Annotated in this window: 46 protein-coding genes and 1 tRNA gene (1 of these 47 running past the window's edge); 20 read left to right on the plus strand and 27 right to left on the minus strand. The window is 71.3% G+C overall.

Going from position 1 to position 57671, the window contains the following annotated elements; translation table 11 throughout:
• Positions 1 to 363 precede the first annotated feature (363 nt).
• The 4 genes from OG417_RS13780 to OG417_RS13795 all read right to left on the minus strand — a co-directional run bounded on the left by OG417_RS13780 (position 364) and on the right by OG417_RS13795 (position 4469).
• A tRNA-Arg gene (locus tag OG417_RS13780) sits at positions 364 to 440 on the minus strand.
• A gap of 335 nt (positions 441 to 775) precedes the next feature.
• Complete coding sequence (locus OG417_RS13785) at positions 776 to 3013, minus strand: ArnT family glycosyltransferase (protein WP_329255217.1); 2238 nt, start codon at positions 3011 to 3013, stop codon at positions 776 to 778.
• Positions 3014 to 3081: 68 nt separating this feature from the next.
• Entirely contained in the window at positions 3082 to 3429 is a 348-nt protein-coding gene (locus OG417_RS13790; protein WP_329255220.1) for a TraR/DksA family transcriptional regulator, read from the minus strand.
• A 35-nt stretch (positions 3430 to 3464) separates the two neighbouring features.
• A complete protein-coding gene (locus tag OG417_RS13795; RefSeq protein ID WP_329255222.1) occupies positions 3465 to 4469 on the minus strand; it encodes a LacI family DNA-binding transcriptional regulator in 1005 nt (334 codons plus the stop codon).
• 60 nt (positions 4470 to 4529) lie between these two features.
• Here OG417_RS13795 and OG417_RS13800 point away from each other — a divergent pair, with 60 nt between their 5' ends.
• Entirely contained in the window at positions 4530 to 5312 is a 783-nt protein-coding gene (locus OG417_RS13800; protein WP_329255224.1) for an SDR family NAD(P)-dependent oxidoreductase, read from the plus strand.
• On the opposite strand, the gene OG417_RS13805 is transcribed toward OG417_RS13800, so the two are convergent.
• Positions 5306 to 6142 (minus strand): TNT domain-containing protein, encoded by an 837-nt coding sequence (locus OG417_RS13805; protein ID WP_329255227.1) that lies wholly within the window; start codon positions 6140 to 6142, stop codon positions 5306 to 5308. The two genes, OG417_RS13800 and OG417_RS13805, sit on opposite strands and share 7 nt — an antisense overlap.
• A 198-nt stretch (positions 6143 to 6340) precedes the next feature.
• Here OG417_RS13805 and OG417_RS13810 point away from each other — a divergent pair, with 198 nt between their 5' ends.
• Together OG417_RS13810 and OG417_RS13815 are read left to right on the plus strand one after the other, a co-directional pair.
• On the plus strand, positions 6341 to 6952 hold the full coding sequence (locus tag OG417_RS13810; RefSeq protein WP_329255230.1) for a class F sortase: 612 nt from the start codon (positions 6341 to 6343) through the stop codon (positions 6950 to 6952).
• 34 nt (positions 6953 to 6986) lie between these two features.
• Positions 6987 to 7736, plus strand: a complete 750-nt coding sequence (locus OG417_RS13815; RefSeq protein ID WP_329255233.1) for an alpha/beta fold hydrolase — start codon at positions 6987 to 6989, stop codon at positions 7734 to 7736.
• Here the strand turns inward: OG417_RS13815 and OG417_RS13820 are convergent.
• The gene (locus OG417_RS13820) at positions 7658 to 8215 is read right to left on the minus strand and encodes a thiamine pyrophosphate-binding protein (RefSeq protein ID WP_329255235.1); all 558 of its coding nucleotides are present in this window, start codon (positions 8213 to 8215) and stop codon (positions 7658 to 7660) included. The genes OG417_RS13815 and OG417_RS13820 overlap by 79 nt on opposite strands.
• A complete protein-coding gene (locus OG417_RS13825) occupies positions 8212 to 8391 on the minus strand; it encodes a GMC oxidoreductase (protein ID WP_329262267.1) in 180 nt (59 codons plus the stop codon). Before OG417_RS13825 ends, OG417_RS13820 begins: the two co-directional genes overlap by 4 nt.
• Positions 8392 to 8409: 18 nt before the next feature.
• Here OG417_RS13825 and OG417_RS13830 point away from each other — a divergent pair, with 18 nt between their 5' ends.
• Complete coding sequence (locus OG417_RS13830) at positions 8410 to 8643, plus strand: hypothetical protein (RefSeq protein WP_329255237.1); 234 nt, start codon at positions 8410 to 8412, stop codon at positions 8641 to 8643.
• Here OG417_RS13830 and OG417_RS13835 read toward each other — a convergent pair.
• The 4 genes from OG417_RS13835 to OG417_RS13850 all read right to left on the minus strand — a co-directional run bounded on the left by OG417_RS13835 (position 8628) and on the right by OG417_RS13850 (position 11656).
• Positions 8628 to 9266 (minus strand): response regulator transcription factor, encoded by a 639-nt coding sequence (locus tag OG417_RS13835; RefSeq protein WP_329255240.1) that lies wholly within the window; start codon positions 9264 to 9266, stop codon positions 8628 to 8630. The two genes, OG417_RS13830 and OG417_RS13835, sit on opposite strands and share 16 nt — an antisense overlap.
• Positions 9257 to 10360, minus strand: coding sequence for a sensor histidine kinase (locus OG417_RS13840; protein ID WP_329255244.1), 1104 nt, complete (start codon positions 10358 to 10360; stop codon positions 9257 to 9259). The genes OG417_RS13835 and OG417_RS13840 overlap by 10 nt, the downstream gene beginning before the upstream one ends.
• A complete protein-coding gene (locus OG417_RS13845) occupies positions 10357 to 10995 on the minus strand; it encodes a DedA family protein (protein ID WP_329255246.1) in 639 nt (212 codons plus the stop codon). Before OG417_RS13845 ends, OG417_RS13840 begins: the two co-directional genes overlap by 4 nt.
• Before the next feature lie 91 nt (positions 10996 to 11086).
• Positions 11087 to 11656 (minus strand): TetR/AcrR family transcriptional regulator, encoded by a 570-nt coding sequence (locus OG417_RS13850; protein WP_329255249.1) that lies wholly within the window; start codon positions 11654 to 11656, stop codon positions 11087 to 11089.
• A gap of 33 nt (positions 11657 to 11689) precedes the next feature.
• On the opposite strand from OG417_RS13850, the gene OG417_RS13855 reads away from it, so the two are divergent.
• Positions 11690 to 12889 carry an FAD-dependent monooxygenase gene (locus OG417_RS13855; RefSeq protein WP_329255251.1) on the plus strand — a complete coding sequence of 400 codons (1200 nt, stop codon included), beginning with the start codon at positions 11690 to 11692 and terminating at the stop codon, positions 12887 to 12889.
• Here the strand turns inward: OG417_RS13855 and OG417_RS13860 are convergent.
• Positions 12886 to 13779: a LysR family transcriptional regulator gene (locus OG417_RS13860; protein WP_329255254.1), complete on the minus strand. Its 894-nt coding sequence runs from the start codon at positions 13777 to 13779 to the stop codon at positions 12886 to 12888. The two genes, OG417_RS13855 and OG417_RS13860, sit on opposite strands and share 4 nt — an antisense overlap.
• A 72-nt stretch (positions 13780 to 13851) precedes the next feature.
• Between OG417_RS13860 and OG417_RS13865 the strand changes: the two genes are divergently transcribed.
• Positions 13852 to 14727, plus strand: coding sequence for a PhzF family phenazine biosynthesis protein (locus OG417_RS13865; RefSeq protein ID WP_329255257.1), 876 nt, complete (start codon positions 13852 to 13854; stop codon positions 14725 to 14727).
• A gap of 120 nt (positions 14728 to 14847) precedes the next feature.
• On the opposite strand, the gene OG417_RS13870 is transcribed toward OG417_RS13865, so the two are convergent.
• The 7 genes from OG417_RS13870 to OG417_RS13900 are packed head-to-tail and all read right to left on the minus strand — an operon-like array spanning position 14848 to position 25570.
• A complete protein-coding gene (locus OG417_RS13870; protein WP_329255259.1) occupies positions 14848 to 17796 on the minus strand; it encodes a glycoside hydrolase family 3 protein in 2949 nt (982 codons plus the stop codon).
• 12 nt (positions 17797 to 17808) lie between these two features.
• Positions 17809 to 19152: a GH1 family beta-glucosidase gene (locus OG417_RS13875; RefSeq protein ID WP_329255263.1), complete on the minus strand. Its 1344-nt coding sequence runs from the start codon at positions 19150 to 19152 to the stop codon at positions 17809 to 17811.
• Positions 19149 to 21467: an alpha-xylosidase gene (gene yicI, locus OG417_RS13880; RefSeq protein WP_329255266.1), complete on the minus strand. Its 2319-nt coding sequence runs from the start codon at positions 21465 to 21467 to the stop codon at positions 19149 to 19151. Before yicI ends, OG417_RS13875 begins: the two co-directional genes overlap by 4 nt.
• 9 nt (positions 21468 to 21476) lie before the next feature.
• Positions 21477 to 22319 (minus strand): carbohydrate ABC transporter permease, encoded by an 843-nt coding sequence (locus OG417_RS13885; RefSeq protein WP_329255268.1) that lies wholly within the window; start codon positions 22317 to 22319, stop codon positions 21477 to 21479.
• Positions 22316 to 23263: a carbohydrate ABC transporter permease gene (locus tag OG417_RS13890; RefSeq protein ID WP_329255272.1), complete on the minus strand. Its 948-nt coding sequence runs from the start codon at positions 23261 to 23263 to the stop codon at positions 22316 to 22318. Before OG417_RS13890 ends, OG417_RS13885 begins: the two co-directional genes overlap by 4 nt.
• A gap of 15 nt (positions 23264 to 23278) precedes the next feature.
• Positions 23279 to 24568 (minus strand): ABC transporter substrate-binding protein, encoded by a 1290-nt coding sequence (locus OG417_RS13895; protein ID WP_329255275.1) that lies wholly within the window; start codon positions 24566 to 24568, stop codon positions 23279 to 23281.
• A gap of 12 nt (positions 24569 to 24580) precedes the next feature.
• Positions 24581 to 25570 (minus strand): LacI family DNA-binding transcriptional regulator, encoded by a 990-nt coding sequence (locus tag OG417_RS13900; protein ID WP_329262271.1) that lies wholly within the window; start codon positions 25568 to 25570, stop codon positions 24581 to 24583.
• A 282-nt stretch (positions 25571 to 25852) separates the two neighbouring features.
• Between OG417_RS13900 and OG417_RS13905 the strand changes: the two genes are divergently transcribed.
• Both OG417_RS13905 and OG417_RS13910 read left to right on the plus strand, forming a co-directional pair.
• Positions 25853 to 27316 carry an RNA polymerase sigma factor gene (locus OG417_RS13905; protein ID WP_329255277.1) on the plus strand — a complete coding sequence of 488 codons (1464 nt, stop codon included), beginning with the start codon at positions 25853 to 25855 and terminating at the stop codon, positions 27314 to 27316.
• A 20-nt stretch (positions 27317 to 27336) separates the two neighbouring features.
• Positions 27337 to 28218 carry an oxidoreductase gene (locus tag OG417_RS13910; protein WP_329255279.1) on the plus strand — a complete coding sequence of 294 codons (882 nt, stop codon included), beginning with the start codon at positions 27337 to 27339 and terminating at the stop codon, positions 28216 to 28218.
• Positions 28219 to 28239: 21 nt separating this feature from the next.
• On the opposite strand, the gene OG417_RS13915 is transcribed toward OG417_RS13910, so the two are convergent.
• Both OG417_RS13915 and OG417_RS13920 read right to left on the minus strand, forming a co-directional pair.
• Positions 28240 to 28509 carry a hypothetical protein gene (locus tag OG417_RS13915; protein ID WP_329255280.1) on the minus strand — a complete coding sequence of 90 codons (270 nt, stop codon included), beginning with the start codon at positions 28507 to 28509 and terminating at the stop codon, positions 28240 to 28242.
• Positions 28506 to 29546: a hypothetical protein gene (locus tag OG417_RS13920; RefSeq protein ID WP_329255282.1), complete on the minus strand. Its 1041-nt coding sequence runs from the start codon at positions 29544 to 29546 to the stop codon at positions 28506 to 28508. The genes OG417_RS13915 and OG417_RS13920 overlap by 4 nt, the downstream gene beginning before the upstream one ends.
• Positions 29547 to 29828: 282 nt before the next feature.
• On the opposite strand from OG417_RS13920, the gene OG417_RS13925 reads away from it, so the two are divergent.
• The 6 genes from OG417_RS13925 (at position 29829) to OG417_RS13950 (ending at position 38287) form a co-directional block, all read left to right on the plus strand.
• On the plus strand, positions 29829 to 30848 hold the full coding sequence (locus tag OG417_RS13925) for a LacI family DNA-binding transcriptional regulator (RefSeq protein ID WP_329255284.1): 1020 nt from the start codon (positions 29829 to 29831) through the stop codon (positions 30846 to 30848).
• A gap of 134 nt (positions 30849 to 30982) precedes the next feature.
• A complete protein-coding gene (locus OG417_RS13930; RefSeq protein WP_329262274.1) occupies positions 30983 to 32569 on the plus strand; it encodes a glycoside hydrolase family 13 protein in 1587 nt (528 codons plus the stop codon).
• 174 nt (positions 32570 to 32743) lie between these two features.
• Positions 32744 to 33190 (plus strand): nitroreductase family deazaflavin-dependent oxidoreductase, encoded by a 447-nt coding sequence (locus OG417_RS13935; RefSeq protein WP_329255287.1) that lies wholly within the window; start codon positions 32744 to 32746, stop codon positions 33188 to 33190.
• A gap of 102 nt (positions 33191 to 33292) precedes the next feature.
• Positions 33293 to 33724, plus strand: a complete 432-nt coding sequence (locus OG417_RS13940) for a MarR family winged helix-turn-helix transcriptional regulator (RefSeq protein WP_329255290.1) — start codon at positions 33293 to 33295, stop codon at positions 33722 to 33724.
• Complete coding sequence (locus OG417_RS13945) at positions 33717 to 37352, plus strand: ABC transporter ATP-binding protein (RefSeq protein WP_329255293.1); 3636 nt, start codon at positions 33717 to 33719, stop codon at positions 37350 to 37352. Before OG417_RS13940 ends, OG417_RS13945 begins: the two co-directional genes overlap by 8 nt.
• A gap of 59 nt (positions 37353 to 37411) precedes the next feature.
• Positions 37412 to 38287, plus strand: coding sequence for a hypothetical protein (locus OG417_RS13950; RefSeq protein WP_329255296.1), 876 nt, complete (start codon positions 37412 to 37414; stop codon positions 38285 to 38287).
• A gap of 76 nt (positions 38288 to 38363) precedes the next feature.
• Here OG417_RS13950 and OG417_RS13955 read toward each other — a convergent pair whose 3' ends face one another.
• Positions 38364 to 38903, minus strand: a complete 540-nt coding sequence (locus tag OG417_RS13955; protein ID WP_329255299.1) for a hypothetical protein — start codon at positions 38901 to 38903, stop codon at positions 38364 to 38366.
• A gap of 159 nt (positions 38904 to 39062) precedes the next feature.
• Here OG417_RS13955 and OG417_RS13960 point away from each other — a divergent pair, with 159 nt between their 5' ends.
• Both OG417_RS13960 and OG417_RS13965 read left to right on the plus strand, forming a co-directional pair.
• Positions 39063 to 40151: an FAD-dependent oxidoreductase gene (locus OG417_RS13960; protein ID WP_329255302.1), complete on the plus strand. Its 1089-nt coding sequence runs from the start codon at positions 39063 to 39065 to the stop codon at positions 40149 to 40151.
• A gap of 9 nt (positions 40152 to 40160) precedes the next feature.
• On the plus strand, positions 40161 to 40523 hold the full coding sequence (locus OG417_RS13965; RefSeq protein WP_329255305.1) for a YybH family protein: 363 nt from the start codon (positions 40161 to 40163) through the stop codon (positions 40521 to 40523).
• 13 nt (positions 40524 to 40536) lie between these two features.
• On the opposite strand, the gene OG417_RS13970 is transcribed toward OG417_RS13965, so the two are convergent.
• From OG417_RS13970 to OG417_RS13980, 3 genes are read right to left on the minus strand one after another with little or no spacing between them, the layout of a single operon-like run.
• Positions 40537 to 42027, minus strand: a complete 1491-nt coding sequence (locus OG417_RS13970; protein WP_329255309.1) for a cobyric acid synthase — start codon at positions 42025 to 42027, stop codon at positions 40537 to 40539.
• A complete protein-coding gene (locus OG417_RS13975; RefSeq protein ID WP_329255312.1) occupies positions 42024 to 42935 on the minus strand; it encodes a cobalamin biosynthesis protein in 912 nt (303 codons plus the stop codon). The genes OG417_RS13970 and OG417_RS13975 overlap by 4 nt, the downstream gene beginning before the upstream one ends.
• Before the next feature lie 9 nt (positions 42936 to 42944).
• A complete protein-coding gene (locus OG417_RS13980; RefSeq protein ID WP_329255314.1) occupies positions 42945 to 43385 on the minus strand; it encodes a nuclear transport factor 2 family protein in 441 nt (146 codons plus the stop codon).
• A gap of 113 nt (positions 43386 to 43498) precedes the next feature.
• Here OG417_RS13980 and OG417_RS13985 point away from each other — a divergent pair, with 113 nt between their 5' ends.
• Together OG417_RS13985 and OG417_RS13990 are read left to right on the plus strand one after the other, a co-directional pair.
• A complete protein-coding gene (locus tag OG417_RS13985; RefSeq protein WP_329255317.1) occupies positions 43499 to 44098 on the plus strand; it encodes a TetR/AcrR family transcriptional regulator in 600 nt (199 codons plus the stop codon).
• 94 nt (positions 44099 to 44192) lie between these two features.
• Complete coding sequence (locus tag OG417_RS13990; RefSeq protein WP_329255319.1) at positions 44193 to 44915, plus strand: CHAP domain-containing protein; 723 nt, start codon at positions 44193 to 44195, stop codon at positions 44913 to 44915.
• Positions 44916 to 45007: 92 nt separating this feature from the next.
• On the opposite strand, the gene OG417_RS13995 is transcribed toward OG417_RS13990, so the two are convergent.
• Positions 45008 to 46204, minus strand: coding sequence for an RNA-guided endonuclease InsQ/TnpB family protein (locus OG417_RS13995; RefSeq protein WP_329255322.1), 1197 nt, complete (start codon positions 46202 to 46204; stop codon positions 45008 to 45010).
• A 182-nt stretch (positions 46205 to 46386) separates the two neighbouring features.
• Between OG417_RS13995 and OG417_RS14000 the strand changes: the two genes are divergently transcribed.
• Together OG417_RS14000 and OG417_RS14005 are read left to right on the plus strand one after the other, a co-directional pair.
• Positions 46387 to 47247 carry an SMP-30/gluconolactonase/LRE family protein gene (locus OG417_RS14000; RefSeq protein WP_329255326.1) on the plus strand — a complete coding sequence of 287 codons (861 nt, stop codon included), beginning with the start codon at positions 46387 to 46389 and terminating at the stop codon, positions 47245 to 47247.
• Between the two features lie 73 nt (positions 47248 to 47320).
• The gene (locus OG417_RS14005; protein ID WP_329255328.1) at positions 47321 to 49060 is read left to right on the plus strand and encodes a serine/threonine-protein kinase; all 1740 of its coding nucleotides are present in this window, start codon (positions 47321 to 47323) and stop codon (positions 49058 to 49060) included.
• A 34-nt stretch (positions 49061 to 49094) separates the two neighbouring features.
• Here the strand turns inward: OG417_RS14005 and OG417_RS14010 are convergent, their stop codons facing one another.
• Positions 49095 to 57671: the 3' portion of a hypothetical protein gene (locus OG417_RS14010; RefSeq protein ID WP_329255331.1), read on the minus strand. The gene runs 5124 nt beyond the window's last position; only the last 8577 of its 13701 coding nucleotides appear in the window; the start codon falls outside the window, past its right edge; it ends in the stop codon at positions 49095 to 49097.

Below are 57671 nucleotides of genomic sequence, written 5' to 3' on the forward strand. Positions count from 1 at the left end.
CGTGGTTGTCGACACGCCGGCCTGGTCGGCGACGAACCGGCGGCCTGCGAAGGCTGGGGTCGCGTCCGCCGTCGGACCTGTGCCGCATGAGCGTCTCGTACGTCGCCCAGACTCACGCGGCCAGTGTGCTGTGATCGGAGGAGTACAGCAACGATCGGGGCAGCCGTACATGCCCACGAGGCGAGTCGGCGGCCGCCATCACCAACTGCCCCCCCACCCGCACGCCGGCGGAGGGGCAGATCATTCCGTGGATATTCCGCGCCCAGTAGCACGAGGGTGCCGCCGATGGCACGGCATGGCACACCACATCGACCGGGAAGACGCCGTATGCGAAGCTCAGGCGGGTGATCGTTCTGGCGGCGGTGGCGCGCCCAGAGGGATTCGAACCCCCGACCGTCGGATTAGAAGTCCGATGCTCTATCCGGCTGAGCTATGGGCGCCGGTCGATCAGAGTGTACGGACTCCGGAGCGTTGATGTGATGCCGGTGGCCGCTTACCGCCATCGACCCCCTGTCGGGCGGGCTCCGGAGTGGCCGGAACCGGCCGTATCCCCTGGAGCTGCGGCGATGCATATCAGTCGCATAACTTGTTGGATCTTTGTCTGACATAGACGATCAACTGGAATCCACCTGTCTTGTTACGGATTGTCACGACTCGGAGTGAGGGGCCGGTTCCGGCCACGCGCGGGCGGTCGTTCGGTGCGACCGGAAATCCTTCATCGGACGGTCCGTCGACCGGAGTGCCGGGGTGATGACGGCCGCGCGGCCCGGGGCTCCTACCCGAGGTCGTAGACCGTCGTGCCGTCGACGGTCTTGGCGGTGTACGTCTTGGCCACCCACGTGGCGATCTGCTGTGCGTCGTCGCTGCCGGAGCCTCCGCGGCCGCCCATGGGCATCGAGGTGGCGATGAAGTAGTGGACCTTCTTCTCGCGTACGTACTGCTGGAAGCGGGCCAGGGTGGGGGCCGGATCGGTGCCGTTGAACCCGCCGAGCGCCATGACCGGGTCGCCCGTGGCGAGCTGGTAGCCGGCGGCGCTGTTGGAGCCGACCGTGGCGGCCGCCCACGTGTACTTGCCGGCGTTCTGCTTCAGCAGCGAGGTGAGCGCGGCGCCGGGAGTGGGGGCGTCGAGCAGCGCGCCGGGTCCGCCCATGCCGCCGCGGCGCATCCCGCCGCCGCCCGGGCCACCGCCGCCCGGCATGCCACCGCCCGGCCCGCCGCCGTTTCCGGTGCCGTTCGGCGGCTGGGGCATTCCACCCTGTCCGCCGCCCGCTCCGGGGAAGCCGCCGCCCTGCCCGCCGCGCGTACCGTTGCCGCGCGGGCCGCCGGGGAAGCCCCCGCGACCGCGCGTTCCGCCCGGGCCGCCGCCCATTCCGGAGGGGCCGGCCGACGGGATGGCGCCGTTGTGCGCGGTGGTCGCGGTGTCGACGGCGTACGCCGTGGGTCCCGCGATCGACACCGCGACCGCGAGGACGCCGCCGGCGGCCAGTACCCGCCCGGCGAGGCCGGACTTCCCATGGTCGTCCCGGGGCGAACCGGCCGCTGAGCGGTGCGCGAGCCAGGCGCCCGCGAGCAGTCCCACGGCGGCGATCAGCCCGCCGGCCAGCACGGGAAGGCGCAGCCAGGGCGCGAAGTCCGGCGTACGCCCGAGGAGGCGGTACGACCACCAGGCCGTCAGGACGACGACCGCGACCAGTGCGCCCGTGGCAGCCGGGTGCCGGCGCCGCGCCCACAGAATCGTGCCGCCCAGCCCGGCGAGCGCCGCGATCGGCGGTGCCAGCGCCACGGTGTAGTAGCCGTGGAAGATCCCCTGCATCAGGCTGAACACCACGTCGGTGACCAACAGCCAGCCACCCCACACGAAGAGGGCGCCCGCTCCGGTGTCGGTTCGCAGGCCTCCGGAGGCCGGGAGGGCGGCTCGCGAGGCCTCGGACGCGTCGTCGCCTTCCACGCCGTCCTCACCTCCCGCGCTCCCACGCTCGGCGGCGCGGCGCACGCGGCCGGCGGCGAGCGTCCACAGGCCCGCCACCAGGAGGATCAGCGCGGCAGGGAGCAGCCAGGAGATCTGCCCGCCGAGTTCGGTGCCGAACATGCGCATCCAGCCGGCGTCCTGGTTCGTGTTGCCCAGGCCGCCCGTCTCGTCGCCGTTGAGACGGCCGATGCCGTTGTAGCCCAGGGCGAGTTCGAGCACGCTGTCGTGCTGGGAGCCGCCGATGTACGGCCGGGAGCCCGCGGGGACGGCGGCGACGATCGCGACCCACCAGCCGGCCGACACGATCATCGCCACCGCGGCGACGGCCAGCTGCCACAGCCGGCGCCGCAGGGGAGCCGGCGCCATGATCACGTACACCAGCCCGAACGCCGGCAGTACGAGGAACGCCTGGAGCATCTTGGCCAGGAACGCCAGCCCCACGCAGCTCGCGGCCACGACCAGCCACCGTGTGCTCGCCCGCTCCTGCGCGCGCAGCAGCCCGTACGCCCCGGCGGTCAGCAGCAGGACCAGCAGCGCGTCCGGGTTGTTGTAGCGGAACATCAGCGCGGCGATCGGCGTCGTCGCGAGGGCCGCGCCGGCCAGCAGCGCGCCGCACGCGGCGGCACGCGGGCCGAGCGGCCGGAGCGAACGCCGTACGCTCGCGTACAGCAGGCCGACCGTGGCCACGCCGATGAGGGCCTGCGGCACGAGGATGGTCCAGGAGTTCACCCCGAAGAGGCGCGCCGCCAGGTCCATCGGCCACAGGGCCAGCGGTGTCTTGTCGACGGTGATGAAGTTCGCCGCGTCGGAGGAGCCGAAGAAGAACGCCTTCCAGCTGTGCGCGCCCGCCTGGACCGCCGCCGAGTAGAACGCGTTGGCCCACCTGGAGGAGCCCAGCCCCCAGATGTAGAGCACGGCCGTGGCGGCGAGCAGCGCGATCAGCGCCGGGCGTGCCCAGGCCGGGTCGCCGGAGGAGCCGCGGGAGGCTCGGGCCGCCGGCACGGCGCGCCCGGGAGGCAGGGAGACAGACGTCGGCAGGCTCATGGATCAACGGTCGGCGCCCGAGATTGGCCTTTCGATGAGGCGATCATTAAAGGCGCGTGAGAACCCGATCAACGCCGGGAGGCGCAGCCGATGCAGGTGCGGGCCGTGGGGCGGGCGGCGAGGCGTTCGGCGGCGATCGGGGCGCCGCAGACCTCGCACCGGCCGTACGCGCCCTCGTCGAGCCGGCGCAGGGCGCGGTCCAGCTCGGACAGGTGGTGGCGCGACTGGTCCAGCAGGGCCTCGATCTGCTCCCGTTCGAACGCGATCGTCGCGCCCTCCGGGTCGTGTTCGTCGTCCACGCCGGTCGACACGGTGGACTCGATGACGCCCTCGCGGTCGTGCGCGAGCGCCGCGATGCGCTCGAGCGTCTTCTCGCGCTCCGCGTTCAGCTGATCTGCCAGTGACGACGGATCCATCACAGGAAGAACGACCTGGTGCGGCCACGAATTCCTCAAGTGGAACCGCGAACGGCCACCTCGAGCCGGAGCATGACCTCCCGCACGGCCCCGAAACCGGTCCCGGCCCCGCTTCCGCGCTCGTCGATCCGCCGCAGCAGCAGCTCCATCGCCGCCCGTCCGGACTCCTCCAGCGGCTGCCGTACGGTCGTCAGGCCGAGGGCCTCGGCCAGTTCGCCGTCGTCGAAGCCGACCACGGCGACGTCTCCGGGCACCGCGAGGCCGAGCTCGTGGGCGGCGCGCATGACCCCGGCCGCCAGGGTGTCGTCGGCGGCGAACACCGCGGTCGGGCGCGGCTCCGCGGACAGCAGCTCGCGCGCGGTGGCCAGGGCCCGTCCGAGCTCGTGACGGGCGAGCCGTACGACGGGCGTGTGACCGGCCTCGGCCAGGGCCGTGCGAAAGCCGGTGAGCCTGCGCTGCGACGGCGAGACGTACCGGTCCGATCGCTGTTCCTCGCCGACGAAGGCGAATCTCGCGTGTCCCCGGGACAGCAGGTGCTCGGCGGCGAGCCGTCCGCCGGCCTCGTCGTCGGTGTGGACGGAGTCGAAGCCGGGGTGGCGTACGTCCACCAGCACGGTGGGCAGGCGCAGGTCACGCAGCCGGGTGGCCACGGCGTCGTCCAGCGGACGGCTCACCAGGATGATCCCGTCGAGCCGCCCGGTGACCGGGAGACTGGCCAGGAGCGGCGAGGGGCTCCGCGCGGCCGACTCCTGGTCGAACAGCACGATCTCCAGCGGGCGGCGGCCGATGGCACTGATCACGCCGTTCACCCGGCGGGCGGCCGAGGGGTAGGCGGAGAACGCCGCGAGCACGCCGATCCGGCCGACCCCGCGCCGCGCCCGCGCGACGGCGTCGGCCTTGGGCACGAAGCCGAGCGCGTCGACGGCCGCCAGGACCTTGCGGCGGGTCGGCTCGCTGACCCGCTCGGGCGCGTTGAGCGCGAGCGACACCGTCGAGACGCTGACACCCGCCTCGACGGCCACATCTCTGATCGTCGTCATCGAACTGTTTCGATCGAAGTTTTTTGCAACACTAGGGCAGAAACGGCGAAAGGAGAAGTCGTGGGCCGTTCGTACGTGGTCACGGGAGGAGGCCGGGGCATCGGCCGGGCGGTGGCCGAGCGTCTCGCTCGCGAGGGCGGCACCGTCGTGGCGATCGAGCGCGATCCGACGGCGCTGACCTGGGTGGACGGGCAGGTCGGCGCAGGGCGTGTCATCGCGCTGGCCGGGGACGCCGCGGACGAGAGCGTCGCCGAGCGCGCCGCCGACCTCGCCGAGGCGGCCGGGCCCCTCGCCGGCTGGGTCAACAACGCGGCGGTGTTCGGGGCGGCGGCGTCCTTTCACACCGTCCCGGTGCGGGGGATCCTCGACCGCGTCTCGCTGAACCTCGGCCTCGCCCTCGTCGGCTGCGCGACGGCCGTGCGGCGTTTCCTGGCCGCCGGCACCCCCGGCGCCATCGTCAACGTCTCCTCGCACCAGGCGCTCCGCGCGGTCCCGGGCTGCGTGCCGTACGTGACGGCCAAGGCCGGGATCGAGGGGCTGACCCGGGTGCTCGCGGTGGAGTACGGGCGGCGGGGGATCCGCGTCAACGCGGTCGCGCCGGGGTCCGTCGGCACCGAGCGGTACGCGGACTTCCTCGCGGGTCAGGCACCGGACGACGCGGCGTGGATCGAGGAGGAGATGGCCCGCGCTCATCCGGCCGGCCGCGTGGGCCGGCCGGATGAGGTCGCGGCGGCGATCGTGCATCTGCTCTCGGAGGACGCGAGCTTCGTGACCGGCGCGACCGTGCCGGTGGACGGCGGCCGCTCGGTGCTCGCACGCGATCCCGAGGCGCTGGATCAGTAGATGACGCTCAGGTATCCGTTGGCGACGAGCCACGTGACGTTCAGCGTCGAGGGCGCGCCGGGGAGGTAGGCGCTCATCAGCACGTACTGCCGGCCTCCGCCCCGCTGCTGGAACGCCGGCGCGATCGGTCCCGCGTCCACGTCGAACGCCCGGCTCACCCGGTACAGGTGGTAATTGCACAGATGTGACGGATCGCTGCTTTTCGTGTTGAGGCTGTCCGGTGGCAGCGCGCGGGCGCCGAAGGCACTGCCCGCCGGGGCGAGAAAGGTGCCGTACGGGCTGCCGAATCGGTCGAGAAGCGAGCCTTGGGGAAGTGTCTCCCGTTCGCGAAGAACGCGGCCGTTGCTCCAGCCGCCGGAATGGGCGAACCCGAGATCCGGGGGATAGCGCCAGTAGGCCGGATTGGCCGTCTCGTCCCAGTAGCGGGTGATGAATTTCGCCGGGCTCAGCCCTCCGTACCGGACATAGCCGCGGACCAGGGATCCGAAATAACCGACACGAGGCAGATGTGCGGGGCCGAGCTCGCCGTGGTCCTTCACGTACGGGCTGCCGCACGCGTCCGGCGTGGAACGGACCGCCGTCCGGGCCGCCGCCGCGGCGGCCTCGGGCGTCCGCGGCACGTCGGGGCGGGCCGCCACCAGGGCCGGAAGGGTGTGCGGCCGCTCCACGGCCGGCCGCTGCACGCCCGGCCGCTCCATGGCGGGGCAGGCCGTGCCGGTGCAGGAGCCGTCGGCTCGCGCGCCCCGGTCCGGTGGCAGCGCGACGGCCGCCAGGACGCTCGCGGCGCCGAGCGCCGTGGCGGCTGTGATACGTCCTCGAATGCCCTTCATTAAGCCCCCTGTCGCATTTCTTCCGTGCCCTCGTGGAACGAGGTCGCCGGCGGCTCACGGTACAGAAATGCGCGACCGAAAAGTCTGTCGAGGAGAAAAGCCCGGATTGTGGCCTGTCGCGGCTGTTCAACTTTGTGTTGCTGTCATTTTTACCGGGTGATCTGGTATTCGGCCGACGGGCTCGGGTATCACCCTTACGTGTCGAACGGAAACGCTGTCGCGGCCGTCCTCCTGACGGCCGCCATTCTCACCGGGATGCACGAGGCGCGCGGAGGCTCCGTGCGCCGGCACGTTCCCCACCGGCACTGGTCGAACTCCGCACACTGGTCGAGCCCCGAGCGGGTCGAACTGGGCAACGCGACCATCCCGGTCCACGCGGTCCGCCGGCGCACGTCGCACACGTCTTCAACCTCGCCGTCGAGCGTGCGCCCGGAGGGTAAGAGCGCCGTGGTCCACCGGGCCGGCGCCGAGGAGTCGCCCGAGATCATCATCGGCTACGTCGATCCCGAACACGGCCCGGCCGCCTTCCACCGCCTGACGAAGGTCGCCGAGGGCGACCGGGTGAAGGTGGTCCGGCGCGACCACAGCGTCGCCTGGTTCAAGGTCGACTCCGTACGCCGGCTGGAGCGGGCCCCGTCCGGCGACCGGCGCTCGGCCGACGCGGTGAGGCACGCGATCGCCCGCGAGCGTTCGGCCACCGGCCGCCCGGAGCTCCGCCTGATCTCCGTACGCCGCGGAGCGGACCCTCCGCGCGGTGACACCCCGCGAAACGTCGTCGTCTCCGCCCATCTCGACCGCCCGTCCGGCTGAGGCGCAACCGGTAGGGTCGGCATGAGGAGGGGCGATGCCGACCCGAGACGACGAGCGGGCCACGCGAGAGCCGGTGGTGCTGGCCATTCCGGGCACGCTCTGCGCGCCCGCGGTGTTCCGGCCGCTGGCGCGACGGCTGGCGGGCCAGGCCGAGTTCGACGCGGTGTCCTGGATGACCGATCCCGGTCCCTGGGACCTCGGCGCGATCGCCGACCGGCTCGGCGCGCGCATCACGCGGCGGCACGGCGCACCGGTCGTGGTCGTCGGCCATTCCACCGGCGGCGCCATCGCGCTGCGCCTGGTGGCCGGGCACCCCGGGCTGGTGGCCGGCCTGCTGCTGGCCGACACCGGTGCGCACATGCGGGGCCACGGTGACGTGGACGCCATCCTGGCGGCGCTGGCCGACGACTCGGGCCCGCGGTTGCACGCCGGCGTACTGGACCGGTCGTTCGCCACCCCACCGGATCCGGCGTTCCGCGACGAGCTGCTCGCCTACGCCGCCCGGGTGCCCGTCCAGGCGGCGCTGGAGGCGTTGCGCAGCCAGCGGGACCTGGACCTGACCCCGGGGCTGGCCGCGATCGACTGTCCGGTCACCGTGGTGCACGGCCTGCGCGATCCGGCGAGAACACCCGACCAGGCGCGGGAGCTGGCCGCGGCCATCCCGGGCGCGCGGCTGCGCCTGCTCGACACCGGGCACACCCCGGTCTACGAGGCCCCGGACGAGGTGGCCACCGAGCTGCTCGCCCTGCTCGCGCGCCGGCACGAACGCCCGGTGTCGTCCTGATCGACCGCGGGGTCGCGAACCAGCAGGCCCGGCATCGTGATCGTGTGCGGCGTGTAGCGCGCCAGGCCCGCGCGTAGGACGCGGCGCAGGCGTTCGGGCGCGCCGAAGGCGAGGAACAGTTTGCCGGTCGCCGTGCAGTACGCCGGCAGCCGTCCGCCGACGCGGGAGATGATCGGCATCGACCGGCGTCCGCTGACCTTCTCCAGGAACAGCGTGTCGATGCCGTCGAGCATGCCGATCAGGCCGTTCGCGACACCGCCCGCGACGTGCAGGTTCACGAACGACGGGCGGCCGGTGGCGCGGGCGTGCCCGTCGGCCATCGCCACCACGGACGCCTCCTGCAGGCCCAGCACGTACGACAGGTCGGGCACGCCGGCCAGGGCGTCGATCAGCGGCAGCTCGGTCGTCCCGGGGTCGCCGAAGATCCGGCGCACCCCCTCGCCACGGACGATCTCCAACAGGGCGTCGATGAGTCTCATCCGGTGAGTTCCTTCCCGAGCCGGTCGGCGACCCTGGCGGCCGGCGCCATGATGGTCAGGGACGGGTTGACCGGCAGGGACGCCGGGATCAGCGAGGCGTCGCCGACGTACAGTCCGGCGACGTCGTGGGACCGGCCGTTCGCGTCCACGGCCGAGCGCGCGCGGTCGGACCCCATCGGCACGCCGCCCTGCATGTGCGTGGTGCTCAGCCCGGTCCACAGGACCTCGCGGGCGCCGGCGAGGGCAAGGCCGTCCTGCTCGCCTCCACCGACCTGGCCGAGCTGGTCGACCTCTGCGACCGCGTCCTGGTCTTCCGGCGAGGCCGCATCACCGAGGAGATCGCCGCCGAACTGACCGAACAGAACCTGAGCCTGGCGATGAACGCGTCACCGGGGGAGGAGCCCGGTGCGGCTCAGGAGCCCAGGTAGCGGAGGACGGCGAGCACGCGGCGGCTGTAGCCGCCGTCGCGGGGCAGGTTCAGTTTGTCGAAGATGGCGTTGACGTGCTTCTCCACCGCGCTGAGCGAGACGTGCAGGCGCGTGGCGATCGAGGCGTTCGTGTGGCCCTCGGCCATGTGGGACAGCACGTCGCGTTCGCGGGCGGTGAGCGTCGCCAGCGGATGGGTCGTGCGGGCGAGCAGCTGGCGGACCACCTCCGGGTCGAAGGCCGCGCCGCCCGCGCCCACCCGGTCCAGCGCGTCCAGGAACTCCTCGACGTGGGCGACCCGGTCCTTGAGCAGGTACCCGACCCCCTGGGTGTCGGAGGTCAGCAGCTCGGTGGCGTACCGCTTCTCCACGTACTGCGACAACATCAGCACGCCGACGCCCGGGTGGCGGCGCCGGATCTCCAGTGCCGCGCGCAGGCCCTCGTCGGTGTGGGTGGGCGGCATGCGCACGTCGGCCACCACCACGTCCGGCGGGTCGGCGGCCACCGCGGCGAGCAGTGCCTTCGCGTCGCCGACCCCGGCCACGACCTCGTGGCCCTCCTCGGCGAGCAGCCGCGTCAGCCCCTCGCGCAGCAGCGTGGAGTCCTCGGCCAGGATCAGCCGCACGGCAGCTCCGCCTCGATCACGGTCGGCCCGCCGGCCGGGCTGGACACGGTGAAACGCCCGTCGAGCGCCGCGACGCGCCGGGCGAGCCCGGCCAGCCCGCCGCCTCCGGGGTCGGCGCCGCCCGTACCGTCGTCGGTGATCCGCACGACCACCATCGTGCCGTGTCCGGCGATCGAGACGTCGATGCGGGCCGCCCCCGCGTGCTTGGCGGCGTTGGTGACCGCCTCCCGCACGGTGAAGTAGGCCGCGGTCTCGACCGCGCGGACCGGCCGTTCGGGCAGGTCGTAGTGGATCCGCACCGGTACGGGGCTGCGCTCGGCCACCGTGGCGAGCGCGTCGTGCAGGCCCAGTTCGTCCAGCGCGGCCGGATAGACGCGCCAGGCGATGTCGCGCAGCTCCTCCAGCGCCCGCTGTGACTCGTCGTGCGCCTGCCCGAGCAGGTCCTGCGACCCGTTGCGCCGCGCCCGGCCGATCAGCATGCCCAGGGCGACGAGGCGCTGCTGGAGGCCGTCGTGCAGGTCGCGCTCGATCCGCCGGCGTTCGGCGTCGACGGCCGCGACGATGCCCGCCCGGCTGGCCGACAGCTCGGCGATCCGGCGCCGCATCAGCTGCCGCTCGTCCGGGCCGAGGAACCGGCGGGCGGCGCCGCGTTCGAGCGCGCCCACCGCCACCAGGCCGGCGAGGTCGAGGAAGAGCAGCACGGCCGCCGCGACGGTGAGATAGAGCACGATCGGCCAGGTCGGCGCCATGCCGTCGGGCCGCCCACCTGAGATCCACGCGGCGAGCACCCCGATCGCGCTCACCGCGCCGTACCCGCCGAGGAAGATCACGACGCCGCCGAGCAGCCCCACCGGGCAGCGGGCCGCGAGGTACGCCACGCCCCGCCGGAGGTCGTACTCGCCGAGGTCGCCGACGCCGAGGAGCGCGGCGAGCCGCCACCGCTCGGCCCGTACGAGGACGCCGAGTGGCGGCGTACGGCCCAGCACGATCACCGGGACCGTCGCGACCAGAGCCACCAGGGCGGCCACGGCGGTCACCGCGCCCAGCGCCGCCCCGAGCACGAGCCGGAGCCCCGGCAGGACGACACGCGTCACGACCGGGCTCGGGAACGCGTCAGCCGGGTCACCACGAACCAGCCGACGGCCAGCACGGCCACGATCACCACTGCCTTGGACACCAACCCGCCGTACTCCTCCACCAGCCGCCAGTTGTCACCCAGCCAGTATCCGGCCAGCACGAACACGGAGTTCCAGATGAGGCTCCCCAGCGCGGTCAGGGCCGTGAACGTCGCCACCGGCATCCGTTCGATCCCGGCCGGGATCGAGATGAGGCTGCGCAGGACGGGAACCATCCGGGCCAGGAACACCGTACGCGCCCCGTACCGGGCGAACCACGCCTCCGCCCGGTCGATCTCGTGCGCCCGCACGAGCGGGATCCGCTCGGCGATCGCGCGGGTGCGCTCGCGCCCGAGCAGCGCCCCCGCCGCGTACACGACGAGAGAGCCGAGCACCGAGCCCGCCGTGGCCCACGCGATCGCCGCGGCCAGGCTCATCCCGCCCTGCCCGGCGGTGAAGCCCGCGAGCGGCAGGATCACCTCGCTCGGCACGAAGGGCAGCACCGTGTCCACCGCGTTCGCCAGACCCGCCCCGGGCGCGCCGAGGGACTCCATGAGATGGGCGGCCCAGCCGGCGATCCCGCCGGCCGGTGCCGCACCGTTCGCTTCGATCATGCGGTCAACGCTAGAAATCGGCAGGTCAGCCCACCATGAGGCCGACCGTCGACCTGGGGTGCGGAAAACCGCAGTACGCCCGTGTCCCGCCTTACCGCGAGGGTGGGCGAAGGCCGTCCATGAGGACGGTGATGTAGGCGCCGGTGAGTTGTTCCGTGGGCCGGGAGCGCGCGATCGCGTAGGCGGTCTCACCGATCAAGGTGGTGGCGACGGCGGGGTCGAGGTCGGTGCGGATCGCGCCCTCCCGTCGCGCTCCGGCGAGCATCTCCTCCACGGTGCGGACGAGGTCGGCTCGCAGGGCCGCGGTGGCGGGCAGGTCAAGGCCGCTCAGCTGGTCGTTGATGGCGTGGTGCGCCGACTGGAAGGCGATCAGCTCGGCGAGGAAGGTACGCAGGGCCTGCTCCGGGGCCGCCTCGTGCAGCAGGTCGCGGGCGCGCTGGACCACCGGTTCGAGCAGGCCGGCGACGGCGGCGTCCAGGAGGGCGTCCTTGCCGCCGAAGGCGCGTACGACGGTCGCCGACCCCAGACCGGCTCTCTGGGCGATGGCCTCGACGGTGAGGCCGGCGCCCGGTTCGGACAGCAGCGCGGTGGCGGCGGCCAGGGCCAGTTCGCGGTTGCGTACGGCGTCGGCCCGCCGGCGGCGTCCAGAGTCGGTTGACAAGTGAAATGCCCCTTCCACATAATCAAGTGGAATGTGTATTTCATTTATATTACCGAGGGGAACCCGGTAAACGAACGAATCCTGATCTCCGGAGCGAGCATCGCCGGGCTGACGCTGGCGTCCTGGCTCGCCCGGCACGGCCTCCGGCCCACCGTGGTCGAACGCGCTCCCGCGCTGCGTGCCGGGGGCAACGGGGTCGACGTGCGGGACCAGGCCGTCACCGTGGCGGAGCGCATGGGGATCATGGAGGACGTCCGTGCCGCGGCCGCCGACGTACGGGGCATGAAGTTCGTCGACGCCGACGACCGTGCCGTCGCGCGCGTCGCCGTCGGCGAGCCCGGCGCGGTGGAGATCATGCGCGGCGACCTGGTGGCGCTGCTGCGCGGGACGGCCGACGTGGAGTACCTGTTCGACGACTCGGTACGGCGTCTGGACCAGGACGACGACGGCGTGACGGTCACGTTCGAGAACGCGCCCGCCCGCCGCTTCGACCTGGTCGTCGGCGCCGACGGCATGCACTCCACCGTCCGCCGCCTGGCCTTCGGCCCCGAGGAGCGGTTCGTCCGGTTCCGGGGCCACTACTTCGCCTTCGCGGACGCCGACGCGTCGCTCGGCGAGGACCGCTGGGTGACGATGTACAACCGGCCGGGACGGATGGCCGGGATCTACCGCTCCGGCAACCACGCCCAGGCCAAGGCGTACTTCGTCTTCCGCTCGGCGCGGCCGGCCTACGACCCCCGGGACCTCGCGCAGCACCGGCGCCTGCTCCGCGAGGCGTTCGCCGGCGACACGTCCTGGCACACGAAGGAGCTGCTCGCCGCCGCCCTCGCCGACCCGGACTTCTATTTCGACGCCCTCGGCCAGGTGCGCATGGACTCCTGGTCGACGGGCCGGGTGGTGCTGACGGGTGACGCCGCCTGGTGTGCCTCCCCGGCGTCGGGTGCCGGCGCGGAGCTGGCCCTGGTCGGCGCCTACCGGCTCGCCGGCGAGCTCGCCGCCGCCGGCGGAGACCACCGGGTGGCGTTCCCCCGCTACGAGGCGGGCCACCGGTCGTTGGCGGACAAGAAGCAGCAGATCGGCCCGAACGTCCGGATGATGGTCCCCAGGACCACCGCGGGCCGGATGCTGCGCGACGCCGTCGCCCGTTCACCGCTGCCGCGCGTCATGGACGCCCTCGAACAACGCCTGCGGACGGGGCCGCGGCCGCTGCCGGAGTACGCCCCGGCCCGTTAGGAAACCGGAAGGGTGGTTTCGCGGAGGGTGGCGTGGACGGCCCGGACGGCCGGCGACCTCCATCGGGACGACGGCGCGGCCAGCCACAGGTGCTGGCTGGCCAGGCCGGCGGGCGGTCGCAGCTCGACGAGCCGGCCGTCGGCGAGCTCGTCGGCGACCGTGACCGTCGGCAGCAGGGTCACGCCGAGACCGGCCGCGACACACCGCTTCAGCGTCTCGATGCCACCGAAGCGGGGCGGGGTCGCGGTGGGATCGGTGGCGGCGATCAGACCGGCGAGTTCATCACTGTAGGAACAGCCCTTCTCCAGCAGGAGGATGTCGGCCGCGGACAGCTCCGCCGGCGTGATGGGACGATGCCGGGGAAGGCCGGTGGTGGCCGCCGCGACCAGCGACAGCCGTTGGGCCCCCAGATCCACCAGGTCGACGCCGGGCGGGTGCACGGAGGGCTCGAGCATCAGGGCCAGGTCGGCGCGACGGTCGGCGAGCGCGGTCAGCGCCGTCCGCGTGTCGGCGGGGAACAGTGACAGGCTCACGTCCGGGAACCTCGTCCGCACCTCGGGCACGAGGGGCGCCAGGCGGTAGGCGCACACGGACTCCGGCGCACAGACCCGTACCGGGCCGGTCGGCGCGGCGGCGGCGGTGGTGAGCTCGGTGAACATGCGTTCCTCCAGGTCGAGGATCCGCTGGGCGTGCTCGGCGAGCAGCGAACCGGCACGCGTAGGGGAGACACCGCCCGGGTGCCGGTCGAGCAGCGGCGTTCCCACCATGCGCTCCAGCGCCTGGATGTGCGTGGTGACGGTGGACTGCACGAATCCGAGCTCCGCCGCCGCGGCGGTGATCCCGCCCGCGCGTACGACGGTGAGGAAGCTGCTGAGCAGACGTGTGTCCATCGACCATCCCGATGTTATTGATCAAAATTCATCGTTGGACGCGATGTCATCCTAGGGAGCAGACTCCCGGGCATGAACGACACCGCACAGCAGAAGAGCGAACGATCGGCGGTTCTGCGTTACACCGCCTTCGACGTGGACGGCCAGGGCGGTAACCCGGCCGGGGTCGTCCTCGACTCGCGGGGGATGGACGCCGCGCGGATGCAGGAGATCGCCGCCGAGGTCGGATTCTCCGAGACCGCCTTCCTGCTGGACGACGGGGACGCCGGCGGCTTCCGGATCCGGTACTTCAGCCCCTTGGCCGAGGTGGCCTTCTGCGGGCACGCGACGATCGCCACCGCCGTCGCCCTGGCCGAGCGGCAGGGGACCGGAGATCTCCGGCTCGTCACCTCCGCCGGGGAGATCGGGGTGGAGACGCGGCCGGCGAACGGCCGGATCCTCGCCACGCTGACGAGCGTCGCCCCGGCCGTCGGTGAGGTCGCCGAGGCCGACCTCACCGACGCGCTGACGGCCCTGCGCTGGAACGCCGCGGACCTCGATCCCGCGCTGCCGCCGCGCATCGCGAACGCGGGCAACGATCACCTGGTGCTCGCCGCGTCATCCCGGGCGCGGCTGGCCGACCTCGACTACGACCAGAAGTCGCTCGGCGAGCTCATGGCGCGCCGGGGCTGGACGACCATTCACCTCGTGTGGCGGGAGACCGAGACCGTCTTCTACGCACGCGACCCGTTCCCGCCGGGCGGGGTCGTCGAGGACCCCGCCACCGGCGCCGCCGCCGCGGCCTTCGGCGGCTACCTGCGGGCCCTCGGACTCATCACACCTCCCGCCGAGTTCACCATCCACCAGGGACAGGACATGGGCCGGCCCAGCCGCCTGCTCGTCGAGGTGCCGTCCGGGACCACCGGTGGCATCAGGGTGAGCGGCACGGCGGCCCCCATCCCCGGCTGAGCGTCACACGGCTCTTGGCCTGCGGTCCGTACCGCCGCAGTCGATCTCGCCGGCGATGGCGGCGCCGCCACCGACGGTGGACAGCGCCTCCAGCCCGGTGCGCTTGGTCTCACGGCGTGCCTACCTCAGGGAGAAGGTGCTGAGTCGCAGGTCGCCGCGGAACACCAGGTAGACGTCGTGGCGGCCCTTCGCGCCGTGCAGCGCGGCGGTCGTGGTCGCGTACCTGTAGACGTCCCCGGTGGCGGCCGCCGTGGCGGTGCCCGCGAGCGGACCGGTCGGCGAGTCGAGGTGGACCTCGATGGAACCGCCGCCGGCACTCGCCGTCGATCCGGTGAAGGTCGCCGCGCCGGCGCCGAGCGACACGTCGGTGAACCTCAGCCAGTCGCCGCCGGTCGCGCCGACCGCGTCACCGCGCTCCTTCGTCTCGTCGACGAGCCGGACGCCCTGGTAGTCGTCGAAGTCGACCGCGCGGGTCGGCTTCGCCAGGTCGCGGGCCGGGATGATCTCGCCGTTCACGCGCAGCGCGGCCCGCTGCCGGATGTCGGCCGACGAGGCGCCAACGAGCACGTCGTACGTCGATGTCTCGACGACGTTCCTGTCCCGCGTGACATCCCAGTGCGCCAGGTCGGCGGTCTGGAACGTCAGCCGTACCGTCGCGCTCTCGCCCGCGGCCAGGTGGACCCGCTGGAAGGCGCGCAGCTGCCGGACCGGCTCCTTGTCGCGGGAGGTCCGCTGGTGGGTGTACAGCTGGACCACCTCGTCACCGGCTCGTTTCCCGGTGTTGGTGACCTTGACGGTGGCGGTCACCCGCCCACCGGCCGAGCTCACCCGCAGGTCGCCGTAGCGGAACGACGTGTACGACAGGCCGTGGCCGAACGGGTAGAGCGGCGTGCCCTTGTAGTACTGGTACGTGCGGTCGGACTTGATGATGTCGTAGTCGAGGAGGTCCGGCAGGTCGCCGTCGGAGCGGTACCAGGCCTGGGTGAGCCGCCCCGCCGGGTCGCTGTCGCCGAAGAGGGTGTCGGCGACGGCGTGCCCGGTCTCCGCGCCGGCGTGCGTGGTCCACAGGATCCCCGGGACGTTGGCCTGCTCCCAGTTCAGCGTGGTCGGGTAGCTGTTCTCCACCACCACGACCGTGTGAGGGTTGGCGGCGCGCACCGCCTTGATCAGGTTCTCCTGGCTCTCGGCGAGGGCCATCGTGGTGCGGTCGTGGGCCTCCCGGCCGTTGATGAACGGCATGCTGCCCACCACGACGACCGCGGCGTCCGCGCCCTTGGCCGCCTTGACGGCCTGGTCGGTGCCGCTACGGACGACGTCCCTGCTGAAGTGCGACGCCTCGTCCTTGGTGGCCAGGACGAGCGTGCCGTCGTCGCCGGCCCTGAGGTACCTCTTGTCGCCGTACCAGGACTCGTCCGTCTCGTAGCCGGCGTACCGCAGCAGGTAGCTCCCGTCGTTCTGCTTCTCCAGGGTGAACATCTGCTGGACGTACCAGCCGTTCGGCTGCGCCTGGTCGTTGACGATCGTGTCGCCCCCGTTGTAGCGGCCGGCATATTCGCCGTTCGCGACGCTGCGCAGGGTCAGCTTCCCCTGGCCCCAGTCGAAGACGTCGAACTGGGTGGTGGTGTCGGGGCTGGTGGCGCTCTCCTTCAGCGCGGCCCCGGACGGGCCGGTCCCGGCGGTGACGTACTTGCCGGTGTCGACGTCCTTGAGCGCGATGCGGTCGGTGCCCTCGCTGTCGGTGACGGTGCCGGTGGAACCGAGCCGCTCCCTGATGCCATCGAGCGGGGTGACCTCGTACGGCAGCGCGGCGGAGTACCAGTCGGTGTAGAGGGTGTTCTCCAGCGGGCCGACCACCGCGACCTTCGTGCCGGCCCGGGCGCTCAGCGGCAGGGCGTGGCCGGAGTTCTTCAGCAGCACCGTGGCCTGGTCGGCGGTCTGGCGGGCCAGTTTCCGGTGGGCCGGGCTGTCGATCACATCGGTGCCGATCCGGGCGTACGGGCCGCCGTCCGGGTCGAAGTCGCCCAGCCGCACCCGGATGCTCAGGATGTGCCGCACCGCGGTGTCCACGTCGGACTCCTTCAGCAGTCCGGTGGACAGCGCCTCCTTGACGGCCGTGGTCGTCGGGCCCGCGTTGGTGTCGTCCGTGGTGAAGCTGTCCAGGCCCGCCTTGAGCGCCGCGGCGTCACCCTCGGCCAGGGTGGGGTAGTACTTCTCGCTCCCGACGAGGTTGTTCGGGGCCCCGGCGTCGCTGACGTTGAGCAGGTCCCGCCGGGTCCACGTCCGTACGACGTCGTTCAGGTCGGGGCTGACCGTGTTGGGCCGCCCGTTGACCAGGTTGTAGGAGGCCATGACGCCGGTGGCCGCGTCGGCGGAGATCGCGGCGGAGAACGCCTTCCGGTCGTACTCGTTCTCCACCCGCGGCCGCAGATCCGAGGAGGTGGTGTCCCGGTTCGCCTCGTTGTTGTTGGCCAGGTAGTGCTTGAGCACCGGCGCGGCCCTGAGGTGGTCCGGGTCGGGCCCCTCGATGCCGGAGCCGTACGCCGTGGAGATCGCGCCGGTCAGGTACGGGTCCTCGGAGTACCCCTCCTCGTTCCGGCCCCAGCGGGGGTCGCGGAGCAGGTTGACGACGGGCGCCCACAGTTGCAGGCCCCACACGTCCGGGTTGAGCGTGTTGTATCCGCGAGCCTCGTCGCCGACCGCCGAGCCGACCTGCTTGATCAGTGCCGGGTTCCACGTCGAGGCCAGGCCGACGGCCTGCGGAAAGACCGTGCCCCGCGCGGTGACGACGGCGCCGTTGTTGTGAATGTCGGTGGACCAGGCGACCCCGTGCAGCGCCTCGGTGCCCGTCTTGAACGCCTTGACGCCCAGGCGGGGAATGGCCGGCTCGTACTGGTGGAGCAGTGACACCTTCTCATCGAGGGTGAGCCGCCCCAGCAGATCGTCGACACGGGTGCTGAGCGACAGCTTCGGATTCTGGAAGGGATACGTGGTCTTGGCGTGGGCCGGACTGCTCACCCCGACGACGGCCAGCAGGGCCGCCGCCAGGGCGCGTCCATAACTGAGGGACACGGTGACGACCTCCTAGTCGAAAGGCTTCGACGACGGCCCCCGAGTGAAAGTGGCGATGTGGTCGCGGTACCAGTGCGCGCTGTCCTTCCAGGTGCGCTCCTGGGTGGCGTAGTCGACGTGGACGATGCCGAAGCGCTTGGAGTAGCCGTGGGCCCACTCGAAGTTGTCCAGCAGCGACCAGACGAAGTAGCCGCGCACGTCGGCGCCGGCCTCCATGGCCCGGCCGACCGCCGCGAGGTGGTCGCGCAGGTAGTCGATCCGCCGCTGGTCGTGCACCCGGCCGTCGGCGTCGACGCGGTCGTCGAACGCCGCGCCGTTCTCGGTGATCATCAGCGGCAACGATGGATGGTCCCGGTGCAGGCGCAGCAGCAGCTCGGTCAGGCCGGTCGGGTCGATGCTCCAGCCCATCTCCGTGTACGGTCCGGGCTGCCGGACGAACTCCACGTCCTCGCAGCCCACCCACGGCGACGCGGTGCCGTCGCCGTGCCCGTCGGCGGTCGCGCGCGGTGTGCCGCCCTCCCACGGCCGTACGAGCGTCGGCGTGTAGTAGTTCACGCCCAGCACGTCCAGCGGCGCCGCGATCGTCGCCTCGTCACCGTCGCGTACGAAGGACCAGTCGGTGATGTGAGCCGTGTTCTCCAGCAGGTCGGCGGGGTAGGCGCCGTCGAGCATCGGCCCGAGGAAGACCCGGTTGGCCGCCGCGTCGACCTTGCGGGCGGCCTCGGCGTCGCCGCGCACGTGGTGCAGGTTCAGGGTGACCGACACCCGGCCCGGCAGCACCCGCGCGGCCAGGCCGTGGGCGAGGTTGAGGTGGTGAGCCGCGGCGAGCGCCGCCGCCGGCTCGGTGCGGCCCGGGGCGTGCACGCCCGAGGCGTAGCCGAGGAAGGCCGAGCACCACGGTTCGTTCAGCGTCGTCCAGGTGTGCACCCGGTCGCCGAGCGCGGCCCCGATCCGCTCGGCGTACTCGGCGAACCGGTACGCCGTGTCGCGCTCCGGCCAGCCGCCGGCGTCCTCCAGCGACTGCGGCAGGTCCCAGTGGTACAGCGTGGCGACCGGCGCGATGCCGCGCTCCAGCAGCGCGTCGACGAGCCGGGAGTAGAAGTCGATCCCGCGCCGGTCGTGGATCCGCGGCCACGCGACGGAGAACCGGTACGCGCCCAGGCCGAGCGCGCTCATCGTCTCCACGTCCTCGGCCCAGCGGTGGTAGTGGTCGGTGGCCACGTCGCCGGTGTCACCGTCGCGCACCCGGCCCGGCGTACGGCTGTAGGTGTCCCAGATCGAGGGCACCCGGCCGTCCTCGTCGACGGCCCCCTCGATCTGGTACGCGGCGGTGGCCGCACCCCACACGAAGCTCATCCAGTGACTCCCCTCACAGTGATGGCGTCTCCACGGGCTTCGACCAGCAGGCCCTGGTCGTGCTCGGCGGTCGTGCCGCCCTCCACCGAGACCGCGGCGGGCCGGACTCCCGGCAGCAGCAGCCGCCACCGGTCCGCGCCCTCGGCGGTGACCCGGACGACGTCGCCGTCGCGGGTGGTCGTGAACGTGGCCGCGGTGTCCCCGCCCGGGCCCGGGATCTCGGTGGTCACCCGCGCGCCGTCGGGCAGCGCGTACGCGTGCAGGGTGACGCCGTCGGCGTGGTCGTAGTCCGGCCGGTCGTCCACCGCGCCGAACGGGATCACCGAGCCCGGCCGGGCCAGCAGCGGCACGGAGGAGAACCCGTGCCGCTCGCGGACCCAGCGCCCGCCCGCGACCGGCTCGCCGGTCAGCACGTGCGTCCAGGTGCCCTCGGGCACGTAGTAGTCGACCTCGCCGTCCGCGGAGAAGACCGGCGCGACGAGCAGGTCGCCGCCGAGCATGTACTGGCGTTCGAGGTGGGTCACGGCCGGGTCGCCGGGGAACTCCAGCACCATCGCCCGCATCATCGGCAGCCCCTGCCCGTACGCCTCGCGGGCGGCCCCCTGCAGGTACGGCATGAGCCGCGCCTTCAGCCGGGTGAACGTCCGCAGCACGTCGACCGCCTCCTCGTCGAACAGCCACGGCACCCGGTACGACGAGCTTCCGTGCAGGCGGCTGTGCGAGGACAGCAGGCCGAAGGCGATCCACCGCTTGAACAGCGCCGGGTCCGGCGTGCCTTCGAACCCGCCGATGTCATGGCTCCAGTAGCCGAAGCCGGACATGCCCAGCGACAGGCCGCCGCGCAGGTTCTCGGCCATCGCCTCGAAGGTGGACTCGCAGTCGCCGCCCCAGTGCACCGGGAACGCCTGCGAGCCGGCCGTCGCCGAGCGGGCGAACAACACGGCCTCACCCTCGCCGCGGCGCTTGCGCAGCAGCTCGAACACGGTCTCGTTGTAGAGATAGGTGTAGTAGTTGTGCATCCGCTCCGGATCGGAGCCGTCGTGGTAGACGACGTCGGTCGGGATGCGCTCGCCGAAGTCGCTCTTGAAGCAGTCGACGCCCATGTCGAGCAGCGCCTCCAGCTTCGCGGCGTACCACTCGCGCGCAGCCGGGTCGGTGAAGTCGACCACGGCCAGGCCGGGCTGCCACTTGTCCCACTGCCAGACGTCGCCGTTCGGCCGCTTCAGCAGGAAGCCGCGCGCCTTCCCCTCGGCGAACAGCTTCGAGCGCTGCGCGATGTAGGGGTTGATCCAGACGCAGATCCGCAGCCCCCGCGCCCGCAGGCGCTCCAGCATGCCGCGCGGGTCGGGGAAGGTCCGCGGATCCCACTCGAAGTCGCACCAGTGGAACTCGCGCATCCAGAACGTGTCGAAGTGGAAGACCGAGAGCGGCAGGTCCCGCTCGGCCATCCCGTCGATGAAGCCCGTCACCGTCTCCTCGTCGTAGGAGGTGGTGAACGACGTGGACAGCCACAGCCCGAACGACCAGTCCGGCAGCCGCGCGGGCCGCCCGGTCAGCGCGGTGTACCGGCGCAGGATGTCCTTGGGCGCCGGGCCGTGGACGATCAGGTACCGCATCGTCTGGCCCGCGACGCTGAACTGCGTACGCGCGACGTTCTCGGAGGCCACCTCGAAGGACACGTGGCCCGGGTGGTCGACGAAGACGCCGTAGCCGGCGTCGGTGAGGAGGAACGGCACGTTCTTGTACGCCTGCTCGCTGGCCGTACCGCCGTCGGCGTTCCAGATGTCGACGCTCTGGCCGTTCTTGACGAGAGGGCCGAACCGCTCGCCGAGCCCGTACACGTGGTGGCCGACACCGAGGTCGAGCTGCTCGCGGATGTGGTGCCCGTCCGGGGTCTCCATGAGCGCGGTGCTCTTGGCGCCGTTCCCGGTGAGGACGCGGCCACCGGCGGAGAACTCCACGCGCCACGGCCCGGTGCGGGCGACCCGTACGGACAGCGCGCCGGAGGTGAGCACCGCGGCGTCGTCGTCGATCGACACCACCGCCCCGGCGTCCTCCTCGCGCAGCGTGAACCGGGGCCCGCGCGGCTCCTCACCGGCGAAGTGCGTGATCGTCACCGAGATGACGTCCGGCATGGGGGAGGAGTACGTCAGCGTGAGCGCCGGTCCCCTGAGCAGGTCCCCCCGGTGCCGGATCGGCTGCGCCGGCGCGTGCACGGTGAACGAACCGGGCGCGGTCTCGACGTCGAGGACCCCGTTCGGATAGGAGGCCTGAACGCCGTCGCGCAGCATCCAGTAGCCGTCGGTGAACTTCAACCGGGCCCCTTACCTGGCCGAACCCACGGTGATGCCGCGGGTGAGAGTGCGCTGGAAGATCAGGAAGAACACGATCGCGGGGAGGATGCCGAGCAGCGCGGACGCGCTGGTCGTCGTGGCGTCCATCATCTTCTGGCCCTGCAGGACGCCGAGTGCCACCGGCACGGTCTGGTTCTCGTTGGAGATGAGGAAGACCAGGGGGAGGAAGAACTCGTTCCAGGTCCAGATGAAGAAGAAGACGAAGAGCACGCCGAGGGTCGGCCGGCTGATCGGCACGACGACCCACCACAGGATCCGCAGCCGGCCGGCGCCGTCCATCCGGGCCGCCTCGAGGATCTCGCGCGGGAACGCCGACAGCACCGAGGACAGCAGGTACGTCCCGAACGCGGTCTGGATCGCGGTGAAGATGATGATCACGCTGAGCCGGGTGTCGTACAGGCCGGCCTTCTTGGAGATGAAGTACAGCGGGTAGACGAGGACCTCCTGCGGCATGGTGTTGGCCAGCAGGAAGATCACCATGATGGAGACCCGCCCTCGCACCCGCCCGATGCCGAGCGCGTAGGCGTTCAGCACCGACAGGATCACCGCGAGCACGGCCACCGAGCCGCTGATCAGCACGCTGTTGGCCAGCTTGGTGCTGAAGTCGACGCGTTCCCAGAAGTCCTTCAGGCCCTGGAGGTACAGGCCCTTCGGCAGGCTGAGCGGTCCGTGGGAGGAGTACTCCGCCGGCGACTTGACCGCGTTGAGGGCGATGATGGCGAACGGCAGGAGCATCACCACCGCGAGCACGATGAGCGACACGAGCACCGCGTACGACCCCGGCGTCCTTCTGCGTACCGTTACAGAGCTCATCCGTTCGCCTCCTCGGCGCGGGCCTGGCGCCGCAGGAACACCACGGTCAGCACGACGGTGATCAGCGTCAGCACGGTCGCGATCGCCGCGCCGTACCCGACCTGCGTCTTCTCGAAGAAGTTCTGCCAGGAGTAGAAGGCGGGCACCCGTGTCGCGTTGCCCGGACCGCCGCCCGTGAGGATGTAGACCTTGTCGAAGCTCTTGATCGCGGCGACCGTGCAGATCAGCAGCACGACGTACAGCTCGGGCCGGATCTGCGGGATCGTGATGTACCAGAACCGCCGCCACCACGACGCCCCGTCGATCTCGGCGGCCTCGTACAGCGACGGGTCGACGCGCTGGAGGCCGGCCATGAAGACGATCAGCGGGAAGCCGATCTGCACCCACACCATGACGCCCATGACGGTGTAGAGCGCGAGCTTCGGGTTCCCGAGCCAGTCCTCGCGGAGCGAGCCGAGACCGACCGCGCGCAGGGTCTCGTTGAGCGCGCCGTCCTCGGGTGCCAGGATCCAGGCCCACACGATGCCGGCGACCGCGAACGGCAGCACCTGCGGCACGTAGATGCAGGCCCGCAGCACCGAGGCCGTCCGCGGGCCGAACCTGCGGCCGATCACGTCGAACAGCGCGGCGGCCAGGACGAGCCCGATCGCGGCCGGAATGATCGCCATGGCGATCACCAGGGCGACGTTGTGCCCGAACGAGGCCCAGAAGTCGCCGTCGGACAGCAGCTTCGTGTAGTTGCCCACACCGGTCCAGCGGGGGCTGCCGATGCCGTCCCACGTGGTCAGGCTGATGCCGATGTTCATCACCAGCGGCACCAGGATGACCGCGACGAACAGCGCTCCGCTGGGGATCAGGTAGACCGCGTAGGTGAGCTCGCGCCGTCGCCGGGGGCCGGGCCTTCGCGTCGCCTCGGCGGGCGGCGCGCTCAGCGTCTGTGTCATCGGTGACCCGGCGGCTCAGTGGCCGACGCTCGACAGGTTCTCGTCGTACGGCTTGGCGAACGAGTCGAGCACCTGGGCGGGCGAGGACGTGCCGTTCATGAGCTTCTGCGTGCCGGCCACGAGCACGTCGTAGTAGCCGGGCGCCGGCCAGTCGGGGTAGAAGCCGAGCCCGTCGTTGTTCACGAGCGTGCGGTAGTTCTCGATCAGCTTCTTGTTCTTCGGGTCCGTGACACCGGCGGGGTCGGCGTCGACCGGGACGCCGCCGTTGTTCGCCAGCAGGTTCTGGATGTCCTTCTTCATCGTGATGGCGATGAAGTCATAGGCCAGCTTCTTGTTGGACGAGCCCTTCGGCACCACCCACAGGTTGCCGCTCGACCCGAGCGTCATCCTGGTGCCGGGCCACAGGAACGTGTCCCAGTCGAAGTTCTTGATCTCCTTCTCGAAGCGGCCGTACCACCAGCTCCCGGAGAAGAACATCGGGTTCTTGCCGGACATGAACGCCGTGCCGGCCGCCTCGGCCTTGGTGCTCACGGTGTTCTTGGCGATGTAGCCCTTCCGCACCCAGTCGGCGAAGGTCGTCGCGGCGTACGTCCACGCCGGGTCGTGGAAGTCGACCTTGCCGGTGTAGCGCTCGAAGCGGTCCACCCACGGGCGGTCGGCCCTGCTCAGGGCGAGCTGGTACAGGTACTGCTGCGCCGGGTACTCCGCGCCGCCGTTGGCCAGGGGAGTGACACCGTTCTTGACGAAGGTGTCCATCGCCGCGGTGAGCTCCTCGAACGTGGTCGGCACCTTCACGTGGTACTTGTCGAAGAGCTTCTTGTTGTAGAAGACCTGCAGGTACTCGGCGTAGTTGGGCACGCCGTACCACTTGTCGCCGCCCATGACGCCCTTCGCGTCGTACTTGGCGGTCTCGGCGACGTTGGGGCTGAGCTGCTTGTCCCAGCCGCGCCCCACGACCTCGGCGGACATGTCGGTCAGCAGGCCCTGCTTGGCGAGCAGGCCGGTGGTCGCGTTGCCCTTGTTGTACTCCAGGATGTCCGGCGCGTCCTTGGAGTTGAGCACCATCGGCGCGGTCTTCTGGATCTGCTCGAAGTCCTTCTCCTCGAACTTGACCTTCACGCCGGGATGGGTCTGCTCGAACTCCTTGATCGCCTGGCTCCACGCCACCCCCATGGCGCTGTCCGGGGCCTCGTAGTGCCAGAGCCGGAGCTCCTTGGCCGAGGAGCTCGATCCGTTGCCGCCGCACGCCGACAGTGCCAGCAGGCCTGCGGCGAGCGCCGCGAGCGTCTTTCCGGTCTTCAACATCGGGGGTTCTCCTCAGGGGAGGGGCGGAGTGCTCGACCGGACGACGAGGCGCGGCGGGAGCAGCGTCGACGCCGGCACCTCCTGCCCGTCGAGCTTGGCCATGAGCAGGGTGACCGCCTGGGCACCCACCTCGTCGGCGGGAATGGCGATCGAGGTGAGGCCGAGACGCTCGGCGAGGTCGTCGGGCGCGATGGCGATGACGGACAGGTCGTCGGGGATGCGGCGGCCGGCCGCGCGGAACGCCGTCAGCAGCGGTTCCGTGGCCGGCTCGTTGTGGACGGCCACCCCGGTCAGGCCCGGGTGGTCGCGGAGGAGCCCGGTCGCCGTCGACCGGGCGTCCTGAGGGTCGCAGGGCCGGACGACCGCGCGGACGCCGCGCTCGGCGGCGGCGCGCTGGAAGCCCGTCTTGGTGCGCTCGGCGAAGCCGGTGCCGCGCTCGTACACGGCGGGCGGCGCGCCGACCAGCGCGATCTCCCGGTGGCCGAGGTCGGCCAGGTGCTCCGCGCACGCCGCGCCGGCCGCCTCGAAGTCCAGGTCGATGCAGGTCAGCCCGGTCGCGTCGGCCGGGAACCCGATGAGCACCGACGGCCGGCCGAGCGAGCGCAGGACCGGCAGCCGTACGTCGTGCAGCTCGACGTCCATCACGATGATCGCGTCGACCAGGGCCGTGCCCGCGACGCGTTCCAGCCCGTCCACGCCCTCGTCCTGGGTCAGCAGCAACACGTCGTGGTCGTGGGTGCGGGCGGTGGTGACGGCGGCGATCGCCATCTGCATCACCACGGGCACGTGGATCCCCGAGCGCAGGGGGACGACCAGGGCGATGACGTTGGAACGGCTGCTCGCCAGGGCACGCGCCCCGGCGTGCGGGCGGTAACCGAGCGTGCGCACGCTGTCGAGGACCCGGCGGCGCGTCTGCTCGGAGATGGAGCGCTTGCCGCTGAGAACGTACGACACCGTGCTCGGCGAGACACCGGCGTGCCGGGCCACGTCAGAGATCTTCACCACGTCTCGCTCCCGCCGTCGAAGCGCTTCGACTGCCGAATGTTAAAACCGTCACATCCCGGACGCAATAGGCTCGGCCGGATTTGTGGGAGCGTTCCCACCGCAGGTCGGAGGCGTTACCTTGGTGATCTTGAGGAAGGTGGCCCGCATCGGCGGGTCTATGGACCCCTGCTTTCCGCCGAGCGACATGCGGTCATGCGGTTTTATTGGGAGGATTGTCGGCTGAGGTGGTGCATGGGGCGTGTGAGGCGATAATCGCCTCCACTTCATGGGGGAGGACACGTGGCCGGCTGGCCGAATATCGAACGGGCCGAGGACCGGTGGCTCGCGGAGTCGCTGGGCTCCGACCGGGCCGCGCCGGCTCGTCTGTACGACCTGTACGCCGCGCGGCTGTTCGACTACTGCCACGTCCTGCTGCGGGACGAACGGGCCGCCGCGCAGGCCCTGCTCGACGCGCTGCTGATCGTGCGCGAGGGCGGTGGCGACCCGGCCTCGTTCCGCGGCCGGCTCTATGCCGTGACGCGTGAGGTGTGCCTGCGCCGCCGGCCCGAGGCGCCGGCCGAGCGCCGGCGCGCCACCGAGGCGGCGGGCGGCACGACGGACGAGGCGACCCGGCGGCTCGTGCACGCCGCGCTGCTGGTGCTGAGCGGCCGGCAGCGCGAGGTGCTCGACCTGGCCCTGCGGCACGGCCTGCGCGCGGACGACCTGGCCCCCGTCCTGGGCATGTCGCCGGACGACGCCGCGTCGACCGTCGTCCGGGCCCGGCGCGAGCTGGACGACGCGTTCGCCGCGGTCCTCATCGTGACGACCGGCCGCGCCGACTGCCCGAGCGTCTCGGCTCTCGCCGGGCCGGCGGACCGGCCGCTCGACGCGCGCACGTGCGGCATCCTCTCCCGCCACATCGACGGCTGCCCGATCTGCGGCTCGCGCGACGACCTGGCGGTCTCCTCCGCGCGGCTGCTGGACGCGATGCCGGTCGCGGCGATCCCCGACGACCTGCGTGAGCAGTTCCTCGCCGCCACGGCCGACGACCCCTGGTTCGCGGACGCGCGTTCCCCGCTCACGGCGGCCGCCGAGGCGGCCACGGCGACGACCGCCATGCCGGCCGCCGGGCGCACCGGGCGCAGGGCCGCGCGCGAGCGGCCGCGGACGGGTTCGCGCCTGTGGCCCGTCGCGGCCGGAGTCGCGTTCGCCACCGCGATGGCGGGCGGCACCTTCTACGCGCTGTCCGGTTCGGGCAGCCAGAACGCCGGCAACGACCAGGCCATGCCGTCGCGCTCCGGCGACCTGCTGTCCGGCGCCCCGTCCGCCTCCGACTCCAGTGTTCCGCTGTCCGGCCGGGGCAGTACCTCACCCAGCCCGACGCCGTCCGACTCCAGCGGCACGCCCACCCCCACGCCGACGCCCAAGCACAGCACGCCGGGGGACAGCCCTGACCCGACCTCGTCCTCCCCGCACTCGCCGGCCCAGCCCCCGCCGCCCGCGGCGGGCACGCTGATGGTCTCCGGATGCTCCATGCGCAGCCACCACAGCTGCACGGTCACGGTCACCGCGTCGGGCGGCCCGGTGAGCTGGAGCGTCACCGGCACGAGCGGCGGCGTCAGCGCGAGCGGCAGCGGCTACCTGAACGCCGGAGAGTCCGCCGGCGTCACGGCGTACCGCGGCAACGACTGGTGCTGGGGCCACCACAGCGGCTCGGTCTCCTTCTCCAGCGGCGCGAGCGCCTCGGTCGACTGGAGCTGCTGACCGAGTACTAGCCTCGGACGATGGCGATGATCGCAGTCGTGGGCCCGGGAGCCATCGGCACGACCGTGACGGCGGCCCTGCATGAGGCCGGCCGTACACCGATGATCTGTGGCCGCACCGCGCGGGAACACCTCGAGCTGCACGCGGAAGAAGGTCGCGTCGTCGTGCCGGGACCGGTGCGGACCGACCCGGCACAGGCCGACGGACCGGTCGACCTCGTTCTCCTTGCCGTCAAGTCGACGCAGGTCGAGGCGGCGGCACCATGGTTGACGGCACTGTGCGGCGCGGACACCGTTGTCTGTGCCCTGCAGAACGGCGTCGAGCAGGAATCGATCGTCGCGTCTCACCTCTCCGGCGCCCGGATCGTCCCCTCGGTCGTGTGGTTCCCCGCCCAGGCGCAGCCCGACGGTTCGGTGTGGTTGCGTGGCGAAGCGCGCCTCACCCTGCCGGACACGCCGGCGTCTCGTGTGGTGGTCGACGCTCTGCGCGGCACTCGGTGCTCGGTCGACCTGGCCACGGACTTCACGTCTGTGGCGTGGCGCAAGCTGCTGCAGAACGCGGTCGCCGGGCTGATGGTCCTCACGGGCCGCCGCTCCGGCGTGTTCGCCCGGGCCGATATCGCCGAGCTGTCTCTGGCCTACCTTCGGGAGTGCCTGCAGGTCGCCCGAGCCGAGGGCGCGGCACTGGGCGACGAGGTGCCGCAGGAGATCCTGGACGGCCTCCAGGCCTACCCGGCCGATCTGGGCAGCTCCATCCTCGCCGATCGCGAAGCCGGCCGGCCGCTCGAATGGGACATCCGCAACGGTGTCGTGCTGCGCCGCGGACGGGCCCACGGCATCCCGACGCCGATCAGCGATCTGGTGGTGCCACTCCTGGCGGCCGCCAGCGATGGCCCCGGCTGACTCCTGGCGTCACGCGCCGGCTCACTGGCGGTGAGAGTCGCCGGATCCGCGTCTCAGCCTCGCGGCGATGGCGTAGTCGATCCGCACGTCGCGGTAGACCACCTTCTCGGCCACCTGGTCCGGGAGGTTCGTACGGACGCTGCCGGACGTCGAGTCGGAGTCGGCGTCCCCGGTGAATTCCACGGAGGTGTCGGGAACCGCGTGGAAGCGGAGCTCATCCGCCCGCACGGTCGCCCTGAACACGATCTCCGCTGACCGCCGCAGGCTCCGCCGGGGATAGGCGCCGCTCACGGGCGATCCTCCCCTCGTCGCGGGCCACGTGCCGGGGACCGGGTGCGCTTGGACGCCGCCTGCAGGAGTGCCCGGCCGAGTTCGCGGACCGACTCCTCGGTCTCCCGCAGAGCGCCGTGGAGTGCCGTCGTCTCCGCACCCTCGTCACGGCCCGCGCGGGGCGCCGGCTCGGTCTCGGCCGGGTGGCCGGCCCTGGGGCGCCGCCGGGCCTCCCGCTCCCGCCGCGGCGTACCGCCTCCCGCTTCGCGCGCCAGGCCCTCGGCCGCCGGAGCGCTCTCGCCCACGGACCGGACGGTCTCGCCGGCGGCTCCGGCCGCGTTCCGGACGGCTCCGCCCGTACCTCGGCCGACCTCGCCGACCGTGCCACGGGCGCCTTCGCCCACGTCCTCCACCGTGCCGCCGACGCCTTTCCCCACGTCTCCCAGCGCGCCACCGGCACCCTTGCCCACGTCCTCCACCGTGCCACCGACGCCCTTGCCCACATCTTCCAGCGCGCCGCCGGTGCCTTTCCCCACGTTCTCCAGTGCGCCGCCGGTGCCTTTCCCCACGTCCTCCAGGGCGCCGCCGGCGCCCCTTCCCACGTCCTTCAGCGCGCCGCCGGCGCCTGCGCCCACGTCCTCCACGGCACCGGCCACGCCTGTGCCCAGGTCGCCGACGGCCCGCCCGGCGCCGCCGCCGACGTCCCGTACCGCCGACTCCAGGCCACGGCCGATGTTCTGGAGGATCTCGGGATTGCGATCGATCGTGGTGAGGACGCGATCGACGATGTCGGCCACGTTGTCCAACCGGACCTCGAGGATCGCCTGCGCCTCCACCCCGGTGATCTCCAGGTTGACCTTGCCGAGGGACACGTCCGCGCCGACGTTGAGGCGGAGCAGGTCGAGGACGGCGGCGTCGAGTGACACGTGGGCCTCGAGGTTCTCGACGTCCAGATGGATCTCGTCGACCTTGAGGATCGGAACGTCGAGGTAGACGTCCGGTCCCTCGCTCGCTGCCCGCTTCGGCGGCGGCGCGTCGCGGTAGGTCCCCTTTTTCACGCCGCGCTCGCCGGCGAACTCTCGCCCGCGGTCGGGCTCTCGCCCGCGGTCGGGTTCCCGCCTTTTCGGTGCGCTCTCGACCATGATGGTCCCCCTCGCCCCCGAATAACCCGCTACCCGAGCCCCTGATCGGCGAAACTCTCCGCCCGAAGGGGCCGGGCTCGGCGTCAAGAGCCCTGCTCAAAGTTTCAGAAAATTTGCGAAAGAACCCCGGGAGGGTCCGGTGGTCTTACCGCAACGGTCTGCCATCCTGAACCGCCGTTCAGCGGTAGATTCGACGTCGTGAGCACGCGCCTGGCGGACATCGCCGCCCAAGCCGGAGTGAGCGAGGCCACGGTCAGCCGGGTCCTCAACGGCAAGCCGGGAGTCGCGCCCGCGACCCGGCAGGCGGTCATCGAGGCGCTCGACTCCTTCGGCTACGAGCGCCCGGCCCGGCTGCGGCAGCCGCGCGCCGGCCTGATCGGCCTCATCGTCGCCGACCTGTCCAACCCGATCTTCCCGGCCTTCGCCGAGGTGATCGAGAACACCCTGGCCGTGCACGGCTACACGGCGGTGCTGTGCGCGCTGGCGCCCGGCGGCATCAACGAGGACGACTACACCGACCTGCTGCTGGAGCGCGGGGTGTCGGGCATCATCTTCGTGTCCGGGCTGCACGGCGACTCTCAGGCCGACCACGGCCGCTACAAGCGGCTCACCGACCGGGGCCTGCCGATCGTGCTGATCAACGGCTACACCCCCGAGGTCGACGCGACCTTCGTCTCCAGCGACGAGTCCGGGTCGATGGAGCTCGCCGTCGAGCACCTGGTGCAGCTGGGGCACCGCCGGATCGGCCTCGCGGTCGGCCAGGAGCGGTTCGTCCCGGTGATCCGCAAGACGGAGGGGTACCGCAAGGGGATGGCCGACCGGCTCGGCGTCACCGACGTGGACCGCTGGATCGCCAACACGATCTTCACGATCGAGGGCGGCGAGGCCGCCGCCCGCCAGTTGCTCGACAGCCACTGCACGGCGATCTGCTGCGCCAGCGACATGATGGCGATCGGCGCGATCCGCGCCGTGCGCCAGCAGGGCCTGCGGGTGCCCGAGGACGTCTCCGTCGTCGGCTTCGACGACTCGCCGCTGATGGGCTACATCGACCCGCCGCTGACCACGGTCCGCCAGCCGGTGCGGGAGATGGCGCTGGTGGCCGTCCGCAGCCTCCTCGACGAGATCCAGGGCGTGGGGTCGCCCCACACCGAGCTCGTCTTCCGCCCGGAGCTCGTGGTCCGCCGCTCGACCGGTCCGGTGGCGGCCGACGCGGAGTAGCGCATTTCACAAGTTTTCCGCAAGTGTTTCAATCAGGCTTCACCGCTGTTACATTCTGCGCAACCCGAATGATGCTCGGGGGGTGACGCACGCTGTCGTCCTTGCGGAGGAGTTGCGGAATGCGCCGTGAAGGAATGGTCCTGACTCAGCAGTTCGCCGACCCGGCCGGGTCCGCCGATCGCGACGCGCGATGGTGGCGTGACGCGGTCATCTACCAGATCTACCTGCGCAGCTTCGCGGACGGCGACGGGGACGGCGTCGGTGATCTGCTCGGTGCCCGCAGCCGGTTGCGCTACCTGTCCTGGCTCGGCGTGGACGCGCTGTGGCTCACCCCGTTCTACCGCTCGCCGATGGCGGACGGCGGCTACGACGTGGCCGACTACCGCGCGGTCGACCCGGAGTTCGGCACCCTCGGCGACGCCGAGGCCCTGATCCACGAGGCGCACCGGTACGGCCTGAAGGTCATCGTCGACATCGTGCCCAACCACACCTCCGTCGCCCACCCCTGGTTCGAGAAGGCGGTCGCCGCCGGGCCGGGCTCGCCCGACCGCGACCGGTACATCTTCCGGCCGGGCCGCGGCGACCTCCCGCCCAACGACTGGGAGTCCATCTTCGGCGGTCCTGCGTGGACCCGCCTGCCGGACGGCGAGTGGTACCTCCACCTGTTCGCCCCCGAGCAGCCCGACCTCAACTGGGAGAACCCCGAGGTCCACGCCGAGTTCGAGGACATCATGCGGTTCTGGCTCGACCGGGGCGTGGACGGCTTCCGCGTCGACGTCGCGCACGGCATGGTCAAGGCCGAGGGCCTGCCGGACGCCGGGCACACCGGCCAGATCCAGATGCTCGGCCACGCCGAGCTGCCCTACTTCGACCAGGACGGCGTGCACGAGATCCACCGGTCCTGGCGGCGCCTGCTGGACTCCTACGGAGGCATCGCGGTCGCCGAGGCGTGGGCGCCGAACGCCGAGCGGCTCTCGCACTACGTACGCCCCGACGAGCTGCACCAGGCGTTCAACTTCCACTATCTGCAGGCCGGCTGGTCCGCCGCCGCCCTGCGGCGGGTCATCGACGACTCGCTCGCCGCGACCGGTCTGGTCGGCGCGCCGACGACCTGGGTGCTGTCCAACCACGACGTCCAGCGCCACGTCACGCGGTACGGCGGCGGCGAGCTGGGCCTGCGCCGGGCGCGGGCGGCGGCCCTGCTCACGCTCGCGCTGCCCGGGTCCACCTACGTCTACCAGGGTGAGGAGCTCGGCCTGCCCGAGGTCACCGACCTGCCGAAGGAGTACCTCCTCGACCCGCAGTGGGGCAACGGCCTCGGGCGGGAGGGCTGCCGGGTGCCGATCCCGTGGGCCTACGCCGAGCCGCCGTTCGGGTTCGGCCCGCCGACGACGGAGGAGACCTGGCTGCCGGTCCCGCCGGAGTGGCGCGAGCTCACGGTGACGGCCCAGGCCGGCGATCCGCACTCGATGCTGCGGCTGTACCGCGACGCGCTCCGGCTGCGCAGGGAACACCCGGCCCTCGGCGACGGGGGGCTGCGCTGGCTCGACGCGCCGGAGGACGTCCTGCTCTTCGAGCGCGACCCCGGCTTCGTGTGCGCGGTCAACATCGGCGCCGCCCCCGTACGGCTCGAGGTCGATGGAACGGTCCTTTTGGCGAGTGGGCAGGTCGGCGACGGTGAGCTGCCCCCCGACACGGCCGTCTGGTGGACTCGCCCGTAACCGTCCGGAGCCCGCGGACCGGTCACCGTTTCACGGTGGCCGGTCCTTGTCGTTCGCGGCACAGAAGGCGGAGCGGCCGTCACTTCCGAGAGCAGTGCTCTTGACGCGCGATCCTCCGTTCGTGCACACTGCTCTTGAACGAGAGCACCGCTCTCAACACTGAAGGAGCGAATCATGACCGCCGAACCCCGGGTCATCAAGGGCAACAACCTCATGGACCGCGTCTCCCGCCGGCTGGTCAGCGGCCTGACCCGCATGGGGATCAGCCTGCTGGGCTCCCGCATCCTCTACGTCCGCGGGCGCAAGAGCGGCGAGTGGCGCACCACGCCGGTCAACCTCCTCGTCCACGAGGGTGAGCGCTACCTCGTCGCCCCGCGCGGCCACACGCAGTGGGTCCGCAACATGCGCGTGTCGAGCGGCGGCGAACTCCACCTCGGCCGCCGGGTCGAGGTCTTCACCGCCACGGAGGTGGCCGACGGCGACAAGCCGGAGATCCTGCGGGCCTACCTGCGCCGCTGGAAGTTCGAGGTGGGCATGTTCTTCGACGGCGTCGGCCCGGACGCCTCCGACGAGAAGCTGCTCGAGATCGCTCCCGGCTACCCCGTCTTCCGTCTGGGCTGAGCGCCTCCATATACCTATCAGTACGCAATGCGTGGTTTTTTAACCACTGTTTAGGACAAGCAAGCATTTGCCAGACTAAGAATAATAAGCTTTGCTTAGTGTGTGGACGAGGATGAGACGCGGTCGATCGCGAGCACGCTGCGCCAGGCGATGGGGCAGCTCGGCCGCCGGCTGCGCGCCGAGCGCGTCAGCTACGGCCTGAGCCGCAGCAGGCTCAGCCTGCTCAACCTGCTGGCGCTGAACGGCCCGATGACCGCCTCCGCGATGGCCGCCGCCGAGCGCCTGCAGCCGCAGTCGCTGACGCGGATGCTCTCCCGGCTCGAGGCCGACGGCCTGATCGTCCGGAGCCCGGATGACAAGGACCGCCGCCAGGTGCGGATCGAGATCACCCACAAGGGGGCCGCCGTGCTCGACGAGGACACCGTCAGAAGAGAGGCGTGGCTGACGAAGGCGATGGCCGAGCGGCTCACGCCGACCGAACGCGAGCTGCTCCGGCTGGCCGCGGGCCTGATGGAACGGCTCGCCGATGGCTGAGCGCGGCGGCACGCCGGGCGCACTCGCGGCAGGGGGCAGGGGCGGCTGGATCCGCCGGATGCTGCCGTTCGTGCTCCGTCAGCGCGGCAGCCTGCTCCGCACGTTCGTCGCGGGCCTGATCTGGGCGGGCGTGAGCACTCTGGTCCCGGTGGTCGAGCGCCACGTCGTCGACGACGTGATCCTGGCCTCCCGCGCGCCGCTCACGCCGTGGCTGGTGCTGCTGTTCGGCCTCGGCACCGTCGGCTTCGTGGCCGCGCGCACCCGCCGGTTCCACTCCTCGAAGATCATGCTCGAGGTCTCGTACGGGCTGCGCGGTGCCATCCACCGCGAGCTGCAGCGGCTCGACCTGCAGGCGCACAACGGGATGGCCACCGGCCAGCTCGTCTCCCGCGCCAACTCCGACATCAGCCTCGTGCTCACGGTGCTGCGGGTCCTGCCGACGCTGACGAGCAACCTCGTGCTGATGATCGCCTCGCTCGGGGTGATGTTCGCCTTCTCGCCGCTGCTCGCGCTGATCAGCCTGGTCATCCTGCCGATCCTCGTCATCGGGGCCTACCGCATGCGCACGCGGCTCTACCCGGCGACCTGGGACGTCCAGCAGCGGACCGGCGACGTCGCGCAGGTCGTCGACCAGGCGGTCACCGGCGTCCGCGTCGTCAAGGGGTTCGGGCAGGAACGACGGGAGTTCGAGCGCCTCGCCGCCTCGGCGTCGGACCTGTACGGCTCCAGCATGCGGGCGATCCGCCTCCAGGCGCGCTACCAGCCGCTGCTGGAGTCGATTCCGACGTTCGGCCAGGTCGGGGTGCTCGCGCTGGGCGGCTGGCTGGCCCTGCACGACAAGATCACCGTTGGCACGTTCCTGGCGTTCGCCTCGTACCTGGTGCTGCTGATCAACCCCGCGCGGCTGATCGCGCGGATGCTCAGCGCGGCCCCGCAGGCCCGTGCCGGCGCGGAGCGCATCTTCGAACTCCTCGACACGACGCCCGCGGTGACCGACGCGCCCGGAGCGCGCGAGCTGCCCCGGCTGCGCGGCGAGATCTCCTTCGAGAACGTGCGGTTCGGCTTCTGGCGGTCCGAGCCGGTCCTGGACGGCTTCGACCTGCGGATCGCCCCCGGCGAGGTCGTCGCGCTGGTCGGCGCGTCCGGATCGGGCAAGTCCACCGCCGCGCACCTCCTGTCGCGGTTCCACGATCCCCAGGAGGGGGCCGTACGCGTCGACGGCCACGACGTCCGCGAGGTCACGCTCGCCTCGCTGCGCTCGCAGATCGGCATGGTGTTCGAGGAGAGCTTCCTGTTCTCCGAGTCGCTGCGGGACAACATCGCCTACGGGCGGCCCGACGCGACCGACGCGGAGGTCGAGGCCGCGGCGCGCGCCGCCGAGGCGCACGAGTTCATCGCGCGGCTGCCCGAGGGCTACGACACCATCGTCGGCGAGCGTGGCCTGACGCTGTCCGGCGGCCAGCGCCAGCGGGTCGCCCTGGCCCGCGCCCTGCTGTCCGACCCGCGCATCCTCGTGCTCGACGACGCCACCAGCGCGGTCGACGCGAAGGTGGAGGAGAGCATCCACGCGACGCTGCGGCGCGTCATCCACCGGCACACGACCCTGCTCGTCGCGCACCGCCGGTCCACGCTCCGCCTCGCCGACCGGATCGCCGTGCTGGACGGCGGCCGGGTGATCGACGACGGCACGCACGCCGAGCTGATGGGCCGCTGCCCGCTCTACCGGCGGCTGCTGTCGGGCGAGGGCGACGACCTGGAGCCCGCGCCGGGCCCGGCCGCACGCGCCGAGGCCGGGGACGAGCGCCGGCCGGGCATGGGCGGGGCGTTCGCCCACGACGACATGCTCCGGCGCGTCTCCGCGCTGCCGCCCTCCGACGACGTGCCCAAGGTCGACGTCGCACGCGAGTCGCAACCGGAGCCGCGGTTCACGCTGTGGCGCTTCCTGCGGCCGTACCGCGCCCCGCTCGGGCTGGGCCTGCTGCTCGTGATCCTCGACGCGCTGGCCGGCGTCGCCGGCCCGTACCTGTCCCGCGACGGCATCGACCAGGGCGTCCTCACCGGGTCGCAGCGGGCGCTGTTCCAGGCGGCGGGGATCTTCCTCGGGGTGGCGCTCGTGGACCTGGCGATCTCCCGCGCGGTCACGCTCGTGGCCGGGCGTACGGGGGAGCGGCTCATGTACGCGCTGCGGATCCGGGTCTGGGCCCAGTTGCAGCGGCTGGCCGTCGACTTCTATGACCGCGAGATGGCCGGGCGCATCATGACCCGGATGACCACCGACGTGAGCGCGTTCTCCTCCCTGCTGCAGGACGGCCTGATCAGCGCGGTCGCGTCGCTGTTCACGTTCGTGGGCGTCGCCGTGGCGATGTTCGTCATGAGCCCGGTGCTGACGGGCGCCACCGCGCTCGTGCTGATCCCTCTCTTCGTCGCCACCGTGGCGTTCCGCCGATTGTCGGCCGAGCCGTACCGGGAGGCACGGGAGCGGATCGCGATCGTCAACGCCAGCCTCCAGGAGAGCATGGCGGGCGTACGGGAATCGCAGGCGTTCACCCAGGAGAACCGCAGGCAGCGGGAGTTCAAGCGCGTCACCCGCGGGTACACCGACGCCCGCCTCGCCGCGCAGCGCCTCATCTCGCTGTACTTCCCGTTCGTCGACTTCCTGTCCGACGTGGCGGCCGTGGTCGTGCTGGCCCTCGGCTACCACATGGTGCGCGGCCACTCGCTGACGCCCGGCGAGCTGATCGCGTTCGTGCTGTACGTCAACCTGTTCTTCTCCCCGATCCAGCAGCTCTCGGAGGTCTTCGACGACTGGCAGCAGGCGCGGGTGTCGATGGCCCGAATCCGGGACCTGATGGCCGAGCCGGTCGCGACTCCGGTCGCCGCCTCGCCCGTCGACCCCGGCCCGCTCCACGGGGAGATCCGGCTGGAGGGCGTGCGGTTCGGCTATCCGGGGGTCGAGGAGGAGGCGCTGCGGGAGGTCGACCTGACGATCGAGCCGGGGGAGACGGTGGCGCTCGTCGGCGCCACCGGCGCGGGCAAGTCGAGCCTGGTCAAGCTGCTGGCGCGCTTCTATGACCCGCAGGGCGGCCGGATCGTCATCGATGGACATGATCTGCGCGACCTCGACCTGGACGCCTACCGGCGCCGGCTCGGGTACGTCCCGCAGGAGACCTTCCTGTTCCGCGGCACCGTGCACGAGAACATCGCGTACGGGCGGCCGGACGCCTCCGCCGACGAGGTCGAGCGGGCGGCCCGCGCCGTCGGCGCGCACGACCTGATCATGCGGCTGCCCGGCGGCTACGACCACGAGATCGCCGAGCGCGGCGCCACCCTGTCGGCCGGGCAGCGGCAGCTCATCTGCCTGGCGCGCGCCGAACTGGTCGATCCGGCGATCCTGCTGCTCGACGAGGCCACCGCCAACCTCGACCTGGCCACGGAGGCCCGCGTCACCCGGGCGATGAACAGCGTCGCCGCCGGGCGTACGACCGTGCTGATCGCGCACCGGCTGCAGACGGCCCGGCACGCCGACCGGATCGTCGTGATGGCGCACGGCCGGGTGGTCGAGGACGGCACGCACGACCAGCTGCTGCGCGACCGCGGCCAGTACGCCTCACTGTGGCAGGCGGCCTGACGACCGAATGACCTGGAGTCTTATCCTCGGGCCATGAGCCCGGAGCCGGTGGTGGTCGCGTGTTGGTGTTGAGCCTGTTCGGCGCGATCGCCGCAGCCGTGTGCTTCGGGGTCGCGAGCGTGATGCAGGCCGTGGCCGCGCGGACGGCGCCGGTCGGCGCGGGCGTCGATCCCCGGCTGCTGGTCCGCCTCCTCCGGCAGCTTCCGTTCGTGCTCGGCACCGCACTGGACATCCTGGGCTTCTTCGCCGAGCTGGCGGCGCTGCGCTCCCTGCCGCTGTTCGTCGTCCAGGCGGCGGTCGCGGCCAACCTCGCGGTGACCGCGGTGGTCGCGGTCCGCGTGCTGCACGTGCGGCTCAGCGGGCGCGAGTGGGCGGCGGTCGCGGCGGTCTGCGCCGGCCTGGCCATGCTCGGACTCTCCTCGGGCCACGAGAACCCGGCAGCGGTCAGCCTGCGGTTCAAGCTCGTGCTGCTGGGATGCGTCGCGGTGGTCGGCGTCGGCGGCGCCGTGGCGGGGCGGCTCCGGGGCCGGGCCCGCTCCGCCGCGCTCGGCCTGGCCGCGGGCCTCGGCTTCGGCTTCGTCGCGATCGGCTCGCGCGTGGTCCGCAGCCTGGCGCCGTGGGACCTGATCCGCGACCCGGCCATGTACGTCGTCGCGGCGGGCGGCCTGGTGGCGTTCCTGTTCTTCGCGACGGCGCTGCAACGCGGCTCGGTGACCGTGACGACGGGCACCGTCGTGGTGGCCGAGACGCTGGTGCCCGCTCTCGTCGGCGTGCTCTTGCTGGGCGACCGGACCCGCGACGGGTACGTCGGCCTCGCGGTCGTGGGCTTCGCGCTGGCGGTGGCCGGCGCCCTGACGCTCGCCCGCTTCGGCGAACCGTCCGCGGAGCCGGCCGAAACCCCGCCCGCCGGAGAGCCGGCGAATCCGGTCAGATGATCACGTGATCACCCGGAAAGGGGCCCTCGGGGGAGGCCGGTCGAAACCGCACCCGCCGATCGGGCGGGTGCCTGCGCTATGCCGGACCGGACGCGAAGACGGCCCCGGTGAAGGGCCGGGCGCCTCCGGTGTCGCGTTCGGGCCGGGGTGTCAGGCCCGCCGAGACGGCCCAGGCGTCGACCAGCCCGGCGGGCCAGGGCGCCTGGCCGCCGGTGAGCAGCACGACCGTGCCGCCGGGGCTGACGGCCCGGCCCAGCTCGCGGACCGTGTGCCGGGGGAACGGGAACGTCTGCGGATCGAGCCGGCAGACGAGCACGTGCGCGGCGGAGTCGGCGAACGGCAGGTCGATGCCGATGTCGGCGACGACGGGCGTGACCGCCGAGCGCTGCCCGGCCCGTCGCAGCGCCCGGCGCAGGGCGCGCGCCCCGCGACGTCCGGGTACGGTCGCCTCGACGGACAGTCCGTCGACGACCAGCCGGGTGGCGAGATCGTGGAGGTGCGCGCCGACCAGACGCACCGGGCCGGTGCCGGTCGCCGCGACCGTGGCGAGGAGACTGCCGAGGGCGACCTCGTCGAGCCGGTTACGGCCGGCCTCGGCCGCCGCGGGGCTGTTCACCGCGCGTCGGGGGACGAGAGGGCGGTATGGGGGTGGTGGATCACCGGGCCCCTCCTATGTCGCAAGTTTATGTGCAAGGTGCATACGTATCCTAATATGCACTGTTCGGCCAGGCCAGATGAGTTGCGGCCGACTTAGGTCTACTCACAGGATGCGTACATGCGGCACGTTGATGTGGCAGTGGCAGGGCTCGGGCTCTCAGGAGCGGCGGTCGCGTGGGCGGCGACGCGGCGCGGGCACACCGTGGCGGCGTTCGAGGCGTACGTCCCGGGGCACCGGCGCGGCAGCTCGCACGGGCACGCGCGGATCTACCGCCGCGCGTACCTCGACCCGTTCTACATCGAGCTCACCGGGCGGGCCGGCCGGCTGTGGGAGCGGCTGGAGACCGAGGCGGGCGAACGGCTGCTCGACCGCGTCGGCGGCGTGGACCACGGGCCGGGCCGGGAGCCGGAGCGCATGGCGGCACTGCTGCGCGAGCACGGGGTCGCGGCCGAGTTGCTCGACCCGGCGGACGCGGCGGCCCGGTGGCCCGGCATCCGGTTCACCGGCCCCGTCGTACGCGACCCGGAGGGCGGGGTCGTCGACCCCGAGGCGGCGATCGCGGCGATGACCCGGCTCGCCGTGGCCGAAGGCGCCGACGCCGCGTACGAGACGCCCGTCCGTGACCTCGAACCGGACGGAGACGGCGTCCGGTTCCGCGCCGGCGGGGACACCTGGCACGCGCGGACCCTCGTCGTGGCGGCGGGTGCCTGGACCGGTCCACTGCTCGACGGGCTCGTCCCGCTGCCACCGCTGACCGTCACCCAGCAGCAGGTCTTCTTCTTCGAGCCGCGCGAGCCCGGTCCCTGGCCGACGATCGTGCACAGCTCGTCAGGGGAGGGGCTGGACATCTACGCGCTGCCCGAGGGCCCCTGGGTCAAGCTCGGTGAGCACCTGGGCAGCACGGTCACCACCGCCGAAGCCCGTGACTTCACGGTGGACCCGGAGGCGCGCGAGCGTGCGCTCGCGTACGTGCGGGAGTGGCTGCCCGGCCTCGACCCGGCGCCGCGCTCGGAGGTGACGTGCCTGTACACCTGGGCGCCGGGGGAGGACTTCGTCCTCGACCGCCACGGCCCGATCGTCGTCTGCTCGCCCTGCTCGGGGCACGGCGCGAAGTTCGCCCCGCTCATCGGCGAGCTCGTCACCGATCTGCTGGAGGGAGCGCCGCCGATCGACCGTTTTGCCCTCCGGCCGCCGCAGGCCCAGTAGGTTCTCCCCATGGACAAGGAACGGGTGGCCGCGTGGATCGACGGCTACGAGCGGGCTTGGCGCACCCCGGGCACCGAGTCGCTGGCCGAGCTCTTCACCGCGGACGCCGTCTACCGGCAGGGCCCGTACGACGAACCCCTCGCCGGTCTGCCGGAGATCGCCGACATGTGGGAAGAGGAACGCACCGGCCCCGACGAGGTCTTCGAGATGACCAGCGAGATCGTCGCGGTCGACGGCGACACGGCCGTGGCGCGGGTGGAGGTGACGTACGGCGAGCCGGACCACGAGGAGTTCCGCGACCTGTGGATCCTGCGCTTCGCCGAGGACGGCCGCTGCCGCTCTTTCGAGGAGTGGTGGTCCACGCCCGACTAAGAACCCGCGCGCTCTAAGGAGCCGCGCCTCCGGGAGGGACGATCGGCAGGCCCGACGGGGCGCCCGACTCGATGAGCTTGGTCAGCGCCTCGGTGTCGAGATGGTGTTCGACGAGGTCGCCGAGGGCATCGAGTTGGGCCTCGCGCAGCGCGGCGAAGTCGGTGTCCGGCGCGGGCGTGAAGTCGCGCCCCGCCGTACGGGCGACGTCGGCGAGGAACGCCCGGCGGAACCCGTTGTTCTCCAGCGCCCCGTGCCAGGTCGTCCCCCACACGGAGCCCTCGCGGCATCCGTCGAGGAACGCTTCGCCGCCCTCCACGGCGACGATCCCGTGGTGGATCTCGTACGCCTCCACCGGCTCGCCGTACGCCGAGCCGGCCGGGCGGCGCAACGTCTTGTCCGGGGCGAACTCCACGCGCGCCGGCAGCAGGGCGAGCCCCGCGACGGCCCCGGCACAGGACTCGACGTCGTCGAGGATCTCCCGCGCCAGCATCTGGTAGCCGCCGCAGATGCCGAGCACCGGCCGTCCGGCTCGGGCGCGCCGGACGATCTCGGTGGCGAGGCCGCGCTCGTGCAGCCAGCCGAGGTCGGAGACGGTGGCGCGCGAGCCGGGCAGCACGATCAGGTCGGCGTCGGCGAGCTCGCCCGGCGTCGTCGCGTACGAGACGATCACCCCGGGCTCGGCCGCCAGCGCGTCCACGTCGGTGAAGTTGGAGATCCGCGGCAGCCGTACCACCGCGACGCGCAGGGTGCCCTCGCCCGCCCGCGGCGCCGTACGGCGTCCGTCCAGCGCCAGGGAGTCCTCGACGTCGAGGCCGAGGCCCTCCAGCCAGGGCAGCACTCCGTAGACGTCCCGGCCGGTCAGCGCGGTGATCTGGGTCAGGCCCGGAGCGAGCAGTTCGGGGGCGCCGCGGAACTTGTTGATGACGAAGCCGGCGACGAGCCGCTGGTCCTCCGGCTCGAGCAGCCCGACCGTCCCGTACAGCGCGGCGAACACCCCGCCGCGGTCGATGTCGCCGACGACGATCACGGGCAGCCCGGCGGCGCGGGCCAGCCCCATGTTGGCCAGGTCGCCGCGCCGCAGGTTGATCTCGGCCGGGCTCCCGGCCCCCTCGCAGATCACCACGTCGTACTCCGCGCGCAGCCGGGCCAGGCTGGCCGTGACCACCTGGCGGAGCCGCGCCCGGTGCTCGCCGTACCCCAGGGCGTCCACCTCGGCGACCGGGCGGCCGAGCACGACGACCTGGCTGCGGCGGTCGGAGCCGGGCTTGAGCAGCACCGGGTTCATGTCGGCGGTCGGCTCGACGCGTGCGGCGGCGGCCTGCATGACCTGCGCCCGGCCGATCTCCGCGCCGTCGGCGGTGACCATCGAGTTGAGCGACATGTTCTGCGCCTTGAACGGCGCGACGCGCATCCCCTGGCGGGCCAGCCAGCGGCACAGCCCGGCCGTCAGCACGCTCTTGCCCGCGTCGGAGGTCGTCCCGGCGACCAGCAGCGCGCCCTTCACCGGCCACGCCCGAACGCGAGACGGGCGCCGGCCGCCAGGCCCGCGGCGGCGAACCCGACCACGCGCGACAGCCGTACGGCACGGCGGATGTCGTCGGGCTCGGGCGGGCGGCCGTCGCCCAGCTCGGGCCGGTGCTCGACGCGGCTGCCGTAGACGTTGACGCCGCCGAGCCGTACGCCGAGCGCGCCGGCGAAGGCCGCCTCGCAGCGACCGGCGTTCGGGCTGGGGTGCGCGGCGCCGTCGCGGCGGAGCACGCGGTACGCCCCGCGCGGCGAGCCTCCGGCCAGCGGCGCGCACGCGACGGTGAGCAGCCCGGTGAGCCGCGCCGGGACCCAGTTGGCGAGGTCGTCGGCCCGTGCGGCGGCCCAGCCGAAGTTCGCGTAGCGGGGGCTGCGGTGGCCGACCATCGCGTCCAGCGTGTTGACCGCCCGGTAGCCGAGCAGGCCGGGCGTGCCGAAGAGGGCGCCCCAGAACAGCGGCGCGACCGCGGCGTCGGAGGTGTTCTCGGCGACCGACTCGACGGTGGCGCGCGTGATCTCCTTCGCGTCGAGAGCCTCCGGGTCGCGTCCGCACAGGTGCGGCAGCCGGGCGCGGGCGGCCTCGACGTCGCCGGCCTCCAGCGCCGCCCGCATCGCCCGGCCTTCGCGCGCCAGGGAGGTGCCGCCGAGGACCGCCCAGGTCGCGGCGGCGACCGGCACCGTACGGCCACGGGCCACCGCTCCGAGCCCGGCCGCACCGAGGACGCAAACTCCGGCGAACACCGCGCCACGGACCTTCGAGTCGCCGTACAGGCGGCGTTCGAGCGCCGCCGCCACCCGCCCGAACGCGGCCACCGGATGCCCGCGCCGCGGGTCACCGGTCAGCGCGTCCAGCACCGCCCCGGCGAACAGACCCCGTGCGATCGTCATGTGATGACCCTAGAGGGAGCCGTCGCCGAGGAGCTCCTGCAGGCGTCCCATCGCGCGGGCACCGGCGATGACGTCCGCGTAGTCGCGGCTGTGCCGGATCAGGCCGTCGCGAATGGTCATGACCATGATGTATCTGCCGGACACCCGCTCGCCCGACTCCCGTAGCCGGCGGTGCAGCGTGTATTCGGCGACGACGACCTCCGGATCGGTGGTCTGGTGGATCGAGATCTGATCGGCGCCCTCGATCCGCCACGTCTTCTCGGCGGACTTGAACCGGGCGCGGAAGACCTCGCGTCCCTGGGACGTCGTCGGAACACCGGGCGGCGCGAACGGAATCTCGATCACCGCGTCTTCCGCGTAGAGATCCGCCAGCTCGTCGTAGGCGCCGCGTGACGACGCCTCGAGAAAGCGGTGAGTGATGTCCAGCGCGGTGGGCTTCTGGGTGGGCACGACCGTTCTCCTTGTCGCTGTGAACCACTAAGCGGAACGATCGCCCCGCATTTCCCGCCGGACGATACGGAACGCTCGCCCCGGTTGTCAACGCGGCGCGATACGCTGAGCGGATGACGGCCGAGGACGGAGCCACGCGGGCGCAGGGCGGGGGCAGGGGTGGCGTGCCGATGCGCGCGGACGCGCGGCGCAACCGTGAGCGCGTGCTCAGGGCGGCCGAGGACGTCTTCGCCGAGCAGGGGATCGCCGTACCGCTCGATGAGATCGCCCGTCGCGCCGGTGTCGGCGCCGGCACCGTGTACCGGCACTTCCCGACCAAAGAGGCGTTGTTCGAGGCCGTGATCGCCGGCCGGGTCGAAGTCCTGATGGCCGATGCCGACCGGCTGCGCGCCCATGACGATCCGGGTGCGGCGTTCTTCCAGTTCTTCGCGCACAAGGTCAAGCAGGCCTCGCTCAACAAGGCGCTGTCCGACGCGCTGGAGGCGTCACGGGGATTTCGCTACGGCACGCAGGAGACGCACGACTCCTTCTGGCGGCTGGTCGACGAACTGCTGACCGGCGCGCAGCGAGCCGGTGCGGTCCGCCCGGACCTGGACCGCGACGACGTCAGGGCGCTCATCGTCGGCTGCCTCCGGGCCGTCGACCAGGTCACCGACCCCGGGAAGGCCGACCGCCTCATCGAGGTCATGGCCGACGGCATGCGCGCGAAGTAGTCGCAGAACCCGTGATTTTGTCACAGTCAAGGCTTTTAGTTAGGAAATTATCGACTTACCGTCACATCGAATACCCGACCGAAAGGGGTTCGACGTGGCGTGGATCAAGCGAAGCGGCCTGCTGGCCGCGATGAGCGCCGGCGCCGTCATGCTCGGCGCGACGGCCGCGGACGCGGCGACCGGAACGGTCAACACGAGTGGCACGGCTCTTTCCGTCCGTTCCGGTGCGGGCACGAGCTACCCGACCGTCGGCAGCGTGGCGGACGGGAAGTCCGTCACGATCACCTGTCAGACGCGCGGCACGACGATCACCGGCACGTACGGCACCAGCAGCGTCTGGGACAAGATCACCAGCCCGGCGGGCTACGTCACGGACGCCTACGTCTACACCGGTTCTGACGGGACCGTCGCCCCGCCCTGCATCACGACGCTGACCAACGACTACCCCTACAAGTCCGACTCCTCCAGCCAGGCCGACCCCTGGAACTTCTACAAGCGGGAGTGCGTGTCGTTCGCGGCCTGGCGGATCCGCCAGCGGCTCGGCGTCGACTTCACCAACTCCTACCGGGGCGTGCACTGGGGCAACGCGAACAACTGGGACAGCGCCGCGGCATCCGCCGGGGTCAAGATGGACCACACCGCCAAGGTCGGCGCCATCGCCCAGTGGAACACCGGCAGTTACGGGCACGTCGCCTACGTCGCACGGGTGAACGGCGACGGCACCATCCTGCTGGAGGAGTACAACTACCTGAGCGCGCACAACTACGACACCCGCACGGTCAGCGCGAGCAGCGTGGGCAACTACCTCCATTTCTGACCCGGACCGCCGACCGGAGGAGGATCATGAAAGCCGGTCGAGGGAAGGATCAGCGTGTGACTCCTCCGTTCCCTGATGGGAGCGGCTTCTCGCTAAGCCGCTTGCGCAGCGTCGCGAAGGGCAAGCCCTGCCCTCAAGATGTTGATCGCCGCGTTGACGTCGGCGTGCGTATTGTGCCCGCACGCCGTACACCGGAACACGGCCTGGGCGGTGCGGTTGTCCTTCGCGCAACGCCCGCATTCGGCGCACGTGCGGGAGGTGTTGGCAGGGTTCACCGCGATCAGCTCTCGACCGGCGCTTTCAGCCTTGTGCGACAAGATCGTCAGGAACACCCCCCAACCCGCATCCAAGATCGAACGGTTCAGCCCGGATTTGGCGGCAGCGCCGTTGGGCAGGTGACCGCCGTCGCCGTCCGGTTTGGGCGCTGCCCGCTTGGTCATGTTGGTGATCTTGAGCGCTTCGTGCGCGATCATGTCGTGGTCGCGGACCAGCCTCAGCGCGGCCTTGTGCGCACTGTCGAGGCGTTGGCGCCGCACCTTGGCGTGCGGGGCGGCGACACGGGCGACGGCGTTACGCCGCCGCTTACTGCCCCGTTTCTTGCGGGCGAGGTCACGCTGTGCCGCCGCGAGACGGCCGGCGGTCACGGCGAGGTGACGCGGGTTGGTCAGATGTTCGCCATCACTGGTCGTCACCAGCGACGCGACTCCCAGGTCGATCCCGGCGGCCGCGCCCACCGCGGGCAGTGTCTCGGTGGGCACGTCGTCACACGACAGCACGACGAACCAGCGGGCGCCTTCCCGCTTGACGCTGATCGTCTTGACCGTGCCCAGCACACGCCGGTGCCGATGGACCCGCACATGCCCGACGCCCTGCAACCGCACATACGTCGCGGTCCGGTGGTGGGGCTGGGAGTCCCACCGGCACCCGTCGCCGTCCTTAGGCCACTCAACCGTGTCGAACCAACCCCGCCCCCTGAAACGCGGAAACCCCGGCGTGCGGCCCGCCTTGACACGGTCGAAGAACGCACGGAACGCCTTGTCCAGCCTGCGGAGCGTGGCCTGCTGGGAAGAGAACGACCACCGACCCTGACCATCAAGGTCACCGGCGCGGATGTGCTTCAACTCCGCCGACTGATCGCCATACCGCACCCTCACCCCCGCCCTGCGGTAGGCCGTACGACGGTGTTCCAAAGCGGCGTTGTACAACTCCCGGTGGTCCTCCAGACACTGCCTGAGCGCAGCGGCCTGCTTACCGGTGGGGCGCAACAAGAACTTGAACGACCTACGCACACCCACCCCTCACGCTCGGTAACCAGAACACCACGGTATCGACTGGCGCCGACAAACCAGCAAGGAAACAGGAAATCTGTGATGCGCACACCTGACAGGCCAGGCCACACTCGGACCTTGATGGCCCGCCCGCTCCCGATCCCCCCGCCGCCCAAAGGCGACGGTCCCCTCGGGAGACTCTGATGGAACTCACGGCGGAGCCCTGTTCGCCGGTGCGGGTCGAGCACGCCGAGGGGCCGTTCTGGCACGGCGACCGGTTCGGCTGGGTGGACATCATGGCCGGGCGGCTGTGGCTGGCCGGCTTCGACGGGACGACCTTGACCGAGCCGCGCTCCCACGACGTGGGGCGGCCCCTCGGCGCCGCGGTGCCGGGCGCGATGGGCGGCTGGGTGCTCGCCGCCGGCACGGCGTTCCTCCAGCTCGACGAGGACGGCCGGGTGACGCCGCTCACCGAGGATCTGGCCGACCCGACGCCCGTCCGGATGAACGACGGCAAGTGCGACCCGGCCGGGCGGTTCTGGGCCGGCACGATGGACTACGACGAGGCGAACCCGATCGCCTCGCTGTACGTCTTCGACGGGCGTCCCCGTACGGTGCTGGACGGCGTGACGATCTCCAACGGGCTGGGCTGGAGCCCGGACCACCGCCTCATGTACTACATCGACACCCCGACCGGGCGCGTCGACGTGTTCGACTACGACGAGGACTCCGGCGCGGTCTCCGGACGCCGGCCGCTCGTGGAGGTCGAGGGCGGCCACCCCGACGGCATGACCGTCGACGACGAGGGCTTCCTGTGGGTGGCGCTGTGGGGCGGCGGGGCGGTGCATCGCTACGACCCGTCGGGCCGCCTCGCGGGCGTCGTACGGCTGCCGGTGACGAACGTGTCGAGCTGCTGCTTCGGCGGCGCCGACGGCGCGACGCTGTTCGTGACGACCTCGCGGCAGGGCCTGTCGGCGGAGCGGCGCGAGGCCGAGCCGGACGCGGGCCGGATCTTCCGGGTCACCCCGGGCGTCGGCGGCCCGCCCGCGACCCCCTTCGGCTGACGTTTACCTGTCCGGAACCTGCCGATCGGGGAATTTCCCACCGAGGCGGCGCGGAATGCGTCATGATCTCCGCGTGGACGAATGGTCACTCAACGGATACACCTCCCTTCGCGAGCTGGGACGGGGCGGCTTCGGCCGCGTCGTGCTCGCCCGGCACGACGCCTCGGGTACGCACGTCGCCATCAAGTACCTGCACGTGCCGGATGAGAAGTTCCGCAGTGAGTTCCGCGCCGAGGCGAGGATGCTGCGCGGGCTACAGGACCCGCACGTGGTGCGCCTGTTCGACTACGTCGAGACGCCGCAGGGGGCGGCGATCGTCATGGAGGCGATCGACGGCGTGTCGCTCCGCGCCCTGCTCCACGAGCGGGGCAACCTCGAACCGGAGGCCGCGCTCGCGGTGCTGAAGGGGTCGCTGCTCGGCCTCGGCGCCGCGCACCGTGTGGGCGTCGTCCACCGCGACTACAAGCCCGCCAACGTCATGGTCGGCGGCGACGGGCAGAGCAAGCTGATCGACTTCGGCATCGCGCTGCGCTCCGGCGACTCGGGACAGATCGTCGGCACCCCGCCGTACATGGCGCCGGAGCAGTGGGCCGGCGCGCCGGCCTCGCCCTCCACCGACGTGTACGCCGCGACCTGCGTGTTCTTCGAGTGCGTGACCGGCCGCACCCCGTACCGGGCGGACACCATGGCCGCGTACCGGGCGCAGCACACGATGAGCCCGATCCCCGCGGACCAGGTGCCGGAGCCGGTACGCGCGCTGGTCGAACGCGGCCTGGCCAAGCATCCGCAGGGCCGTCCGCCCGGTGCCGCGGAGTTCGCCGCCGAGCTGGAGGAGGCGGCCACCGCCGCGTACGGGCCGGAGTGGGAGTCCAACGGCTGGCGGCGTCTGGCCGAGGCGGCGGCCGGCCTGGCCGCGCTGTTCCCGTTCGCCATGCTCGTCGCGAAGGTGGCGCCGGGCGGGGGCGCCCACGCCGGCGCGGTGGCGGGCAAGGCCGGGCACGGCGTGCTGACCAAACTGCTCGGCGGCAACGTCGCGACCAAGGTGGTGGCCGTGGCCACCGGCGCGATCGTCGTGGGCGGTGCGGGTGCCGCCGCGATCGTGCTGACCCAGCACAAGCCGAAGAAGGCCGCCGTGGCGCCGCTGCGCGTGGAGCTGGCCTCCTACAACCGGTCGGTCACCGGCCTCGACCTGAGCGGCGCCCGCTACGTCCAGGTGAGCGGCGGCAAGGACGCCGCCCTGCGTGGCCGTGTCAACGCCGCGCTGGCCGCCCCGCTCGAATGGGCGGTCGACGAGATGCGGCAGATGACCGCCAAGCATCAGCCGCCCTGCACGAAGCCGACCGTGCTGGGGGCGAAGCCCGAGATCGGGCTGCGCGGCCCGCACCTGGTGACCGTACGGTACGAGCTGCCGAAAGAGCTCTGCTACCCGCTCGACTTCGAGCTGCCGCACGTCACCGTAACCGTCGACCTGCGCACCGGGCAGTCACTGACGGGCGAGCAGGTGTTCGCCTCCGGCACGCCCACCACGAGCGGCATCGCCACGTTGATGCGACGCGTGCAGCCGCACACCACCAAGCCCGACCTCGCGCTGGTGTGCACCGAAGGAACGGAGCCCGCCGACTTCCGTCCGGGCCAGCCGTTCAACACCAAACGGCCACAGCCACCGCGCGTCTCGCCGTTCCTCACCCCGAAGGGCCTGGACGTCACGTGGTCGCACGTCGGCAGCGAGTGCCCGTTCTACTCGGTCACCCTGCCGTACTCCGAGGCCAAGGACCTGCTCGCCCCGAACATCGTCGCGGAGCTGCCCCACTAGAGGCGGCGTTACTTCAGGGGCCGCCCCGAGCACCTCACCTCACTGATGCGCCCACACCGCCGTTCGAACTGGTCTGGTTGTTCACGTCGGCGTTCTGGTCGTGGCTGTAGTTCTCGGCGGTGTTGTCGGGGGGAGGGCTGGAGTTCGACGTCGAGGTCGGTGTCGGGGTCGGTGTGGGCGTCGGCGTGGGGGTCGGCGTAGGTGTCGGCGTAGGTGTCGAGGACTGCTGAGGCCCGCTCGTCCCACCGCCGGTGTCCTTGGCGTCGCCGCCGTTGTCGTTGTTGTTGCTCTCCTGCGGTCCGTTGTTGTCGTGGTTGTAGTTGGCCGTCTTTTCGTCGTCGCCGTTGGTGTTGTTCTCCTGCGGGCCGTTCTGGTCGTGTTCGTAGTTGGCGCCCTTGTTGATATCGGCACCGTCGGCGTTGGCGTGGCCGCAACTGCCGTCCTGCCAGCAGTGGCCTTGGGCGCCGGGGTTGTCGGTGATGCTTCCGCTGGGGCCGCCATCGGATTGGTCGTCGTCCTTCCCGGAATGAACGGCGAAGTTCAATGCGTTCTGGGCGTGACGGTAGTCTTCCTCGGAGTCGGTGAGATTCTGCTGCGCGTTGTCCGCGAGCGCGGACTTGTCGCCGGGGTCGAGCCCGGGATCGATGTCCGTGTTCGACTGCGAGGTCTTCTTGGCCTGTTCGAGCGCCGCGTGGGTGGAGTCCACAGTGGTGACGGCTCCCTTGATCGCGTCGAGCCGTTGCTGTGCCGCCTCGGCGTCGTTGTAGGCCTTGCCCAGCGCGACGGCGGCATTGGTCGTCTCGGTGGAGAGTTCGCTCTTCTCGTCGGTGGAAAGATTCGGCGGAATCTTCGTCTTGTTCCTCGTCTCATCAACGTCGTGCCGATTCACGGCCACGACGAGGCCGGCGCCGGCCGCGTCGGCCGTGGCGGAGGCGACCGGGTCGCTGGGATCGGCCTTGGCCTGCTGGGTGGCCTTGTCGGCGTCGTTGACCGCTTTTCGGACGTCGGGGTAGCGGAGCGCGTACGACTTGACCTTCTGAGCCTGGGTGCCGGTCTTCCAGATCGTGTCGGCGTCCTGCTGTTGCGACGTCTGTGAGGAGGACTGGACGGTGTCGCCGCCGTTCTGGTGGATCAGTTTCTGCTCTCCGCCCGTCGGCGTGATCTTCGATATCGCCGCGCCACTGGTGATGTCGGCGTCGCTCACGCTCGCGTCGTCGGCGAGCTGCTTGGCGGAGGCCTCACGGCGGCCCACGCAGTCCGTGGCGGACTCTCCGGACAGGCATGGCAACTGCGATGCCAGCACCATCGCGTGATAGAGCTTCGTCTGGTACGCCGTGTTCAGCTGGTCGTAATACGACCGCGCGTACTTCGTGTTCGCCGCAGCGAATGCCGCCTGGTTGGCGCTGTTCGCCGCCGCTGTTCCGTAATAGTAGTAGCTGCCGTCGCTCGCCTTGAACAGCTTTCCCTGGGCGACGAATTCTTGGAGCGCTTTTTCGTACGCGAGCGTGTTCGCCTGCTGTTGCAACCGCCAGTCGGCACCTTGGGCCTGGACGTTCAGGTCGTGCCCCAGCGCCAAGGTCGCCGTCTGAGGGTCGATCGGAGAGTAGGTGTAGACGGGCTCTCCGGCACCGCCCACGCCGCTCGGCCGGTACGTCAGCGCGGAGACCAGCGACCCGGACGTCGGCTCGAACACCGGTACACCGGCGACCGGTGCGCCCTGGTGCGCCATGTCCATCGCGGCATAGGCCGTGGCGTTCTGCTGCGGCGACTTCGTCCAGTCGTAGGTGTAGACCGACGACCCGCCCCGGCCCGACGCGGCCGGCGAACTCGCCGTGAGTTCTCGGTAGGCCGCGGCGTTCTGCCGTGCGTTCTTGCTCGGGTCGGGGGTGAACACCCGCGTCGCGTTGTCGATCTGCGCCGCCACCGCGCCATAACGCGTCCGCAGCGCTGCCTGCGCCTGCCACGTGGCGGCCTGTGGATCGGTGCCGAGCAGGTCGATCGCGTTCTGCGGCACTCCCCACCGCTGCCACTGCTGGGCGGTCGCGGTCCGTTGCGTCGCCATCCGCTGGAGATACTGGCGCGCCTTGGCCTTGTCCGCGTCCGACGCCGAGTTGTACATCTGCGCGATCTGCTGCGGTATGACCTTGCCCTGGCCGTTCGCGACCGCCTGCCCGATGACGCCGTAGTACTCATCGCTGTAGTGCGGGTCCTTGAACTTCGCCAGATCCTGGTCACCATACTTATCCATCACCCAGGCCAGCGCCCGCGTGTGTGCGCCGGCCTCCAGGTCGTCGAACGCCTTGGTGACGGCCGCTCGCTCCTCGGCCGAACACGAGTTCGGGTCCGTGACGCACGGGTGGTTCGCCAGCGAGACCGCCTGCGGATTCTTCAACAGTATTTCGACCGTCAAACGGTTCCAGACCGCGTCGTTGCCGGCGTCACCCGTAGCGGCATAGGGCTCACCGCCGAGCCAGTCACCAAAGTTGTCCTTGTACCTCGGCGTGGTGTAGTTCCACACGATTCTCGGGGAGTCGATGCCGTCCTGCGCCGCCGTCGACACCGCCGTCGCCAACAATGCCGACTGCTGTGCCCGGTTCACGACGGGCGCGGGAGCGAACGGATTCTCGGCGCGATGCGGAAGCCCGGTATCGGGCAAATCCTGCCCCCACGCCGCCGAACGTCCCGCCATGTCCTGCCGGCCTTGCGACTGGGCGGACAGATACGCCCACCGATTTCCGTCGTTCACCATGTTGTCCACGGTGCTGTAAACGGTGCCCAGGGCGAACAGCGGATCCAGGGCCTCACCTGCGATGCCGAGGACCTTGCCGACCGAGCCGAAGACTTCTCCGGTCTTGCCGAACCTGATTGAAGATGAGACGTCATCGAACGCGCCGCCGCTCTCGGGCGGCACAGGCCTCATGAGGGCATTGGTCTTGATCGTATAGTCACTCGGTCCGTTCTCTGGAAGCACGGTGACATCTCCCTCGACCCACCCGGACGACGGACCGAACAGCGACTCTTGTGTGGTCGCGGTCTTCTCGGCGGCCAGTTGCTTCGCATAGTCCGGGGTAAAACCGGCTCGTTCGTAGAGGTCGGTCAGGTCTTGGAACGTTTGTCCGCTGCGTGCCTGAACCATCCTGTTCAGGGCCGAGGATCCGGCCTGTGCGCCGCTTTGTTGTTTCAGCCTGGTGATGTCTTCGGAGGCGCTGTCGAGGATCGCGTTCTGGCCGGTGTTGATGTCATGAAGCCACTCGTCGACGACCGAGCCGCCGTCGAAGGCCGCGAAGGTCCCTTCTTGCGAGGGCTCCTGTAGCGCAGCACCATCGTCGGCCGAGGTCCGGCCGAACACGACATCGTCGCCGTAGGTCTTCCGCACGGCATCGCCGTACAGCGGATCCAGCGTCACCACGCTCTTACGTGTGGCCAGCAGCCGGGCCTCCTGCGCGGTATGCGCCTCACCGTAGAGGCGCACCAACTCCGTGTACGCCTGCCGGCTCCGGCTGATCACGAGGTCCTTCAGGTCTTGCCAGCCGAGCTTGCCGAGGTTTTCCCGCACGATCGCGTTGATGTCCGATGTCGCCGCATCGACGATCGGTTGTGCCCTGTCGTCGAGTAGGGCGTCCTGCCGCATGAACTGGCCATGCAACCAGTCTTCGAATGTCGCCTGGCCGATCGGCGTACGACCGTCGCCTCCTTGCGGCCTGTCCTCCGCCGGGGATCGGGCCGCGACGTCGTCGGTGCTGAGAGGCGACGCCTGATGAGGAACTTCGGTGCTTGCCGGGCGCTCGGCATTCACCGGCACGAGATCCTTCTGCGCGGAAGACCGCCTGAACAGTTCGGCCAGGTCATCCGCCGTACCCGTCTCGGCCGCGAACTGATCGGCGTCCGTCTGGCCGGTCAGCGGTTCCAGAGCATGGGCGACGTCCTTGTGCGCCTGTTCAGCGGCCGTTTCCAGGAAGAAGGCCGACGTGCGGGCGGCCTCGCGCCGGGCGAGGTCCTCGGGCAGGCCGGCGTCCTGGTAGGCGCGGAAGACGTCCTCGGCGAGCCTGCCGGCCCGAGCGCGCATCCATGCGGCCGGTTCGTTCCACGGTCGGCTGTCGTCTCGTTGCCGCAGTTGGTCCTGGAACTCCTGCCGGGCGGCCGAGACGATCTGCTGTACCTGAGGCTGGGTCGCTCGCCACGCCGTCGCGGCTCCGGCCAGCGAAACATCCACCGGCGGTACCGGTCCGGTGTCGAACGGTCCGGTCCGCGGCTCGTTCGCCCGGCCGGTCGGCGCGCTGTTCGTGGACGCGGCGGTATCGGGCAACTCCACGCCCTCGGCCCGCAACGCCTCAGTGACCTGCGCGCGCTCTCGCGCGAGCAGCCGGTCGATCTCCCGGTAGGCCGCGTCACGGTAGCTCAGTGCCGCATCGCGGGCCAGCGCGGTGGCCTCGCGGGCGGAGAACCCCTGGGCGAGGTACTGACGGATCAACTCGTGGTACCAGCGCCGCGCCTGCCGATTCGCGGCGCTACGCAGATCACGGCGGTGGAAACGCTCGGTGGAGGAATAGGTCTGGGCGATGTGCCTGGCGCGCTGCCGGTCACCCGGCACGTCACGGAGGAGGTTTCGCAGCAGGGAATCCTGCGAGTCGCTCCAATTCTCCACATTCGCGCGAGCCCGTGCGATGCCGTCCTGCCGGCCCCTCTCGACGGCGAGGGCGAGAGTGATCCGCCGCGCGGCATGGCGACGGAATGTCTGCGCTGCCTTTTTCGCCGCCTTCTGGATCGCCTTGTTCGTGGTCTTGTGTGAGCGGTCGCCCTCGGCCTTCGCCTCCTGCGTACGTTGAGCCGCGAATTCGTGCCGGAGCCTTTCGGCGATCAGATTCGCCTGTGCCCGTGCCGCCGACTCGAGCCGGGCGGGGTCTCCGTCCGCACCGAGCAACCCGGCGATCACCGCGTCCAACCGCGCTCGCGCGGCGGCCGACGCATCGCCTGTCGCGGGACGCACGGCGGCGACGGACCGCTGGAACGACGGTGGTTTCGCCGCACGAGAAGCACGGGCCGCCGAGCCGCCGTCCGACACCGGTGGGCGGCCACCGGTGTTCTCGCCCGCGGAGTCGCCGGCGCCCATCCGGGCCAGCCAGTCCCGGTACACCGCGCGCCGCTGGTCCTGCGCGGCGATCGCGGCGCGGGTGCCGGACGTCAACGCGTCGGGGACCTGGTCGCGCAGGAGCGCCTCCGTCGCCGCCTCGTCTCCGACATGCGCTTCGAGATAGGAGAACTGTGCGACGGAGACCTCGAGCGTGTAGCGAAGCTGGGCGACGGCGGCGCTCGGCCGGCCGGTGCGGCCCGCGGCCTCCTCCTCCCGCCGTAGCGCGACCGCGGTGGAACCGGCCCGCAGGTAGATCCGCTGGGCGAGCACACGCTGGAGTGACACGGTCGCGGTCATTCGCCCGGGGTCCGCCTTCGCCAGCCGCGCCAGCAGTGTCGTGTAGCGCCTGCGGCTGATCGTGGGAACGGCCTGCGGCACGATGCGGGAGGGCTGCTTCGGGTAGGGCGCCAAGATCGCGCGTATCTGTTCGGTCAATGCGTCGAACGGGCCGCTGATCCGGTTCTCCAGCGCGTCGAGGGCGGCGAAGACCTGCCCTGCCGCCCGCTGGTCGTACCGGCCCGCATCGGCGTCGCGGAACAGCGTGAGGATCTGGTCGCCCGCCCCCAGCCCGGCCAGGTCGTGGTAGAGGGACAGGAGCGCGTCCCGTTGATCGTGAAGAGTGGGATGGTAGGCGTGTGCGACGCCGCGCTCGTACGGCAGGCCCGTGTCGCCGCCGGGAAGGACGGCCTCGGCCTGCAGGGTGCCCAGGTAGCGTTTGGCGCGCGCGATACGGTCGAGTTTCCCGCCGAGTTCGGTGCGGCGGCGGTCCAGCGCCACGACGTTCTCGCGCACGTCCTGCGGCACGCCGGTCACCCGGCCGGCGTAGAGGGCCTGTCCCCGCGCCTGGTCGAGGAGCTCCTGAATCCGCTGCCGGTACTCCCGTCCCGTCGCCGTCCGGTCCTCGGCCAAGGCACGCAGCCAACGCCTCATGATGACCAGCCCGTCCTCGATGGCGGTCGGGTCCGCCCCGTCGCGTCCGGGTCGTCCGGCGGCGGCCTCGAGGGCTTGGTCGAGTCGTGTCCAGTCGGCGGCGGAGACACCGGCTGCCACATGAGGAGAGCCGGATTCCGGATGGTCGGAGTAGTGGCGCGTGAGGCCGCGAACGACCATCAGCGGAATGAGGTTGTCGATGGGCGGAGTCCCGCTCGTGGACCGCCCGGTGTCTTCACCGAGGAAGGCGATCGCGGTCTTGATCGCGTACTGCTGCGCTCTGATGTCGAGCAGCCTGCTCCGCAGCGCCGTGGCCGCCGGGTCGGTCCGGACGAGCGCTTGGAAGTCGTTCGCGACGGCCAGGTCGCCCGTGCGTGGATCGCCCCTGCGGTTGGCGACGAAGACGGTCCCGCTCCAGGGGACACCACGCTCGTCGGTGTGCTTCTCGAACACCGTGGAGAAGCCGAGCCGCGCGTAGCTCGCATGGCGGAGGTCGGCCCACGACGGCCCGGCCAGAGCCCCGTGACGTACGCCGGCCAGCGGATGGAAGTGGACGTACTCCTTGTCGCTGGGGAGGGTGACGCCCGCCGCCGTCGGCCCGGCCAGCCTCAGGGTGGAGACCGTTCCGCCCGGTGTCTGCTTCTCCAGGCTCCCGGCGACCTCCCGGGGATCGCCGATCTCGCTGCTGAGCTCGGCGTGCCGCACCAGAGTGTTCAGGGCGGCCTGGGTCTCCGCGACGCTCAGCCGTTCGCGTCCGTCCGGCCCGTCGCGCCACAGCAGATCGCCGTTGACATCGACGAACCCGAGCACGCGACGCTCCAGCGTGAGTCCGGCCTCGCCGTTCGCCGGATGCGCGAAATCGAGGTACGGCTCGACAGGGCCCGTCACGCCGAAGCGAAGCAGATCGAACCGCTCATCGGTCCGGTAGACCGCGTCGAGCACTCCCCGCCACGAACCGTACTTGACGTACAGCTGGTCGGCGGTCGGGCCGGCGGGGTCGCCGTATTCCTCGAGGTCGCGTGCTTCCAGTTCCTCGACCTGTCGCGGGTCCGGCATCTGGGCGCGGGCCGCGATTCTGAAGCCGTTTCGCAGCCCGACCAGCCGCCGTGCGATCTCCTCCTCGGACCTGCCCTCCGCCCGCATGGCGTCCTCGACACGTCCCAGCTGGGCGATCTGGTCCAGATACCACTGACGGATCCTCCTGTTCGACGCACCGTCCAGGGCGTTCGAACCCCGTGCCGAGGCGTCACCCATGGGTTCGGTCGCCCCCGCGGTGCGGGAGGCGAAGGGGAGATCGCCCGTCGTCCTCGCATCTTGGTTCGGGAGGGGATCGCCGAACGACCACCCCGGGACCGTGCGCTTCGCGCGATACCGCGCCGCCTCGATCTGCGCGTTCCAGCGGTTCACCCACCTCAGCGTCTGGGTGACGACGCGAGTGGGGTTCTTCCGGCTGAGAGCGAACTCCACGGCGCGGTTCTCCCCGGCGAGTTCGCTGAAAAGCTCGTACCGGCTGATGGCCAGATCGAGCTCATTGCTCAAACGGGCGACATGAGTCGTCACCTCGTCCGGGGAGCGCTCGAGTTCGTCGGCGATGCGGTTGATGCGATCGACCAGGCTCTGCTCGAACTCGAGTTGCCTGTCGGCCTCATCGGTGAGCTGGGAGTCACGCCGCAGGTCCAGCGGAAGGTCCACCGGCTTCGTTCTCATCGCCCGCCGCCTGGCCTTCATGGTGTCTGCTATCAAGGCTCTGACCTGCGGGCGTACGGACTCATCGAGACGAGGGGCGACGCGCGCCGCCGGCGGCCGGGTGGAGCGGCCGTGCACAAGGCTCTGCCACTGGTCGAGGAGGCGCCGGAAACTCTCCTCCTGCTCGTCGCCGAACCGCTCGAACTCCATCAACGCATCGAGCAGTACATTTTTATCGCTTTCGCTCAGCGGCCCGGGCTGTTTCGATCGCGACACGACCGTAGTGAGCCGGCCGGCCAACGAACGCTGTGGGTCATCCTTGCTTCTGATGTTCTTGAGGCCGATCATGTCGCGTCGAAGCGCCTGAACGAAGGCCTCTCGTTCGTCTCTGTTGATCAAATGGAAGTCATAGGGGACCCGGACGTTTCTCTCGGCCCGGTCGAAGATCTGGAGAAGGAACCCGGTGGCCAGACGTACCGTGCGCAAGGTCTTCGCGCCGGAGTGGACCTGACGGGTGAGTTCGCGCAACCGGCGGTCGACGTCGGAATCGGGAAGATCCAGCGGCTCGGCAAAGGGATGATCCGAGATCAGAGACGTTTGGATCGATTCGATCTGCTCGTCGAGGCCGGCCAGCCACCGGTCCATCAACTTGATCATCCAATGTTGATTCGGTCGATCAAGCAGACGCGGAGATCTTCCCAGTGACTTCTTGAAAGCCTTTATCGCTGACGCCAGCCTGCGGCGTTCCTTTTCGCTGGTCACGGTGAAGTCGTCGACCTCTTCGCCGGCTGCCAGCCTTTCGAGCCTGGCGATTCCGGACTTCAGCTCGTAGCCGTATCTCAGTGTGCCGGAGTGGCCTGACAG

The sequence above is a fragment of the Actinoallomurus sp. NBC_01490 genome, assembly GCF_036227085.1.
Classification (GTDB): Bacteria; Actinomycetota; Actinomycetes; order Streptosporangiales; family Streptosporangiaceae; genus Actinoallomurus; species Actinoallomurus oryzae.

Coding starts and splice junctions, on each gene's coding strand:
- OG417_RS13785 (WP_329255217.1), bottom strand. CDS start 3,013: ATGAGCCTGCCGACGTCTGTCTCCCTGCCTCCCGGGCGCGCCGTGCCG.
- OG417_RS13790 (WP_329255220.1), bottom strand. CDS start 3,429: ATGGATCCGTCGTCACTGGCAGATCAGCTGAACGCGGAGCGCGAGAAG.
- OG417_RS13795 (WP_329255222.1), bottom strand. CDS start 4,469: ATGACGACGATCAGAGATGTGGCCGTCGAGGCGGGTGTCAGCGTCTCG.
- OG417_RS13805 (WP_329255227.1), bottom strand. CDS start 6,142: ATGAAGGGCATTCGAGGACGTATCACAGCCGCCACGGCGCTCGGCGCC.
- OG417_RS13815 (WP_329255233.1), top strand. CDS start 6,987: ATGCCGACCCGAGACGACGAGCGGGCCACGCGAGAGCCGGTGGTGCTG.
- OG417_RS13820 (WP_329255235.1), bottom strand. CDS start 8,215: ATGAGACTCATCGACGCCCTGTTGGAGATCGTCCGTGGCGAGGGGGTG.
- OG417_RS13825 (WP_329262267.1), bottom strand. CDS start 8,391: ATGGGGTCCGACCGCGCGCGCTCGGCCGTGGACGCGAACGGCCGGTCC.
- OG417_RS13845 (WP_329255246.1), bottom strand. CDS start 10,995: ATGATCGAAGCGAACGGTGCGGCACCGGCCGGCGGGATCGCCGGCTGG.
- OG417_RS13860 (WP_329255254.1), bottom strand. CDS start 13,779: ATGGACACACGTCTGCTCAGCAGCTTCCTCACCGTCGTACGCGCGGGC.
- OG417_RS13865 (WP_329255257.1), top strand. CDS start 13,852: ATGAACGACACCGCACAGCAGAAGAGCGAACGATCGGCGGTTCTGCGT.
- OG417_RS13875 (WP_329255263.1), bottom strand. CDS start 19,152: ATGAGCTTCGTGTGGGGTGCGGCCACCGCCGCGTACCAGATCGAGGGG.
- OG417_RS13885 (WP_329255268.1), bottom strand. CDS start 22,319: ATGAGCTCTGTAACGGTACGCAGAAGGACGCCGGGGTCGTACGCGGTG.
- OG417_RS13890 (WP_329255272.1), bottom strand. CDS start 23,263: ATGACACAGACGCTGAGCGCGCCGCCCGCCGAGGCGACGCGAAGGCCC.
- OG417_RS13895 (WP_329255275.1), bottom strand. CDS start 24,568: ATGTTGAAGACCGGAAAGACGCTCGCGGCGCTCGCCGCAGGCCTGCTG.
- OG417_RS13910 (WP_329255279.1), top strand. CDS start 27,337: ATGGCGATGATCGCAGTCGTGGGCCCGGGAGCCATCGGCACGACCGTG.
- OG417_RS13930 (WP_329262274.1), top strand. CDS start 30,983: ATGGTCCTGACTCAGCAGTTCGCCGACCCGGCCGGGTCCGCCGATCGC.
- OG417_RS13935 (WP_329255287.1), top strand. CDS start 32,744: ATGACCGCCGAACCCCGGGTCATCAAGGGCAACAACCTCATGGACCGC.
- OG417_RS13945 (WP_329255293.1), top strand. CDS start 33,717: ATGGCTGAGCGCGGCGGCACGCCGGGCGCACTCGCGGCAGGGGGCAGG.
- OG417_RS13960 (WP_329255302.1), top strand. CDS start 39,063: ATGCGGCACGTTGATGTGGCAGTGGCAGGGCTCGGGCTCTCAGGAGCG.
- OG417_RS13965 (WP_329255305.1), top strand. CDS start 40,161: ATGGACAAGGAACGGGTGGCCGCGTGGATCGACGGCTACGAGCGGGCT.
- OG417_RS13975 (WP_329255312.1), bottom strand. CDS start 42,935: ATGACGATCGCACGGGGTCTGTTCGCCGGGGCGGTGCTGGACGCGCTG.
- OG417_RS13985 (WP_329255317.1), top strand. CDS start 43,499: ATGACGGCCGAGGACGGAGCCACGCGGGCGCAGGGCGGGGGCAGGGGT.
- OG417_RS14000 (WP_329255326.1), top strand. CDS start 46,387: ATGGAACTCACGGCGGAGCCCTGTTCGCCGGTGCGGGTCGAGCACGCC.